Source organism: Rhizobium beringeri (genome assembly GCF_004306515.1).
Taxonomy (GTDB): domain Bacteria; phylum Pseudomonadota; class Alphaproteobacteria; order Rhizobiales; family Rhizobiaceae; genus Rhizobium; species Rhizobium beringeri.
In genome coordinates this window covers 111,614-168,066 of record NZ_SILG01000006.1, presented here as the reverse complement: position 1 = coordinate 168,066, position 56,453 = coordinate 111,614, and the positions used below count along the sequence as shown (strand labels likewise).

Sequence of the window (56,453 nt, the reverse complement as noted above, 5' to 3'; positions counted from 1 at the left end):
CGGAGACCCACACCGTCGTCCTGCCGCACGCGCTCGCCTACAACGCACCCGCTATCCCCGAGGTGATCGAAAAACTCCGGGACGTGCTTGGCCACCAGGACCCCGCTGCGGCGCTTTTCGAACTCGCGGGACGGATCGGCGCGCCGAGGTCTCTGAGAGAGATCGGCATGCCAGAACACGGTGTCGAGGTGGCGACCGAGCGCGCACTGGCCAACCCGTACTGGAACCCCCAACCATTGGAGCACGACGGCATCCGCGCGCTCATCGCCCGCGCCTATGCGGGCGAGGCTCCGGCCATTTGATAGCGAGCAATTCGGGCCGAGGAGGATAGAAAATTGTCTGAGATGAGCAAAACCGAAAGGTCGAAGCCCAAGTATCCCTATTTCGAGGAAGAGACCTCGGTCGACGTCGTCAACGCGCGAATGGGGCCGGACGTCGATCCACGCCTGCGCGAGGTCATGTCCGTTCTGGTGAAGCACCTCCACGCGGCGATCAAGGAGATCGAGCCCACGCACGAGGAATGGCTCCAGGGGGTCAAATTCCTCACCGAGGTCGGGCAGATGTGCTCGGATTGGCGTCAGGAGTTCATCCTACTTTCCGACACCCTCGGCGTCTCGATGCTGGTCGACTCCATCAACCATCGCCGCCCCAACGGTGCGACGGAGAACACGATCCTCGGGCCGTTCTATGTCCCAGCGGCTCCGCGCTACGCCAACGGGACCAATATTTGCCTGGACGGCAAGGGCGAGCCGATGGTCGTGCGCGGACATGTCGTCGACACCGATGGCGAGCCGATCGCCGGCGCTCTCGTCGACGTCTGGCAAACCAATGACGACGGCTTCTATGACGTGCAGCAAAAGGACGTGCAGCCCGACTGGAACCTCCGCGGCGTGTTCACCACGGAAAACGACGGCTCTTACTGGTACCGGGCGGTCAAACCCCGCTACTACCCAATCCCCGACGATGGTCCGGTGGGCAAACTGCTAGGCCACCTGGGCAGACATCCCAACAGAGCCGCGCATATCCACTTCATCGTGAGCGCGCCGGGCTATGACCCTGTCATCACCCACATCTTCACGCCGGACTGCCAGTTCCTCGCGGAAGACTCGGTTTTTGGCGTCAAGGACTCCCTCATAGCGGACTTCCAAAAGGTGACCGATCCGGCACGGGCGTACGAACTCGGATTCGAAAGCCCCTTCTGGTCGGTCGACTGGGATTTCGTCCTCGCCGCGAAAAAAGACACCACGAAAGAGTAATGACGATGCCGCAACTCACCTTCGAACTTCCCGACACGGCTGTAGTGACCGGAGCGTCGTCCGGCCTTGGCCATGGACTTTGCAGCCTTCTCGTTGAGGCGGGAGTGGCCACGGTCGGCGTCGATCTTGCAGCCGCTCAGGACAACCTCGCCGCGCTCGCGGGATACCATCACGTCGCGGGGGATGTCGCCGGAGAGGCTACCTGGGAGAAGGTCGTCGCCCGCCTGAGGTCTTCGGGCGCGAAACGCCATCGGCCTCGTGACGTCTGCAGCCATCCTCGACGTCGGTACAATCCTGGAGGCCACACCTGCGATCATGTCCCGGGCGCTCAACGTCAACATCGTGGGCACTGCGCTGGCGATCAAATTTCTGCTGCCCCTGATGATCGAAGCCCATGACGGGACAATCGTGGCGGTGGCGAGCGTGAACGCCACTTTGGCGGAACAGCAACTCGGTATCTACAACGCCACGAAAGTGGCGGTGCGATAGTTAGCCCGGACGGTCGCGCTCGACCACTCGCGCAGCGGCGTCCGCGTCCTCAGCCCCGGGCCAATGTTGGCCGGCCTCTTCAAACGCCACCTCGAATCCGCCACCGACACCCGCGAAGTCGCGCAGGCGGCGATGTTCTTTTTGTCGAGCGGTTCGACGGCGGTTCTAGGCGCGGACCTCGTCGCGGACGGCGGGCTGACAGCGAGCTTTGATTTCCGAACCGGGGAGGAAGGCGCTTCGATCTGACGCGCCCCCGATATTCAAACAATCCAAGGGACTAGGGAAAAATGAAACTGGACTGAAGGGTAAGATCGTGTTCATCACGGGTGCCGCCAACGGGATCGGCCGCGCGACCGCCGTGGCGTTCGCGCGCGAAGGCGCTACGTTGGGCCTCGTGGACATCGACGAGAAAGCCATGGCCGAGGTCAAGGCCGAAGTCGCCGCCGCGGGCGGAACGGCCCACACCGCAAAGGCGGACCTGTCCACCGGAGTTGGCGTATCGGCGGGCCTGGACGAGTTGCTCAAGGCGACGGGCGGCGCGGTAGACGTGCTCGTGAACAATGTCGGCTCGGGCGCGATCCGCACCTTCGACCAGCTGACCGACGAGGAATGGGAGAAAACCTTCTCCCTTAATTTCATGAGCTATGTCCGGGCTACGCGGAAGCTGCTTCCGATCCTCCGCGAGCGGAAGGGCGTAATCGTCAACAACGGTTCCGATCTCGCCCGTCAGCCGGAACCCGTGCCGATCGACTACTCGGCGTCGAAGGCCGCCGTTCTCGCCCTGACCAAGGGCCTCGCGCGCGCCGAGGGCAAGGCCGTGCGGGTCAACGCGGTCGCTCCGGGACCCATCTGGACCCCGTTCTGGACCAAGCCGGGCGGCTTCGCCGAGACGATGGGCGCGTTCCACAAGATGGAGCCGCATGCGGCTGTCGAGCACGAAATGAAGCTGCGGCAGCTTCCCCTCGAACGCCTTGGGACGCCGGAGGAGGTCGCCAACGTGGTGGTCTTCCTCGCGTCCGACCTCGCCAGCTTCGTCACGTCGGCTGTTTGGGGCGTGGACGGCGGCAGCGTCCGATCGATCTGATCCCATCTCATTGTATATCTTTAGGCTACAATGTTGATCTCGGGTGCGTAATTTATCGCTCCGGGGCTTCAGTATATAAAAAGGCAATTCAAACGCATGCGGCGCGCGGCCGCCGGGAGTATGGCAATGACTGGGAAAAACGGCATCGAGTTGCTGGCGGCGTTCTTCACACTCGGAGGCGACGTCTATCCGTTCGGTCCGACCGAAATCAGCCCGGTCCCCTTCAAGGATCGCGTCGAGGCGGCCGCCAAGGTCGGCTACAAGGGCATGGGCCTGATCCACGCAGACGTTCAGGCGACGGCCGCCCAGATTGGTCTCAAGGAAATGAAGCGGATCGTCGACGACAACGACATCAAATACCTCGAGTACGAGTTCCTCTCCGGCTGGTATCTCGACGGCGAGCGCCGGGCGAAGTCGGACATCATGCGGACGGAGATGCTTGATGTGGCGCAGCGTCTCGGAGTCCGAAATCTCAAGATTGCTCCCGGCCTCGGAGGCGATCTCTACGCGCCGACCGAAGCTGAAATGACGCCCGACGTCGACCGCATGCGCGAGGCATTCGCCGGAGTGTGCCGCGATGCGGCCGAGTACGGTGTCAGGGTGGTCATGGAGATCATGCCATTCTCCAACGTCAGGACACTGGAAGTGGCGCGCGCGATCGTGGAAGAGGCGGATCAGCCCAATGGCGGCTTGCTCATCGACATCTGGCACATGGCGCGCGGCGGCATCCCATACAAGGACATCGAGAAGATCCCGTCCAGGTTCATCGGTTCGATCGAGCTGGACGACGCCGACGCCGACGTGAAGGGCCTCCTTTGGGAAGACACCATCTACCATCGCCGCCTTCCCGGCGAAGGCGTGCTGAAACCCAAAGAGTTCATCCAAGCCGTCAAGAACGCCGGTTACGAAGGCCCGTGGGGCGTCGAGATCATCAGCGAGACCTACCGGAAGCTTCCGCTGGCCGAACAGGCCAGGCGTTCGTTCGAAACCACCGTGGCCCAGTTTAAGTAAAGAAAGAAGACATGATGAAATACCCCACCGAAAAGCGGATGCTATGGTTGTCCCAGGTCCGCAGCGTCCCCTATCGGCCGCGCGTGGAGCTTGCGGCCAAGAATGGCTTCGGTTGGCTTAGCACTTCTCCGATGGATTACAAGAACACGCGCGCGGGCGGGCTGTCGGACAAGGACATCCGTTCGATCGCCGCCGACAACGGCGTCCGGCTGAGCTACCTTGACCCGCTCACGAGCTGGGTCCCCGACGGCCTGACCCCTGGCGAAGACCCCGACATCAAGCCCTACCTCGACACGACGCCGGACGACTTCTTCCGGATCGCCGAGGCCTTGCAGGTCGACCGCATCCACCTGATCGGCAGCTTTCCGGAGGGTCGTTACACCCTCGACGAGCTGACCGGCTACTACGCGGCGATGTGCGACCGCGCCGCCGAGAACGGACTCAAGTGCCTTATCGAGGCAATGCCGCTCTGGGGCCTGAAGACCGTGGACGAAGTCTGGACGATCGTCAGGGACGCCGGCCGGAAAAACAGCGGAATCATCTTCGACACCTGGCATTATGTCCGCGGCGGCCGCAACGATGCGCTTCTCAAGGAAATCCCGGTCGGAACGTTTGACACCGTACAGATCGCCGATGGTCCCCTTGTCTGCCCGCCGGGGCGCTCGATGAAGCGGGACTGCCTCTCCTATCGGGTGCCGATCGGTCAGGGAGAAATCCCCAACCTTGAAATCCTCAAAATCCTCAAGGACGCCGGGCATATCGAAAGCGTCGGTCCCGAAATCTTCTCCGACGCGCTCGACAAGCTCGAAGGCGACGAGATCATCTCGCGCCTGATGCCGGGTTTCGAAGCCCTTCTCGACGAACTCGACAAAGCATGAACCATTGTGGTCGCGGGCAGGATGTCCCTGCCGCCGGCCGCGTCTCCTCGGAAGTCGCCTGCGATTTTTGCAGATTCCGGTAAAGTGTTTTCCGCGCCACCTACTTCCGATCGTTCGCGTGATTGCTACTGTCCGGCCTGGAGGGGTTTCGGCATCGTCTGCTCGATCGGCCGCCGACGTCGGCGGCCGCGGAATGTCGCCTGTGCATCTGGAGGAACACCGTTTGCGAGCGCTAAGATTCCACAAAGCCAAAGAGCTTCGAATTGGAGAGCGGCTGGCTGGCTTGATCGCCAGCGGGAAATTCTCGGTCGAAAGATCGTGACGGGCCGCGTGACGCTCGACGCCGCGGTAACCGAAGGATTCGAAGAACTCACCAAGAAGGGAACGACCACCTGAATATTCTGGTCAGGATGGCCGACGTTTCCCCCGCCGACCAGACATAGCAGTCGGGCGCTCAAACGACACATCACAGAGGAGGAAAAATATGGGTAGGCTTCAAGGCAAGGTGGCGATCGTCACCGGCGCGGCTCAAGGCATCGGGCGCGCCGTCGCCGAGCTGTTCGCGGCGGAAGGCGCGCAGGTCATCGCTGGAGACGTCAAAAAGCAGCCAGCGGCTCTCCCAGGCATCGTGAACCAGGACCTGGATGTCTCCGACGAAGCCAATTGGAAGGCCGTCGTCGACTTCACACTCCAGGCTCACGGCCGGATCGACGTTCTCGTGAACAACGCGGGGATTGTCTTCAACTATAGGCAGATACTCGACACTAGCCTTGCCGATTGGAACAAGGTGATCGGCGTCAACCTGACCGGATCGTTCCTGGGCATGCAGGCAGTGCTGCCCGCGATGCGCAAGGCCCGCTCGGGGTCGATCGTCAATTTCTCCTCGATCTGGGGGAACGTGGGTGTTCCCGGTGCTGCCGCCTACAACGCCGCGAAGGGCGGCGTCCGCAACATGACCAAGAACGCCGCGGTGTCCTATGCGCCAGACAACGTTCGCGTGAATTCCGTCCATCCCGGGCTCATCCGCACTCCGCTGGTCACGGCCCAGTCCGAGGAGATGAACAACGGCATCATCAGCAACACGCCGATGGGTCGCATGGGAACGCCGGAAGAAGTGGCCCAATGCTGCCTGTTCCTGGCGAGCGACGATTCCTCGTTCGTCACAGGAAGCGAACTGGTCGTCGACGGCGGCTATCTCGCGCAGTAGTTCCGCGAACCCGAGGATACCGAAATGGACGTGATGAACAGCCAGACCGAACCCACGATCGAGCACGGTGGCAGTTGCAATACCATTTCATGGTCCCCAAGGAGTCGGTGCGGGCGGTGACCGAGGGGTTGTATCTCGAATATGTCTCCGAGTGCGAGATAGCCGCGGCCCCATCTGGAGCCGCATCGGCACAACACCCATGAGTATTACTACATGCTCAAGCATGCGGATCGGGCACGAAAAGTGCGAAGTCGGACCTGGGGACTTGATCTACATCCCGCCGAACGCCGTGCATTCGATCTCGCCCCTTGGGAACGAGCCGGTGCGGGGTCTTGCATTCGCGGCGAGTTTCCTTTTCTTGCCCGCGCTTCTACCCCGTAGGCGTGGTTCACCAAGAAACAAGCTCGATGAATTTGCCGAAGTGGGCCGCGATTACATCTCGGATCCTTGATCTGTAAGCATGAAATACGAGCTGAGACCTGAGCATTTAAGCGCGATCGGCTTCGAATGCACTTGGTTTGCGGTTGCCGACTTAGCCGTTTCGCGTCGCGCACCAGAACGACGGTACGGCAGACGCCTTTTTCCCACGGAACGCAAAACTGTTTCCCCCAAGCGCGTCTTTATCCCACTTCGCGACACTAGCATAACCGTGGCCGAGGGAAGAGGAGGAAAATATGTTCAATACCCTTAGACTAGCTTTCGCCACCAGCATTTCCATTTCTGCCGTTATGATCGGAAGCGCCAGCTACGCCGAAACGATGAAGCTTGGTCTCTCGATGCCGACGCTCAATACACCGTTTTTCACGGTATTGGTGAACGCGGCGACCGAACAGGCCAAGTCGTCCGGCGGGGATGTGGTTCAGACGACCAACGCCAACCGCGACGCAAGCCAGCAGGTCACTGACTTCCGTAATCTGATTAACGCAGGGGCCAACGTCATCCTGGCCGGCGTGGTCGATCGTGCCGCCATCAAGCCCGCTCTGGACTACGCGAAAAGCAAGAATGTTCCCGTCGTCATCGTCGACGACAAGCCTGCGGCCGGTGACGTCTACGCAGTGGTGCGGGCCGACAATCTTGCCATGGGCGCGCGTGCCGCGGAAGCACTCGCGGCCGCGATGGCCGACAAGAACACGACGGTTCTCAACATCACTGGCGGACTGACAACGACCAACGGCCGAGACCGCAAGAATGGTTTCGACGAGGCCTTCAAGAAAATCTCGACCGCAACGGTGATCGAGCAGACGGCCAACTGGGATGGCCCGCAGGCCGCTAATGTCGCCTCGACGGTGATGAGCGGCAATTCGGAAATCGCTGGCATCTATCTGGCGACGGACACACTCTACTATGATCCGGTTGCCGCCGCGTTGAAGTCTCGTGGTCGCCTCGCAAAGGTCGGCGAGGTTGGTCACATTGCGGTCGTCGCAATCGACGGCGGTGCGAGCGCTCTCAAAGCCATCCGCGACGGCTATCTGGATGCGACGGTTTCGCAGCCGGTCACCGATTATGCCAAGTACGGCGTCATATATCTCCAGGACGCTCTGGACGGCAAGGAAATGAAGGAAGGTCCGACCGATCACAACAGCACCGTGGTCAAGGACGGTAAGTACTTCGTGGACAATCTGCAGTCTCCCGTCGTGACGAAGCAGAATGTCGACGACAAGGGCCTCTGGGGCAACGCCAAATAGTCACAACATTTGTCCTGGAGTGCTGAATATGCTGGAAAGCCCGTCGGAACAACTTGTCGCAATCGACAGCGCCGTAAAGCGTTTCGGAGGGACCGTTGCTCTGAACGGGCTTTCCATATCGATAAAAAAGGGGGAATCTCACGCCCTAATCGGTCGGAACGGTGCTGGCAAATCTACCCTGGTATCAATCCTGACCGGGTTGCGAGCGATCGATTCAGGGTCCTTTCTCCTGAATGGTGCCGCTCCCCCCGCGTTGAACGATCGAAACGCTTGGCGCGAGGCGGTGGCGTGCGTCTACCAGCACCGAACTCTCGTGCCGGATTTGACCGTGGCCGAGAATCTCTATCTCGGACGGTATCAGGGCAAACAGATGATCTCGTGGCGCGGCCTCAACCGCCAAGCGGCGGCCGCGCTCGAAAGCTGGGATATTCCTATCCTGCCTACCACTCCGGTCCGCGAATTGGGGGTGGGAGAGGCCCAGATGGTGGAAATCGCCCGCGCCCTTAGCCAGGGCTCAAGGTTCGTCATCCTGGACGAGCCGACCGCGCAGCTGATTTCCAGCGAGATCGACCATCTGATCGAGCGGGTGAATGAACTGCGCGCCAAGGGGATCACATTCCTTTTCATCTCACACCACCTCGACGAGGTCCCGAAGGTTTGCGACGCGGTCACCGTGCTGCGAAACGGGCGCGACGTATTGCATGGCAACGCGAGCAAACTCACGACAGCCGAAATCGTTTCCGCGATGGTGGGCGACGAGGGGGCGGGCAAAGCACTCACCTCCAGTGAGAAAGTGTGCCGCCCAGCCTTGCCCACGAGCACGCCGGTGGTACTCGAAGCGAACCTGCGGCTTGATGCATGCGAGGACCCTCTCGGTCTCACGCTGCGGGCGGGCGAGGTCGTGGGTTTCGCCGGACACTCGGGCTCAGGCACCCGTCAAATCGCGCTTGCCCTCGCGGGCCATTATTCAAAATGGTCGGGTGCGATCAAATTGAACGGAAGGGAAATTCCGAAGCCCTGGAAACCGCCAACGGCGGTGAAAAATGGGGTCGCACTTCTACCGGAGGACCGGATAAAGACCGGCCTGGTCGGCGAAATGTCGATCGAAGACAATATGACTCTACCGAGCCTGAAGGCATTCACCAACCGCGTACTTTTGAACGGCAGGGCGCGTCGGAAGTTCGCGGAGGACAATCGGTCCGAGCTCGGCGTTGTCTGTCATTCCGTCAGACAAAATGTCGGTGAGCTGAGTGGCGGCAATCAGCAGAAGGTACTCCTGGGGTCCGCATTGAGCACGAACCCCAGCGTACTTATTCTCCTGCACCCGACCGCGGGCGTCGACATCGCGTCAAAGGCAACCATTCTCGACATCGTTGAGCAACGACGACGTCGAGGACTTGCAGTCATTCTCGTCAGTGACGAGCCAGAAGAACTCGCGTTCTGCGACCGAGTAGAGGTCTGGGTTCGCGGCAAGAAAGTCGTCGAGAAAAGCGGCATGAACGAGGAAGAGCTCGTGTCCGCCATGGAAGGCTTTCACATATCTCGGGAGGAAAAATGACCCACATTCAAACAACGGGCGTCACCGGAACGGACCTCCGTTCCCGCCGGCTCCTCAGCGACCTGTTCCAACCTGAATGGGCGATCGTGCCGGTTCTGGTTGTCGTCATGATCGTAGGCACGCTTCTCAACAACGCGTTCCTCTCCTACGACAACTTTTACGGCGTAGTGCAGCAGGCCAGCGAACTCGGCGTGCTGACCATGGGACTTACCCTGGTTCTGATCGCCGGGAAGTTCGACTTGTCACTCGAGTCGACTTTCGGCCTTGCGCCGATGGCGGGCGTGTACTGCCTCCTCGAAGCAGGTGGCTCGGGCCTCAATCTTGCGAATTCGCCGCTTCTGGCGCTCCTGGTGATCTTCGCCGTGGGTGCCATTATTGGCGCGTTCAATGGTTTGCTGGTGATCTACCTTCGGTTCAACGCCTTCATCGCAACCTTGGCGACGCTGATCCTCCTGCGCGGCATCAGCCTCGGATTGACTCGCGGCGAGACACTCTCCGACCTGCCTGTGCTCCTCACATTCCCAGGAGACTCCACGTTCCTGGGTGTGCCTGTCTCTTTCCTGCTTGCCTTGACCTTGCTCGCCGTTCTTACGGTCTTCCTGTCGCGGCACCGGGTTGGAAGAATGCTTTACGCCGTCGGTGGAAACCAGCAAGCAGCTCGGGTCGCCGGCATCCCGGTGGAGCGTGTCTTGATGGGAGTCTTCATCGTTGCGGGGATCCTTGCTGCGCTGGCAGGGTTGCTGCAGGCGGGCCGGATCGCGTCCATTCCTTCTTCGCTCGGGCAAAATCTGATCTTCAACGCATTTGCGGCCGCGGTCCTCGGTGGAGTCAGTCTCAACGGAGGGCGAGGCACGATCGCTGGTGCGTGTGGCGGTGTGCTGCTGCTCGTCCTCATTCAGGATGTTTTGGTTCTCTCCCAAGTACCCGCCTATTGGATCAACGCGACAACAGGCGGCATCATCCTGATCGCTCTATACATCAGTAAAATTAGTGGGGCGGATAAAGGCAACTGAAGAACTCCGCTGGTTCATTCAAGCTGGAAATGGCGGCCGATTGGCCGCCTTTCTATTTCACACCCTCCGCTGGTCGGAAGATGTGACCGTCCCTTCAATTATCGCGAGACTACGTCGACGGTCCCAATACACACTACAGCAGCTATCGGATGATCAGCGTCGTCACGCCTTCAACTCTTCTTCGATGGCGGAGCGACTGCTCAGCTCTCGTCGCTGTGCTGTGGTAGGTAACGGTGCTGCAGCGGTGCTGGACTCGCCCTTGAGGGCAGCGTCGGTTCTGGCTTTGAGATCGCGCAGGGTCTTCAACTCCAGTTCGCTTGGAGCCGGCGGGACATCCAGGTCCTCCGCGAACTTGACCTTCCAGCCGCAAGTCTCCTGCACCTTCTCTCTGGTCACACCGGGATGAAGCGACATGACGGTGAACTCCTTTTTGGTCACCAGGTCGGGCCTCCAGATCGCTAGGTCTTGAGTCAGCAGCGTAGATCCTTTGGTCGCGATGCCGAGGCGTTCGCGGTGATCGCCACCTTCGCGGTGTCCGAAGGAGGTGACGAAGTCGATTTTATCGACCATGCCGCCGGTCGACTGAACCATGGTGATGTAGATTTCGCCGCACGAGCTTGCGATCTCGGGACGCTCCGCCGCCGGGCAGCCGGGTCTTCGGTTTTTCGTAGCCGCCGATGACGGTCGTGTTGATGTTGCCGAACTTATCGCACTGCGCCGCACCGAGGAAGCCAATCGTGATGCGGCCGCCCTGGAGCCAATAGCGAAACATCTCAGGGACCGAGACCGTCGTCACCGACGTCTCGCAAAGGTCGCCGTCGCCGATGGAGAGAGGCAGAACGGTGGGAGCCGTCCCGGATCGTACCGGATTCATAAATGAGCGTGATGTCGGGAGCGTGGGTCAGCCGGGCGACGTTGCATGCCGCGGAAGGTGCTTCCGATCCCGACGAAGCAGACGTCGGGATCGGACCGCGCCCTGGCGGCCGTGATGGTCATGATCTCGTTTGAGTGAATGGCCGGTTCATTTGGCGGACCTCAGATGTGCGACGCGTCGTTCAAAGTCTTCGCGCGTCGCCGACGGGACTTCGCCATTGATTGCGCGATACCGCCGTGGCGCTTGCGATCGGCTCAGTTTCATTCCATCGACACCAGTATCTTCATCTTTCCGCCGCTTGGGTCGAGGAGTTCGCGGAAGCCCTTTTGCACGACGTCTTCCATCGCGATTTCGGCGTCGACGATCTTCTCGGCCGGATAAAGCCCCGTCCTCATCATCTCGAAGATTCTAGGCCAGATAGTCAGCGGGTAGTTCAGCGAGCCCCGCAGCGTGATGTCCCGCATCGTCAGGTCGAACGGGCTGATCTCAGCGGGGCCGCCCATCAAGCCCACCTGGACGACGGTGCCCTGTGCGCGCACCGCCTGGAGGCAGGCGTGCAGCGCGCGGGGATGGCCTGCGCATTCGATGGCGGCGTCAACCCCGACACCCTCTTCGGTGCCGTCCTTGATCGTGGACAGGAAGTCCGAGGAACCAGGATCGAGGATTGTGACATCGTTCGAGAGCGCCGCGATGCGCGCCCGACGGTTGGTGTTCGGCTCGCTCACAAAAATCCGGGTGACACCTGCGGCAATAGCGGCGAGAACCACCAGCGCCCCGATCGGGCCTGCGCCCGTGATAAGGAGCGTGCCACCAGGCTTCAAACCTGACCGATCAACGGCATGCACCGCGACCGCTGCGGGTTCGACAAGCGCACCTTGCTGGTCGGTCACGTCGTCGGGCATGCGGATCGCATTGTATTCGTGGACGATGGCGCGCTTCGCCATGCCGCCCCATGGCCAATTAAGGCCGACGACTGAGGCCCTTGGCCCCAGGAAGGAGAGATTGCGGCTGCCGAAATAGTCTACTCTTGGGCCGATCTGCGGCTGGATCGACACGCGGTCTCCAGGCTTCAGCGTCTCGACGCCGGGGCCGACCGAGGTCACACGTCCCGCGAACTCATGCCCCAGGATTTGGGGCAGGATTGCCCCGCTATAGGCATTCGGCGTTCTTGGCGTGAAGATCGGGCCGGACTCATATTCATGCAGGTCGGTGCCGCAGATGCCGCAGAATGTCGGCTCGACGATGACCTGACCGTGCTGCGGTGTCTGGGGCTCCGGCGCGTCCTCGACGCGGACGTCATGCCTTCCGTAATAGCGCACTGCCTTCAAAGCGATCTCCTGTCGATTGCGCCAGCCGCATGGCTTCGCGATCGTGACCTTCCTCGGCCGTCCTTTGCAGAAGGACAGCGACGTCGGGCTTTAATCCTGGGGGAGATCGTTCTTTCGCGAAAAAAGCAGATAACCCACCTGATCGAACCTCCCTGCGGCTCCCACTCCGGCGTTGGGCGAGATAATAGCTTTGCCGCAGGTGGTAAAAAGGGATCAAAGCGGAAAACACTTTCCCGCTCGCCGCGAAAATCGACGCGCTAAGTTGGCTTGCGGTGGACTATCCGTCTTGTCCATTTCCAGCCAACTGGCTGGATCGCAGAAACCTTGTCGATATAGGGGGCAATGTCTAGTCGAGTTCTCCCTGCCGCCCCTTTTCCGCGAGGAAGTCCACGACCGTCCTGACGCGTGGCAGCAGGTGTCGCGTTACGGGCCAGACGGCATAGACAGACACTGGGACATCTGCGATCTCATCGAGGACCGAGATCAACGCGCCTGTCTCTAGGTGAGCTCTCACGAGCGAACGAGGCATTTGGCACAGCCCCAAACCCGCCAACGTCGCCGCTACGATAGCCTCTCCGTCTCCGAACTGGTGCGACACGGGTGGCAAGTAGCGGATCGGGGCACCGTTGGAGTCTTTGATGCGCCAGCTCGCGGAGTTGTCTCGCCCAAATCCGCAAATGCAGTCGTGGCGCTGGAGGTCCGCCACGCTCTGAGGTGTTCCTCGTGTTTCCAGGTACGATGGCGCGGCGACCACAACGGATGGCTGCTCGGTGAGCTTCTTCGAAATCAGTCCGGTGCAGTCGCGTGTTTCACCGAACCGAACCGTGAGATCGACACCCTCTTCGACGGGATCGACGATCTTGTCGGTGAACGAGAGCGACAGTGTCAAGCCCGAGTAGCGTCGCGAAAAGTCCAGCAGTAAGGGCATGAGAATCTGGCGACCGAACGCTGCGGGGGAGTCGATCCTCAACCTTCCGGATATGGCTTGGCTTTTCGACAGCAAGGTGGCCTCCGCCGCCTCGATCTCCCCAAGCGCATGTCGAAGGCTCGCGAAATAGGCCTCTCCGTCCGGAGTGAGGCTCAAGCTCCTGGTGCTTCGATGGAGAAGCTTGATCCCGAGTCGCTCTTCAAGTTTCGTGACGCTTTTGCCAACTGCGGACTTCGTGATTCCCAATTTGGCGGCGGCTGCCGTGAAGCTGAGAGCTTCAGCGGAATGCACGAATGCGATGACTCCGTTCAACTGGTCGACCTGGGTCATTGGAAACCTTTGCTCCACACACTGGAGAGATATGAAGCCTTCTGTTCCCTGAGGGTTACATTATTCTACAGCGCACGCGCAAGCAAACCCCGACCATCGACAACCGCTTTCGCGCCAAACGCAAGAATGTGCGGGTCATGGATCGCCTAACCGAGATCGAAGTGTTCATTCAGATAGCGGAGCGCGGCAGCATCACCAAGGCTGCCGATGCGCTCGACATGTCGGTGTCGGCCACAAGCAGAAACCTGCAATCCCTCGAGGAACGCCTCAATGCCAGGCTGGTGCAGCGCACGACCCGGCAACTCAGCCTGACAAGCGAAGGGGAGCACTTCTACCAGCGGGGCAAGGAGCTCATCACCGGAATGCTCGACGCCGAAGCGAGCGTCAGCGCGGGAGCGATGAGCCCGAGCGGGCTGCTCCGCATCAGCGCCTCGCTATCATTTTGCCTTCTGCATCTCAGTCCTCTGATCCCTTCGTTTACTCAGCGATATCCGAAGGTGAGGGTCGAGGTCGTCGTCTCGAACCGCTACTACGATCTCATTGAAAACGGCGTCGACCTCGCGATCCGCACCCGCCGCGTGGAGGCGGACTCATCGATCACTATCCGTCGGCTCGCGGAGACACGGCGGTTGCTCGCGGCGTCGCCCGACTATCTGGCACGGCGCGGAGTGCCGACCAATCCAGGCGACCTCGCAAACCATGACCTCCTGCTCTATACGCTTGCCGACAACTGGAACCACCTGACCTTCCGGAAGAACGGTGAGGCTGTCACGATTCCGGTGGCTGGCCTCCTGAACTCCAATGACGGACAGATAATAAGAAAGGCCGCCTTGGACGGCCTCGGAATTTTGGCGCAGCCGACATATATCATCAACGAGGACCTTCAGTCCGGTCGACTCGTCCGCATCATGGATGATTGGGATTTGCCGCGCCTGACGATGAATATCGCGTATCCGACGCGGCATCATCTCCCAGCAAAGACCCGCCTCTTCATCGATTACCTCGTCAAAGAATTCAAGGACAAGGACTACGAGGCGCTGTGGACCTCGTAGTTGCTTGGAAGTCCACCTTTTTAATATCGAAACCGCGCTCCATTTGGAATCCGCTGCTCTCGTCGACCGTGCCGTTGCTTCGGGGTGGCGGGCCGATGAGGTGCTCACGACGATTATCGCGCTGGGTGACAATCACGCGCTCATGCTTGCCGCCAAGGACGACCTCGAAGCTGCGCTGTCGATCCTGAGAAAGCGCCCTTGACTCCCTCACTGAAAAGAACAAAATGTGAACATTCTTGCGGCAACCTGATATTCCCATTCCGGCGTGGAGGATTTGGCATGCCTACGATTTTGTACAGAAACGATCAGAAAATCTCGCCCGCCGATGTGATGAAGATCGCGGTTTACGCGGAGCACGTCGGCCGACAGTGCTATGACGTTTTCGCGGAAGATGGTTCGAGGTCTCGGTCGGAAGCTCTGTCCCGTCGAGCGCGAGATGTGTCCAATGCACTCGATTTCGGAGACGAACCATATCTCTCGCTGGAGACAACGAAGAACGTTCTTGACCTTCGCGATATGGTCTCTGGCATGTGCTTCGATAGGTTCGGCGAGCGCGGCCATATGGGCAAGACGATGGACCTGCTGGGAATGGCCCGGGACGTGGACGATGTGCTCGACAAGCTCGTTGTCTACCACCTTTCCCCGGAGGAAATGCAAGAGGCCGAGGCTGCTTGGGCACATGAGGGCCAGTTCTTTCCGAAGGATCGGCGATGACAGGACGATACGAACAAGAAGCAAGCGGAAGTCGATGTGGTGGCCATCAATGGCAATTCCTCGATCCATCTCATCGAGTGCAAGGGCTATAGTCCCTATGGCGAGATCCCGGACGGGGAGTTCAAAAGATGGTTACAGCACAATGTGCCGACAGCCTTCATCGTGGTCTCTATGACAAGCCGGGTATCAGCCAGCTGACCGGCAAGATGGTGTTTCCGCCGCGCGCCTCTTTCATCGATGCGATTGCACGGCGCGACAAGCTTCGTGTGTGCGTCGACGGCATGACGGCTGCCAACGATCTTGGCCTGACGACGGCCGTTCCGGCCCGGTCAACGATCTATGCAGATACCTATCCCCGAACCATCGAAATCGAGGCCAATGCCGGCGATGCGCAGGCCACGAAACCGGTCATCTATATCTTGGACTTCAAGCGCATTTCGGCAAAGACCGCTTTCTGGGCAGGCCGACCGGCAATGCGGGTGATCCAGGCCCTCCACTGGTTTCGCGATGAGCGATCCAATCTTGAGACGGTTGTCGATGGTATCGTCCGCTACCTGGCACGAAGCCCGCACAGGCAGCCGATTGTCGAGGATCTGCGCGAAAACATCCACGCCATCCCTGCCTGGATGTACCAGGCGATAGAAACGATAACACGCGACCCGCGGCCCCAGGTGGATGAAGACACTCCAACGGACCAGGATGGGAAGGCTGAACATGCGCCAGAGCTTCATTGAAGTCCTTCGCTCAAGCGCTGACGAGCGGAGATTGGGGAATTGAGGATGTCATTCGTGACTATCTGAACATTGCCCATTTGCCATGAAGCGAAGAGGGCTGCCCATCGGCCGCACTCTTGCCTGAAATCGGGCGTCAACCGGATTCGACTCGAAAGGCTTACGAGGATGGATTGGCGCGTCGTATCTTCCAGCCTCGCCGTCGTCCTCACCATCCGAGCGCGCAATCGCGATGTTCAGCTTAATGGTGGGCACACTTCAGATAGCACGAGCTGTTTTCGATCCCTCGAGGGCGGCGGAGATCATTGAAGGTGGAGTCCAAGCCGCACTGACCCTGGCAAGGACATAGCCAGAGCGCGACGCGAGAGACCAGCTGTATGAGGAAGCGTTGCTCTTGAACCAGTTCGAACCGCCGACCTACCGCTCACTTTCGCCAGCTGCCGAAAAGGAAAGCCTCTGCTGCGTAACGCCAATTTATGGAACTTATAGGCAATTGGCGTCGGCGCAGGCAGGCCGATAGCTATCATCGTCGACCGCTCAAAGCGATCTGTGCATTCTCAGTCAAAACTGACTGCAGACGTGGACACGACGGCTCCGCCGCTTTGGGCCATGATATTCCTCAAAGTGAGAGGAGACATCATGCGCTTCAAGAACAAGACGGCATTGATTACGGGCGGGGGAACGGGAATCGGTGCGGCGGTCGCCCGCCGCATTCGATTGGAAGGTGGGAATGTCACGCTCGTGGGGCGACGTCCCGATCCACTCCACGCAGTTGCCGAAGAGATCGGAGCCACGATCGTTGTCGCCGATGCAGCCGACGGCGCCAGCATGAAGGCTGCCGCCGTTGCCGTCGTCGAGCAGTTCGGCAGGCTGGATATTCTCGTGGCCAATGCCGGCGGCCATGGTGTCGGCCCTACTGTCAGCATGTCGGACGAGACGTGGGATCTGGCGACCAGGCTCAACCTCAACACGGCCTTCGTCAGTGCGCGCGAAACGCTGCCGCATTTGATCGAGAGCAAAGGCAATATCGTCGTGCTTGCCTCGATCGCGGGGCTTTTTGCCGGTCCGGATGCCGCAGGCTACGTCACCATGAAACATGCTTGTATCGGCCTGGCGAAGTCGCTGGCTCGGGACTACGGCCGCCTCGGTGTGAGGACCAACACCGTTTGCCCCGGCTGGGTGACGACGGCGATGGCCGATGAGCAGATGGAATTCATCATGGAAAAATTCAAGCTGAAGGGCATTGAGGAAGCTTATGCCCTGGTGACGAAGGACGTGCCGCTTGGCTGTCCCGCAACGCCTGAAGATGTCGCCAATGCAGTCTGCTTCCTGGCCTCGGCCGAAGCCGCGATGGTCAACGGTGCCATACTGACGGTCGACGGCGGAGCCGGGACCGTCGATCTGCCCACGCTCGCATTCACCTGAGGAGGAGACGATAATGAACCAGAATCCGAAAGACTGGAAAACCTACGATCAGTTCGCATACGGTATCGACGCGAACCGTTTGCCAGCGACGAATGCCCTTTCCGGCTCATCCCACACGATTGCATTTGACGACGGTCGCAAGCTTGAGCTCACCTTTCACGAAAACGAGGTGCAATGGTCGGACGCCGATGGCAGCGCAACCGACAAGGTCGAAGTCATCGAGGTTGCGCCCGACACCTTCTTCGTCGAAGTCCTTTTCGCGCGTCGACCCAAAGAAGCCGAGACCTTGATCCTGAACGTTTCCAGCCGCCGCGTTCTCTCGATCTATTCGATTGTGCGCGAAAAAGAGGAATCTGTCGGCGAGCCGCAGGTGGCGCAGATTTTCCGACCCGGTATTCTCGAAGGCGGCGCGGTCAGCGGACCGGTGCCCGCCGAAAGCCGCGACCTGATCGGGCTGAGGGCGCATTTCACCTATAGCCCGAACCACGTCTACGAACATACCTATCTCTCGTCGCAACGCTATGCATGGCAATGCCTTGTCGGCGTGCAACGCGGGCACGGTGACGTCGACCTGACGACCACCTACAAGTTCGACGATGATCAGTACATCTTCACCTTCCGCGAATTCAAGATCGCTGTCGCCTCGACATTCTTCTACAATTTCAAGGATATGCGTTCGACAGGCAAATTCCTTGGCATCACTGGTGATGGCCATATCCAGAACAGCCCGGCCGGTGCCTTTATCCGCAAGGCGTCGATGACCTACTATCTCCCCGGGCAGGAACCAGTTTGAGGCAGAACGATGCGCACAGCCTATGAAATCGTGAAGGCACACTACGACGCCAACGCGCGTAGGGATATGAACGGCATGCTCGCCGACATCGCCGCCGATTGCCGATGGACGGAAATGGATGGCTTTCCCTGTGCCGGCACCTATGTCGGTCCTCAAGAGGTTTTCAAAAACGTTTTCTTCGCACTCGGAGAAGCCTTCGACGGCTACACGTTCGCCCTGGAACGGCTGCTGGACGCAGGCAGCGATGTGATCGGAATCGGTGATTATGCCGGGACTTACAGACAGACCGGCAAGTCCTTCAAGGCGCGTGTCGTTCACGTCTGGAGCGTCGCAGACGGCAAGATCCGGCGCTTCGAGCAATTCACCGACACGCTGCGTGTGGCGGACGCAATGCGATAAACGCGTGGCGGCCTCGCGGATTCACGCCGGGCCGCCCTTTCGCCAATCGGAGGGCGAAAGCGCATAGCGGCCACGAAACGCCCGGGAGAAATGCGCGCTCGAAGAAAACCCAAGCGCAAAGGCAATCTCCGATATTTCGCCCGGGCGGCATGTAGCGTCCCGTAGTCGGGACGCGGCTCTTTCCAGCCGCAGGCTCCAGATATAGTCGGCAGGCGTCGTGCCCTCGGCCTCAAATGCACGATAGACGTAGCGAATGGAACAACCCATGCGGCGCGCGATCATGCCGACATCGAGATCGGGCCGCGAGATGTGGTCCGAGACAAAGTCCTTCACACGCCGACGCAGCAGGTCAAGGGAATGGGGGCTTGATCGTTCCCGCTGCGGATCGACGCCGATCATGGTGCGAACGAGCTCGATCATCGTCTGGCCGAGGCTGGCACGCACCGTGTCGTCCAACCTGCCGATCTCCCGGATTGTCGAATCCATCAGCGAAAGCAGGATGCGCTGCATCCCCGCATGTTCAGGCATGGCGACAAACGGCTCCATCAGCCGGTTGACCGCTTGAACTGGAAGCGCGCGACGCGGCAATTGCAAGAGAAGCAGGCGGACAGCCGTTCTGTTGGTCAGCACATAGGGACGGCTTGGATCATACATGATGCTCGCGCCGGCGCCGACGAGAACGCTACGGCCATTTTGGTTGAGGGACGAAAAGCCATGTGTCTGGAAAACCAATTTGATGGCATCGGGAGAGTCCGAGCCGAGGGTCACGCGCTCGCCAAAAACAGTGTGCGTATCGGCTTCCAGCAGCGTCAGGCGGCAGGTGCCGAGCATTGCCGACAACAGCCGGCTTTGATTTTCGTCACCCGATTGAAAATCGAGCCGCACATTGCCGAACAAGCTGCGGGCAACGCTTGGAAAATCCCTTCCCCCTGCAACTTTAACGGATGAGAAAACCGGTTCCATGCTGTCTTCCTCATGAGGTCAGGTAGCCGCCGTCGACCGGCAGGCAGACGCCGGTTATGTAGCGTGCTGCCTCGGACGACAGGAAGACGATCGCGTCGGCGACTTCCGCCGCCTCGCCCCATCGTCCCGCCGGTATGCGGTTTCTGATCGGCGCCGAAACGACTTCATCGGCAAACAACGCCCGGCTCAGCGGCGTTACGATCCAGCCTGGCGCGACAGCGTTGACGCGGATATTCTCCGCCGCAAGTCCCTGCGCCAACGACTTTGTCAGTTGTACGATCGCTCCCTTGCTGGCCGAATAACCTGGCCGATCGGCCGCGCCGAACGTCGAATACATGGACGCAATGTTGATGATGGACGAACCGGATTTCATCCGGCCGCGGCCCAAGCGACAACAATCCATGACCGACGTCAGGTTGATTGCAATGACCTCATCGAACTTCTCTTTCTTCCATTCGTCGCGATCGCGGCTGACACCGGTGCAATTCACGAGCACATCAATCTGATTGAGGCTCGCGAAGAAATCGTCGAGAGCGCCGGGCTGAAGGACGTTGATGTCCCGGCTCTCGATCCGCTCGCTGCGTGGTCCGCCGGCGGCGCCAAGGCCGCAGCAGACGACCCGGGCACCGAGCGCAGCAAAACGCTCAGCCGTCGCAGCCCCAATGCCCGATGTTCCGCCGGGGATAACGACCGTGCGGCCGGTAAAAAGATCGTTGGCAAAGGTCATCGTCTCTCCTTGAGATCAGCTGGCGAGATAGGCGCCATGCAGGATTTCGGGATTGGCCCTCAACGTCGCGGAAGCACCGTCATAGACCAGCCGGCCGCGCTCCATGACCATCGCGTGATCGGCCAGATCTAGAGCAAGGTTGGCGAACTGTTCGATCAGGAGCACGCCGATGCCGTTTTGGGCCGCTATCTTTAGTGCTTCCGCCAGCCGCTTGACCACAGCCGGCGCCAGCCCAAGCGAAAGCTCATCGACCACCATGAAGCCTGGCTTGGCGATAAACGCCTGCGCCATCGCGACCATCTGCTTCTGGCCCCCCGAGAGATCGGAAGCCAGTTGGCGTTTGCGCTGGGCAAGTTCGGGAAATATTTCATAGGCTCTTTCGAGTCCCTCGCGGCGGGCGGAAGGCGATCCATCGAAGGCAGCAACGAGAATGTTGTCTTCCACCGACAGCTGGCCCAGCACCCGATGGCCCTCCGGCACCAGCGCCAGGCCGGCCCGGCGGATGCGATCGGGAGAAAGCCCGGTGAGCGACGTCGCGTCGAGCCGCATTCTGCCGCCAGCGATAGGCAGGACGCCAGCAAGCGCCATAACGGTGCTCGACTTACCGGCGCCGTTGGCACCCAGCAACGCGGTGATTTCTCCGCTTTTGATGGCAAAGGAGACATCGTGGATGACCCGTTTGCCCCCGCGCTCGACGGCGAGATTTTCAACGACCACGGATGAGATCGCTGCCATCAGAATTCCCCCAGATAGGCGCGACGCACGTTCGGGTCGGCAAGCACCGCTTCCGTCGGCCCCAGCGCCAGCAGCTTTCCATAGTCGAGCACCATCGTCTCGCTGCACATCGCCCGAATGAGCTCGACGTCGTGATCGATCACCAACACTTGCGCTCCGACTTCGGCGGGGATGCGCAAAACGATCTCGCGAAACATGCTGCCCTCCTCTTCCGTCAGGCCGGCGGCCGGTTCATCGAGCAGGATGAGCCTGGGATTGCCGATCACGCATTTGCCGAGCTCGACCAGACGGCGCTGGAACAGATTGAGCGACTGGCCGAGCTTATCGGTCACCGTTCGGAGGCCGACAAAAGCAAGAGCAGCATCAATGGCCGCGGCGCGATTTAGCGGCGCCACTACATGATCCGCAATCGCGGCGAGATTGCCCGACACCGTCAGATCCTCGACGACCTGCTCAGTCTGGAAAGACCGGCGAAGGCCGGCGCGCACGCGCTGCAGCGGTGCAAGGTCCAGCAGTTGTTCGCCATTCAGTGCGACGCTGCCACGAGCCGGCCTGACGAAACCTGAGAGAACATTGAGCAAGGTTGTTTTACCCGCACCGTTCGGGCCAATCAGACCGGCGATTGGCGCAGCGAGGGTCGCAGTCAATTCATTGATCGGCTTGACGCCGCCGAACTGGACGACAAGGTTGTCGATGGCGATCATCGCGCCCTCTCCTTTGCCGAACCGAACCGCAGCCGCGCGATCAGCGAGGCGATCTGTCCGGCGATGCCGGATGGTGCCGTCGCCAATGCCTGGAACAGAGCGACGCCGAAAATACCGATGGTCACATATCCATCGATCCCGAGATCGGTCAGCAGCGCCGGCACCGCCCGCAGCAGCAGCCCGGCAATCAGCGCTCCGTACCAGTTGTAGACGCCTCCGACGATCGCCAGGGCGAAGAGGTTCAGGCTTTCGAAGGCGCCAAACGCACGACCATCGAGCTGACCGACATTTCCGGCAAGCAGTGCACCAGAAACGCCCGCGAGGAAGCCGCTGAGCGCGAATGCCCATGCCTTGTAGGTCAGCACATTGACGCCGCTTGCAATGGCGACCGTCTCGCCCTTGCGGATCAGAGCCCAGGCGCGGCCGGGTCGTCCCAGTTTGTGCCATTGGGCGATCAGCAGAGCGATCGTCGCGGCAAGGCAAACATAGAGGAAATAACCGACGGCTCCCTCGGCGATTTCAGGCCGGGGGAGCATGGCACGGCCGGAACCGTCGGCGCGGCCGAGAAAACCGTTGCCGCCGTCGGGAAAGCCCCAGGCGCTGATGATGATCTGAAACGCGCCCGCCAGCATCAGCGTGACAAGGGCAAGATAAAGCCCCCTCAAGCGCAGCGCCGGCAAGCCGAAGGCAAGGCCGACCACGGAAGCGACGATGCCTCCGGCCAGAAGGCTGATTTCGAACGGCGGGTGAAAGGCGTGGCCGACACGAAGCGTTACCCAGCCGCCAACCCCAACGAGCGCGAATTGGCAGAGCGAGACGAGGCCGAGCTGCCCATAGAGGATCGCCAGCCCCGCCACCGAGAGCGACAGCGCCACCGCCGACGTTGCCGCCGACAGCCAGTAGGAATTGGCAAGACACGTGACCACGGCAGCAAACAGAGCCATCGTCGCGGGAACTTGAAGAAGCTGTTTGGGAAACCGGGCCACCGGAACGCGCTCCGGTAGTGCCTGTATGGTCTGCTGCGAAGTCATCATCGGTCCTTCAACACGGCCTTGGCCGTACTCCCCAAGATCGTGACCGCGACGAGCGCGATAATGAAAGGTGCGGCCGCGCGATAGGGTGAGATCCAGCCGACCGGGGTGAGCGCAGCTTCGGCAATGCCGATCAGAAGCCCAGCGACAGCCGTTTCCCAAAGCGAGCGCAACTGGCCAAGAATTGCCGCCGCGATCGCTGGGATCACCAGCAAAGTCAGGAACGTGCCCTGGAGGCGGACGAGGTCGGCAAGCAGCAGGCCGGCGAAACCGGAAAAAATGCCGGTAATGACCCATGCCGCCGTTTCTGTGTAGAGAATGCGAACACCGAGAATTGCGCTCAGGTCGCGGTCGTTGGCCAAGGCTCGCATGTCAAGGCCCAGGCGCGTCCGATTGAGCAGCAGTGTGATCGAGCCAACCATCACCACAGCAAGCAGGATGGCGATGATGCGCGTATAGGTCAGGCGAACACCGAAGAGGGAAACGAACATCTGGTCGGTCGGAAACTGCAGGCGACGCGGCAGCTCACCCCAGATAATTCCCATCAGGGCGATCAGCACCAAGGCCGGCGCCAAGGTCCCGACGGCACGCACGACCGTATCGCGATGCGATAGCATAGGCGCAAAGATCCGCCCGTAGAGAAAGCTGATGGCCGTGGACACGACGACGGCCGCGAGGATGGCCACGGAAAGCGGCATTTTCCATTCGAGAAGCTGCCAGGCGCAATGCGCGCCGATAGCACCAAACGCGCCGAAGGCGAAGTTAAGGACCCCGGTTGCCCGAAAGAGGATGACAAGGCCGACGCCTGAGAGGGCATAGACGGCCCCAATTCCGAGACCCGATATCAGAAATGGTAAAAAGGTCATGAGCGGATTCCGATGTGCGGCCGAAGAGACGGCGGGCAGCGTATCCCGTGGCCCGGACCACGGGATGATGCGTGATGCCTCAATTTACGGAGCTATTCCGGCGCTCTTTTCAAAGGCGCGGATGTCGGCCAACTCCGGATCGGGCGATGGCGCGCAATCGGAAATCACCTTCCACTTGCCGCCTTCGCTGACTGCCATGCGCGTCGTTGAATTTGCATTGTGGCGCGGCTGACCATCGCCGAAATACCAAGGCGCACAGAAAATATCGCTGGCAAAGCCCTTGACCTGCCGGATCGCGGCACTGGTGCTTTCGCGCGTGATGTCCTTGGGATCAAGTGACATCAGCGCCTTCTCGGCAATCCGGGCGGCAAGATATCCGGCCTGGGCGAACGTGTCGCGCGGATCGGACGGCTGGCCATATTTGTCCATGACGGCAAGCCAGTTCTGATTGTCGGGCGTCGCGGCCTCGAGATCGTTGAACTCCATGTTGACATAGAAGTTTCCATCCCAGCCTGCGCCAATTGTACCGGGCACCGAAAGGTCATAAGCCGATGCCGCGCTCAGGAACTTGATGGTCTGGTTGAGCCCCTGTTCTTCGGCCGCGGTCAGAAGCGGGATTGTGACGCCCTTGGGAAGGCCGAGGATAATGACATCAGGCTTGGAAGCCGCCGCCTGCAGGATGATCGAGGTCGAGTCGGCCGTACCGGGATCCATCAGGATCGTTTCGGCCGTAAAGCCTTTTTCCTTGGCCAGGGACTTAATGCCGTCGCAGGACCATGTACCGACGTTCGGGATGTTCGGACCGATGCAAACGACCGACTTTGCCTTGAGCTGATCTAAAGCGTAGCCCATGGCGCCCAGCGTGGAGACGCGCGGCCCGGCATTCGTCGCGGCGTAGTTTTCCGCAAAGAAGCACTCGCGAGGAACGCCGACGCCAGCGACGACGACAATGCCGGACTTCTTGTAGAAATCCGCGTTTGCGCCACATTCGACAAAGCTCGAATTGCCGACCATCAGCACTGCCTTCTCATCGTTGACGAGCTTGGCGGCCAGCTGAGCGGCCGTCTCAGGATTCCACTGATCGTCTTCGACCAGATATTTGACCGGTCGCCCCTTGACGCCGCCATTGGCGTTCAAGCAGTCGAAATAGGCCTTGGCGGCCCTGGTCGAATTCGAAAAATCGTCCGGACCGGTTTTGCCGGTGATCGCACCGATGACAATCGGTTCGCCGGTCGCGGCTTTGCCGGTATTGTCGCCGCAGGACGCAGCGGCATGAGCACTGAATGCCGAAAGCAGCATCAGGCCGAGGCCGACCACCAGCCCCCTCATATCTATTCTCATCGTTTCCTCCTCCAGTTTCCGTTATTGTCCGCACTCCCCGCGAACGTCTTCCATCGTGGAATCTCTGCCTCAGCCGGCGATCGCCTTGCCTGTCATGAAGGCGGCCGCGCGCGCCGCAATCATCATCACCGGAGCATTGGTGTTGCCCGATACCAGCGTCGGCATCACCGACGCGTCGCATACCCTCAGACCCTCGACGCCGCGCACTTTCAGATCGGCCCCGACAACCGCCATCGGATCGTCAGCTCGCCCCATGCGCGCCGTGCCCGCCGGATGGAAAACGGTCTTGGCGGTCTGGCGGATGTAGTCTCGCAATGCCGCGGGATCACTTTCGACCCCCGGTTTCGGCAGGACGCGTCGCTTGATAAGCTTCGCAAGTGCTGGCGCATCCAGAATGCGGATCGCTGTCTCGACACCGCGCACCAACGTATCGAGGTCGGCCGGGTCCGAGAGGAGATTGGCGTTGAACTCCGCCTTGTCATTCGGGTCGGCGCTTCTGAGGCGAATGGTGCCGCGCGAGCGCGGCCTGAGGTAACAGGGGCCGATGCTGAGACCATGACCGGGTTCGGGATCGCGGTCGACGAAACCCACAAGAACCGGCAGGACATGGAACTGAACATCCGGCTGGCCGGTGCCGGCCGTATCCACGAAACCACCGCATTCGACCACGTTCGACGAAAGCAGGCCACGATGCGACAGCAGGTAGCGCGCCATGTGTCCGGCGGCGCGAATCCCGCTGTCATGCCCAAGGATGGAGATCGGCTCGTGGGTCTCGCCTTGAACCGGCGCTTCGAGATGATCCTGATAGTTTGCGCCGACGCCCGGCAGATCAGCCACCACATTGATACCGTGAGAGCGGAGATGCTCGGCCGCGCCAATGCCCGAAAGCTGCAGGATCTTGGGTGTCGCGATCGCCCCCGCCGTCAGGGCGATTTCCTTGGAAGCGGTGAATATGGTGCCGTCCTGCAGCGCCACACCCGTCGCGCGCCGACCCTCGAACAGGATGCGGGCGACCTTTCGTTCGGTCAGGACCGTGACGTTCGGCCGTGTCTCCGCGTCGCGCAGAAACGCCTGCGCGGAACTCCAACGACGTCCCCGATACGTCGTGCTCTGGTAGAACCCGACCCCTTCCTGATTGGCGCCGTTGAAGTCCGGATTATACGGAATGCCGACTTGCGTGGCTGCCTGAACGAAGGCTTCGCTAAGCGGGTGCCGGTGACGGGGGTTCGAGACGTGCAGGCCGCCGCTGCGGCCATGAAACTCGCCATTGAGGCTTTCGTTGTTCTCGAGCGATCGGAAAGCCGGCAGTACATCTTCGTAGGACCAGCCATGACACCCCATCTGCGACCAGGTATCGTAGTCGTTCTTGTGGCCACGGATGTAGATCATCGCATTGACGGAACTGCCGCCGCCAAGCACGTTTCCTTGCGGGGTAATACAAGGGCGACCATTGAGGCCCTTCTCCGGCTCGGATGCATAAGGGTGAATGTCGACCCCCTTGCCGAGGACCTTGAAAAAGGTCGCCGGAACATGGATCCAGGGGTCGGCGTCACGCCGACCGGATTCGATCAGCAGAACCTTATTTTGCGGGTTCTCGGAGAGCCGGTTTGCCAGTACGCAGCCGGACGATCCGCCGCCGACGATAATATAGTCGAAGTTGGTCATGGCTCAGCTCAACACCGTCTGGATCGTGGTAAATTCCTTCAGCCCTTCGGCGCCGAACTCGACACCCATGCCCGATTGCTTGACGCCGCCAAAGGGCGCGTTCGGCTGGATCGTTCCGTGCTTGTTGATCCATACCGAGCCGCATTCGAGCTGCATGGCATAGCGCTTGGCTTTTTCGGCATCCGCCGACCAGACCGAGCCGCCAAGCCCGGCGGGATTGGTGTTGGCGCGGGCGATGACCTCGTCGATATCGGTATAGCGAATGATCGGCAGCGCCGGCCCGAACTGCTCTTCGTCGACGAGACGCACGCCATGGTCGACGTCGGCAACAAGCGTGATCGGATAGAAATAGCCCGGCCGATCGATCGGCGCGCCGCCGGCGAGAATGCGGCCGCCATTGGCGCGCGCGTCATCGACAAGTTCGCGAACTTTGTTGAACTGCATTTCGTTTTGGACCGGGCCAAGAATGCTGGTTTCGTCAAGGCCGTCGCCGATCACGATCCTGCCGGCGTAGTCGGCAAGCCGTGCACAGACGTCTTCATAAATGCTGTCGTGCACATAAAGACGCTTCAGCGCTGCGCAGGTCTGGCCGTTGTTGATGAAGGCTCCCCAGAACAGGCCCTCGGCGATCTGCGCAGGGTCGGCATCGGGAAGCACGATACCGGCATCATTGCCGCCAAGCTCGAGCGTCAGGCGTTTCAACGTCGCGACAGCCGAGGCCATGACCTTCTTGCCGGTCTCGGTCGAGCCCGTGAAGGTCATCTTGGCGACACCGTCATGGGCGGAAAGTGCTGCACCAATGCTGTTTTCGCCGGTGATGACATTGACAACGCCGGGCGGCAGCACTTCGTTCATGATCTCGACAAGACGGATCGTCGACAGTGGCGTCAGCGGCGAAGGCTTGATGATGACCGTATTGCCGGCCCGCACCGCCGGCACGATATGCCAGCATGCGATCATCACCGGCCAGTTCCAGGGTGTGATCGAACCGACGACGCCAATTGGCTTGCGATGCAATTCGACACGGCCCTCATTGTCGTCCTGCAGGATCTCAACCGGCAGATTCAGTTCGGCCGTGTGGCGTGTCCAGGCAAGCGCGCCGCCGATTTCGAACCGGGAGCCGAGACCATTGAGAGGCTTGCCCTGCTCCAGCGTCAAAAGGCGTGCAAGTTCCTCGCCATTGGCCGCGATCTTTTCGGCAATGGCGCGACAGGCGGCCTGGCGCTCTTCTTCCGACACCTGGCTCCAAGTGCGAAAGGCGACTGAAGCTGCGGCAACGGCATGGTCGAGATCCGCCGGCGTCGCCAGCGGCATCTGACCGACGATTTCGCCGGTCGATGGATTGCGAACCTCGGCATAGGTTGCGGTCTCGATGCGTGCTCCGCCGATGAACAGACTGTACTGCTTCACGATTGGCTCCTCCCTGAGCTTTGGAAGGAGTATGACGGGGCAGAAGAATGCCGTCTTGGGCAGGAGCGCGCCGCGACTTGGTCTGAAACGCAACAGGCCGGCGGCTCATCAAGTATTCAAACCGCACTATCGTGCGATTGATGTCACCGGCCTGAGCAGATCGGTCGGCGCGCAGTCGAACAGATCCTTGAAGCTGCGATTGAAATAGGAAATATCATTGAAGCCGGCCGAATAGGCGACTTCCGCGATCGTCCTTGGGCTTCTTTGATCTTTGATCTGCGCGATCTTTTCACGCACGAGGCGCAACCGCTTGTCACGGATGACCGTGGTGCAGGTCATGCCGATACCTTGAAAATCCTGCTGCAACGTGCGGATGGATACGCCGATCCGTGTCGCCAGCCACTTGGCGCTAAGATCGCTCTCGGTCAGGTGTCGGTCGATCAGTATGTCGACCATTTCCAGCCGACGCGAAGCGCTGTCGTTGAGAGCCGACATGGCGTCGCCGTTTGAGACGAAGGCCTGTCGCGTCGCATTGAACATCAGGTGCCGCAGATTGGCAGACGCGGCATCCGATGCCGAATTGGACATGATCTTCGCCACCAGCGCACGCAGCATCATTGCCATCGGGTCAAAGGCCTCGAGTTTGCGGGCGATGTCAAAATCGATCGGGCTTTCGGCATACATGATCTGGCGTGGTAAATGCAGCGACAGATGATTGCTGAACTGTCCACCGAAATGGAATGTCGTCGGCCGGGTCGAGTCGACGAGAATGCAATCACCGACATCCAGGACTGCCTGGAGGCCGACGTGCTCGAGACCACAGGACCCTTCCAGCTGCATGATGAGAAAGAGATGTTCGTTGGCGTCCCGGCGAATGTCATCCCAATCTCGATGGACGCGATCGAGATCATTGGAAACATGGGCGAACTCCATACCGCAGACATCGATACGCCGGGCTGCCCCGGTTACGGCCTTGCCGCTCTCCATTGCTTTCGGATTGAAGTTGCCGCAGATCGATTGGAGATCACTGGTCCATTGATCATAGGGAACGGTTGCCCATGCGCGTTGCATCAGGGCCTGATTGTTCAAGAGCTCCAACTCTGCCTCCCAACAGTGTCAGTCAACGACATGTCCGTCTCGCGCGACTCTCCCACAAGCGCAAAAAGGCGGCAACACCTGAGACCGGTAAACTGAAAGAGTGTCGAAGATCGATCGCCCTGTCAATATATTTCACATGTTAACTAGAAGCCGCCATCCCGACTCTTCTCACCAGCTATGTTTTGCCGCCGCCATTCACTGGGCGGCATACCGGTCCGCGCGCGGAAAAAGCGCGAAAAATAAGCGGCATCCTTCAAGCCCACCTCATAGGCTATGTCCTCGAGCGATCGGATGGTGAAAAGCAACAGCCGTTTGGCCTCGAGCAGGCGGCGCTCGGCGATCATGTCCTTGACGCCCTGGCCGAAAGCCATGTGCCCGGCCTTGGCAAGAAGATGCGGCGTGGTGCCGAGGCTCGAAACGTAGCGCGCAACCGGCCAGTTCTCACGAAAATGCCGGTCGATCAGCCGTCGAAGGTCACCAGCAAGCAGGCGTTGTGGCGATTGTGCCAGCATCGGCGCGTCGGACGCCAGGCGTCCGATCTGGGTCAGCATGGCGGCAACCAATGGTGAAAGGATCGTATCGGCCTGGCCTCTCCCCTCGGCGTACTCCTCCAGAATTAGTTGCATGGTCCGCCGAAGTCTCTCCCAGAACGCCTCCGCGCCCTGCCCCGTCACCATCACCGGGCGATCCAGCGGCAGCGTCGTCTGACCGGCGATCGACGGCAGCAGACTGTCTGCGATCGACACGACGACCGCGTCCGAAACAAGCGGATCGACGTTGAAGCCGTGGATGACGCCGCTCGGCACGAAGCTGACGGCAGGCGCCAAAAAGTCCAAACGTTGATCTTCTATGAAATAGGATCCGCTGCCGCTGGTCCAGAAAGTGACCTGCGTCATCCGATCATGTTTATGGGCTCGAACCTGGCCGGAATGGAGATTTGCGCGCGCCATCACCGTTTCGACATGAAGAAATCCGATCTCCAAAGGGCGATCCGGTTCGCCGTAGACAAAGAAACTTGGGACGATGTCGTTCATGCTGGCCGCCGTAAAAAGTACAAGTGATTTCCCTATTCTGTCCATGGTGGAAGGCGAACGCAAGGACTAGCATTTGTCTCAGATCAAGGGAGGACGACATGCGATCAGAAGATTTCCGGGCCAATACCAAGCGGCCCTTCACCGGTGAGGAATATCTGGCATCCCTGCGTGACGGGCGGGAGGTGTACATCAATGGTGAGCGTGTCAAGGACGTGACCGTGCATGCCTCGATGCGCAATTCCGCCCGCTCGCTCGCCAGGCTTTACGATGCGCTGCATGCGGAAAAGACCAAGGAACGGTTGACATCGCCCACCGACACCGGCTCTGGGGGCTACACCCACAAATATTTCCGTGTTGCAAAGTCCTCCGCCGATCTCGTCGCTCAACAGGGTGCGATCGCCGACTGGGCCCGCATGTCCTATGGATGGATGGGCCGAACCGCCGACTACAAAGCAGCATTGATGAATACGCTGGGCGCCAATGCCGACTGGTACGGTCCCTTCAAGGACAACGCACTCGCCTGGCACAAGCGTGCCCAGGAAGCGGCCCTCTTCATGAACCACGCGATCGTGAACCCGCCGATCGACCGCCACAAGCCGGCGGATGCCGTAAAAGACGTATTCGTTCATATCACCAAGGAAACCGACGCCGGCATCTACGTCTCGGGCGCCAAAGTGGTGGCGACGTCCTCTGCTTTGACGCACTACAATTTCCTGGCACAGAGCTCGGCGACGGTCACCGAAGACCCGTCGCTGTCGGTGATGTTCATCGTCCCGATGAATGCGCCCGGCATCAAGATGTTCTGCCGCGTCTCCTATGAGGAAACGGCAAATCGTGTCGGCACGCCATTCGACTACCCGCTCTCTTCCCGCTTCGATGAGAACGATGCCATCCTGGTTCTGGACAACGTCTTCATCCCCTGGGAGGATGTGCTGGTCCTGCGCGATGCGCCGAAGATCCTGTCCTTCCATCCCGCTTCCGGCTTCATGCACGGCTACTGCTTCCAGGGCTGCACGCGTTTCGCCGTCAAACTCGACTTCCTGGCGGGCCTGCTCGCCAAGGCTTTGCGGGCGACCGGCGGCGATGCCTTCCGCGGCAATCAGGCCGCACTTGGTGAAGTCATCGCGTTGCGCCACATGTTCTGGAGCTTCTCCAACGCCATGGCCTACAATCCGATCCCTTGGGCGAACGGCGCGGTGCTCCCCAATCTGGAGGCGGCCCTTGCTTACCGTACCTTCATGTCGGAAGCCTATCCCCGCGTCATCGAGACGGTCCGCAAGGTCGTCGCCTCGGGACTGATCTACCTGCCGTCCTCGGCCAAGGATTTCGGCAATCCGGAGATCGACCGCTATCTCGGCCAGTATGTGCGCGGCTCCAACGATATGGGCCATATCGAACGCATCAAGATCATGAAGCTGTTGTGGGACGCAACCGGAACCGAGTTTGGCGGACGGCATGCGCTCTACGAATTGAACTATGCCGGAGCGCCGGAAGAAGTCCGGCTTCAGGTGCTGAAGGGGGCCGAGCGTGGCGGACGGTTGCGCGAAATGGAGGCCTTGGTCGATACCTGCATGAGCGACTACGACGAAAACGGCTGGACCGGTGACACCTGGTTGCCGCCGATCGGCAATGCAGATCAGTTCAAGTCCGCTGCTGAATAGGAGGCGACCATGGAGGAGGCCTTTTCCAAAACCGAGTTCCGCAACGCCATGGCGCGCGTTTGCGCGCCGGTCAACGTCATCACCACCAATGGTCCCGCCGGTCGCGGCGGGTTCACCGCCACGGCCATGTGCAGCGTCACGGATGAGCCGCCGACGCTGCTCGTCTGCATGAATAGCCGATCCGCCCAAACTGCCCTGTTTCTGGAAAACCACCGGTTCTGCGTGAACGTATTAAGTCACGACCACAGAGAGCTAGCCGGGAAATTCGCCGGAGCAACCGCCGATATGGAGGCGCGCTACGCCTCTGCGGATTGGGTCGCAATGCCTTCGGGCACGGATGCTCTCGCCGACGCGATCGTGTCGTTTGATTGCGAGCTGTCCGAGGCAAGACTTGTCGGCAGCCATCACATCTTCATCGGACGGATCGCCGGCATCAGATCCCGCCCCGATGGAAACGCGTTACTGTATTTTGACCGGAATTACGTTCATGTCCCGACGCAAATTGGCAGCTTCGGAGGTTGAAGGTATTCGCTGTCAGCCGCGTTGCTGCTGACAGCGAATGGGCTGCGCGCGGGAGCCTTTAGCTTTAGATGCATCCGACATTTCAACTGCGCCCCTGCTCTCAGCAAAGTGTTCGACTAAGCTAGAGCTGGATCCACGCCGTCTTCAGATTATGGTACTTGTCCATCGCATGCAGCGACTTGTCATGGCCGTTGCCCGACTGGCGGATGCCGCCGAGCGGCACGGTGTTGTCGGCGCCGCCATAGGTGTTGACGTGGACGACTCCAGCCTTGACTCCCCGCACCATGCAATGGGCGCGCGACAGATTGCCGGTCCACACGGCTGAAGCGAGACCATAAGGCGTGGCATTGGCTATGCTGATTGCCTCTGCATCGTCATCGAAGGGAATGATGGAGAGGATCGGCCCGAAAACCTCCTCTTTGGCCAGCGTCATCTCCGGCGTCACGTCGAAAACGGTCGGCTGCATATAGAAACCGCCGGTGTCTTGAAGAATGCGCCCGCCGCCGGTTCTCAGTCTTGCGCCTTCGGACAGCGCCTGGGCGGCGAAACCGAGGTCCTTCTCGAGTTGGATCTCGCTGGAGATGGCGCCGGATTCCGTCGAGAGCAACAGCGGATCGCCAACCTTTATCTTTTCAGCAATGGCTGAGATCCGTTCTGCGAAGGCTTCGTGGATCGACCGCTCGACCAGGAGCCTCGATCCGGCAACGCAAACCTGCCCCGAATTTCTGAAGATGCCGAATGCCGAGACCTTGGCGGCCTGTTCGAGGTCCGGCGCATCCGCGAAGACGATGTTGGGCGATTTGCCGCCCAGTTCGAGATAGACCCGCTTCAGGTTGGAGCGCGCCGAATATTCGAGCAGCCGGCGGCCGACGCCGCCGGAGCCGGTGAAGACGAGAACATCGATATCGCCATGCAGGCCGATCGCCTCTCCGGCGACCGTGCCGCGGCCGGTGACGACATTGAGTACACCTTCCGGCAAGCCGGCTTCAGCACACAGCGCCGCCAGTTTCAGGAGACTGAGCGATGCGCCTTCGGCGGGCTTCAGCACCACGGAGTTGCCGGCTGCCAGCGCTGGCGCAATCTTCCAGGCACCGATCATCATCGGGAAATTCCATGGCACGATAGCGGCGACGACGCCGACGGGTTCGCGGTGGATGAGGCCGAGAACGCTTTCGGAGGTGGGGGCAATCTCGCCGTAGACCTTGTCGACGGCTTCGGCGTAATAGCGGAAGGTGGCGGCCGCGCTGCCGGGTTCGGCCTTCAGGGCCATACTGATTTCCGTCCCGTTGTCGCGCACGCCGAGCACCGCCAGTTCAAGCGCATCGCGCTCGATCAGCTCGGCGATCCGGAAAAGGATTTTCTTGCGCTCTGCGGGCGCTGCCTTCGACCACGTGCCTTTCTCGAAAGCGGCGCGCGCAGCCTTGACGGCCAAATCGACATCGATTGCACCGGCATCGCCAATGGTCGTCAATTTCACGCCGTCGATCGGCGAGATGACATCCATGGTCGCACCGCTCTGAGGTACGCGCCACTCGCCGCCAATGAACAGCGACTGCGGCGAGACGACGTCTGAGCGGAGTTTGTCGATCTTGTCCTGCATCTCAATCTCCTCACGAAAGAAATGGCGGACCAGCGTCCGCCATCATGATCCAGATATGTCAGGCTTCCTGTCCGGCGCCGAGCCGGGCAAAACCGGCAGCATCTTCCGACTTCAGACGGGCAGCTGCCATCAAGCCGACAATGGCGGCAATCACCACCAAGCCCGGCAGAAGCACGGCGAGCACACCGCTTGCGCCGGCGATCGCGCCGAAATTCACGGTGATATAGTAGACTAGTCCCAGAAGGATGATGCCGGTGATCACCGGGAGGACCTTGGTCACCAGAACGTTGCCTTCGAGGCCGGGATTGCGGCTGAAGAAGGCGACGATGGCGAATGCGGTAAAGGCCATCAGCAGGATGATGGCAAGCGTGCCGACGTTGGTGAGCCAGGAGAAGAGGGCAAGCACCGGATCCTGGCCGGTAAAGGCGAAGAGCGCGATGACGAGAACGGCGATAATCGTCTGGATCACCGAACCGACATGCGGGCTCTGGAATACGGGGTGGGTGACGCCGACGGATTTCGGCAGCAGACCTTCGCGGCCGGCGACATACATGTAGCGGGCGACACCGTTGTGGAAGGCGAGCACGCCGGCAAACAGGCTGGTGATGAAAAGCACGTTCATGACTGGGACGATCCAGTGGCCGACATAGCGTTCGGCAAGGCCGAAGAGGAACGTCGTCGGATCGGCAAGGCCCTGCAGTTCGGGAACGAGTTTGTCGGCGCCGGCGCCATTGACCATCAGCCAAGAGGTCAGCATGTAGAAGAGGCCGATGATAAGGACAGAAATATAGGTCGCGCGCGGCACGGTCTTGTGCGGCTCGCGGGCTTCTTCGCTGTATATCGTGGTGGCTTCGAAGCCGATGAACGCTGCAAAGCAGAAGAGAATCCCGATTGCCGGCGTTCCGCTCATGAAGGCAGCGGGCGTGAAGGGTGCGGCCGAGATGCCGCTGTCACCGCCCTTTAGGAAGATAGCCGCGTCGATGACCAGCACGACGACATATTCAAGAATGACAAGGACGGTCAATACCTTGGCCGAGAGATCAACGCGCCGATAGCCGAAGACCGCGACGACGGCGATGCCGATATAGGTCCAGACCCACCAGGGCAATTCAAGGCCGATGCCCGCGAAGAACCCCGCGGTTGCCGCACCGAAGAGACCGAAAACGCCAATCTGCATGGCATTGTAGGCAAGGATGGCGATGAGGGCGGCGGCACCGCCCATCATGCCGCCGAGACCCTGGGCGGTATAGGCATAAAAGGCGCCGGCATTGCGGATGTGGCGGGCCATGGCGACGTAGCCGACCGCGAACAGCACCAGGATCGCCGTGACCAGCAGGAAGGTCAGCGGGATGCCCGCGCCGTTGCCGAGCATCATCGACAGAGGCACACCGCCGGCGACCGCCGTGAGCGGCGCTGCGGCCGAAACCACCAGAAATGTCACGGCGCCGACGCCGAGACTGTTTTTGCGCAGCTGGTTTTCACCTGCGCCTGTTGAGATTTGATTGTCCATTTTGCTCAAGTTCCCCTTGTTGCAACTATCCGATTGCGCTCCGGGAAAACGCGTCCTCCCAAAATCGCCGTCATTTCGAACCGGACTAATCTGCCGCGTTTTTTCTTTTGCTCTTGGCCGCGCGCAGGTCAGCGCATATGGTTCACATATTGAACCAGTGCTTCAAATATAGACTTGCAAATAATGGCTACACCTGTCAAGTTATTTCGCATGTTAAGTAGTTTGTGCCAGCATTGAGGACCCGGCATCGACGGTGATGACCCAGACAGGTGTCCGTAACACCGACCGGTATCGAACGACGACCGGGCAAAAAAGGAAACTGCATGAGCACCGTCGGAAAAGCGCTGTCCTTGCTGGACAGCCTGTCGCAACTCAACCACGAAGCGGGACTGACGGACATCGCCCGTCTCTGCGACCTCGACAAGGCGACGGCCCGCCGCCTGCTTGTCGAGTTGGAAAAGCATGGCTTCGTCGAGCAGGATCCGGAGACGCGCAGATACCGGATCGGTTCAGCTCCGGTTCGCCTGGCGCGGATTCGCGAGGCGCGCTATCCGTTCCTGCGGGTCGCTATCCCCTTCGTAAGGGAGCTCGCTGAAAAGTCGGAGGAAACAGTTCATCTCGCCGAATTCAGCGGCAGCACACTTTCAACGATCCATGTCGAGGACTCACCGCGCGCGCACCGGGTCATCGTCGAGATCGGCACGCGCCTGCCTTTCCACGCTACGGCATCAGGCCTCGCCTATCTGGCCTTCTCCAATAAGAAATACATGGAGTCGGCCCTGTCGCAGCCACTGGAAGCCTTTACCGAACACACCGTGACCGATCCGGCGGCCGTCCGCAAAATGATAGACGAAACGGTCGCGCGCGGATTTTCGATCAGCAGCCAGGGTCTCGAGGTCGGCGTCGTCAGCACCGGAGCTCCCATTCTTTCGCCGGCAGGTCAACCGATCGGTTCCATCACCATCGCCGCGCCGCTCGCACGTGCGCGCGCCGCCACTCTGGCGAGCTTCGGCGCAGCCGTCGTCGACACAGCCAAACGCATTTCAGAAAAATACTACGGGCCGGAGCGGCCTTCGGGAACAAAAACGCAAACAAAGAGGACCGGTTGAATGAGCCCAGCAGAGCCTTCGCCAGAGCAAACACGCCCGCCCAGCATCCTTGTGATTGGAACCGGTGACACCAAATCCGACGAGCTTCAGTTCATGGCGGGCATCATCCGCGGTGCAGGCGCAAAACCGCTCATGGTCGACGTCAGTATCTTGTCAGATCCGCCTTACACACCGGATTTTTCCCGGCACGACATCGCCAAATCGGCGGGAACCTCGATCGAAGCGATCATTGACAGCGGCGACGAAAATTCAGCGATGGCGCTGATGTCGACCGGCGCTGCGGCTCTCGTCGGAACGTTGCATGCGAGCGGAAAGGCGGATGGCATCATTGTTCTCGGCGGCTCGATGGGCACGGACCTTGCGCTTGACGTGGCGGCGGCCCTGCCGCTCGGCGTTCCCAAATTCGTGGTCTCGACGATTGCCTATTCGCATCTCGTGCCGCCGGAGCGCATCTCCCCGGACCTGATGATGATACTCTGGGCCGGCGGACTTTACGGATTGAACGATATTTGCCGCGCCGTGCTTTCCCAGGCCTGCGGCGCCGTCGTCGGGGCTGCCCGCTCCAGCATGAAGCCCAAGGCGGACCGGCCGTTTATCGGAATGACCTCCCTCGGTTCCACCTGCCTCAAATATATGAAACATTTGAAGCCGGAGCTTGAAAAGCGCGGCTATGAGGTCGCAGTATTCCACTCGACCGGCATGGGCGGACGGGCCTTCGAGGCGATCGCCGCGCAGAAAGGCTTTGCCGCGGTGTTCGACTTCTGCATGCAGGAAGTCGTCAACCACCAGAATGGCACCGTTGTCACCTCTGGTCCGGACCGCATGGAAAATGCGGGCCGCGCAGGCATACCGCAGATCGTTGCGCCCGGCGCCGTCGATATGGTGGACCTGCCCGCATGGCAGCCGCTGCCGGCGGCACTTGCCGACCGACCTTATCACGCACACAACCGGCTGATCGGCTCCGTCACCACCTCGCCGGAAGGACGCCGGGCGACGGCTGCGCTGATCGGAGAAAAACTTGGCGGAGCGCAGGCGCCGGTCGCCCTGATCCTGCCGCTTGCAGGCATACAGGAATGGGACCAGCCAGGCGAACCATTGCATGATCCGGAAGGCCTTTCAGCCTTTATCGACGCGATGCGCCTGGCCCTCCCCCCATCCGTCGTCTTGCATGAGGTCGATGGTCACATCAACTCCCCCCAATTCTCCACAAAAGCCCTCGCCGTATTCGATGCGTGGGTTGCACAGGGCATCATCCCGGAAGGCAGACCATGACAGGTGATCGCGCACTCATTCTCGATTTCGGCGGCGTCGTGACCCGCACGCTGTTCGAAACGCACGACGTCACCGAGCGGGCGCTTGGCCTTGCCGCCGGCACGCTCACCTGGCGCGGTCCGTTCGACACGACGACCGATCCGCTCTGGGTGTCGATGCAGAGCCGCGAGATCACCGAACGCGACTACTGGATGACACGGACCGCGGAAGTCGGCCGGCTGGTCGGCGAAGAGTGGACCGACATGAAGACCTTCGTCCAGCGGGCGCGCGGCGCCGATGCCGATCTCGTGCTGCGTCCGGAGGCGCGAGATGCCATCACGCGCGCCAAGGCCGCTGGCCTGCGGCTCGCCATCCTGTCGAATGAACTCGATCTTTTCTACGGTGTCGAATTCCGCAAGCGCTTCACGCTGATCGATCTCTTCGACGTTATCGTCGATGCCACCTACACGAAGATCCTGAAACCGGATCCGCGCGCCTATGAACAGGTGATCGCCGAAGTCGGGCTTCCGCGCGAGGCCTGCGTCTTCGTCGACGATCAGCCGAAGAACATTGAGGGCGCCACCGCCGTCAAACTTCCCAACGTCCATTTCGACGTTACTCGCCCCGCGGACGGCTATGCCCGCGCCCTTTCCATGCTTGGACTTTGAACGAAGAGGACTGCGATATGCGCGAAACCAATTTTTTGACCGAAAACAACGCCCGTCATGTCTGGCACCCGATGGCGCACCCGGCCGACATGTTGGCCAACCCGCCGCGCATCATCAGGGCGGCTTCCGGTGTCGAAATCACTGATATCGACGGCAAGACGGTGCTCGATGGCGTCGGGGGGCTCTGGAACGTCAACCTCGGCTATTCCTGCGATCCGATCAAACAGGCCATCCGTGACCAACTCGAGGAACTCCCTTATTATTCCGCCTTTCGCGGCACTACCAATCCGCCGCTGATCGAACTGTCTTACGAACTGGCTGAGTGGTTCAAGGAAGACGGCCTCAGCCGATCCTTCTTCACCTCGGGCGGCTCGGATTCCGTGGAGACATGCCTGCGGCTTGCCCGCCAATATCACAAGGTGAACGGCCAGCCGGAGCGCACCAAATTCGTGGCGCTGAAGAAAGGCTATCATGGGACCCATTTCGGCGGCGCCTCCGTCAACGGCAATTCCAACAACCGTCGCAACTACGAGCCGCTGCTCCCGGGCGTTTCGCACCTGGCGGCTCCCTATGGCTACCGCAATCCCTTCGGCACCGACGATCCGGCTGAAATCGCCGCGGCCATCGGTCGTCAGTTCGAAGACGAGATCGCCTTCCAGGGCGCCGATACGATCGCCGCCTTCATCATGGAGCCAGTTCTGGGTGCCGGCGGCATCATGGTGCCGCACGAAACCTTCATGCCGCTGATGCGTACCATCTGCGACAGGAACGGCATTCTTCTGATCGCCGACGAGGTCATCACGGCCTTTGGCCGCACCGGCGCCTGGACGGGATCACGCCTGTGGGGCACCAGGCCCGACCTGATGTCGACCGCCAAGGCGATTACCAACGGCTATTATCCCTTCGGTGCGGTAATGATTTCCGACAAGATCGCGGAAGCTTTCGAGGCAAACAAGAACACCGTCGGCACCATCGGCCATGGCTACACCTATTCCGGCCACCCTGTGGGTGCAGCGGCGGCGCTGGCGACGCTCAAGGAAACCAAGCGCCTCAACGTGGCCGCCAATGCAGGCGCGCGCGGCAACGAACTGCTGGCCGGTCTGAACAGACTGAAGGAAAAACACGAACTGATCGGCGACGTGCGCGGCAAAGGGCTGATGTGCGCGCTGGAACTGGTGACGGATCGCGCGACAAAGACCGGCGCGCCGAAGGATGTGGTCCAGCGCCTGCAAGACGCGGCCTACGACGCCGGCGTGATGGTGCGTACCTCCGGCTCCAACGTGATCATCTCGCCGCCGCTTATCATCACCACGGCCGGTGTAGATCGGATCCTCGCCGCACTCGAGGCAGGCCTGACAGCTGCCGCGGGAGGCAAATGACATGGCCGAAAACGCAGCACTTCTCGCCCGTCGCGAGCGCCTTCTTGGCCGAAACATGTCCACCTTTTATGACGAACCCGTGCAACTGGTGCGTGGAGAAGGTGTCTGGCTGTGGGACGCGGACGGCCGGAAATATCTCGATTGCTACAACAATGTGCCGCACGTCGGCCATTGCCACCCGCGCGTGGTGGACGCGATCACCCGGCAAGCGTCGACGCTGAATACCCACACGCGATACCTGCATGAGGGCATCCTCGACTATGTCGAGCGGCTGACATCGACGTTCGACAAGAGCCTCAATACTGCGATCATGACCTGCACCGGCAGCGAAGCCAATGACATCGCGTTGCGCATGGCACAGGCGGTCACGGGAAAGACCGGTGTTATCGCGACCAACCACACCTACCACGGCAATACCGCGGCCGTGTCGCAGCTCTCTACCCGTATGCCCCCCGTCGGCGGCTTCGGCGGTCATGTCCGCCACGTGCCGGCGCCCGACAGCTATCGGCCACTGGGTGGCATGCCCGGCGAAGCCTTTGCCGAGGCTTTCGCCGCTGAAGTGGAAAAAGCGATCGCTTCGCTACAGAGCAGCCCGCACGGCTTTTCGGCGCTCATCATCTGCCCGTTCTTTGCCAATGAGGGATTTCCCGACCTGCCCACGGGCTTTCTCGACAAGGCAATCACTGCCGTGCGCAAGGCGGGAGGGCTTGTCATATCCGACGAGGTGCAGCCGGGTTTCGGGCGCACTGGCGGCCATATGTGGGGCCACCAGCGCGCAGGCTTCGTGCCCGACGTGGTGACGCTCGGCAAGCCGATGGCCAACGGCCATCCGGTCGGCGGCGTCGTCGCCAATGCCGACACGCTGAACGCCTTCCGCAAGGCCTTTCGCTATTTCAATACCTTTGGCGGCAATCCGGTTTCCTGTGCTGCGGCCTTGGCGGTTCTCGATGTGATCGAAGATGAAGGGCTAATGGAAAACGCCCGGACCGTCGGTGCCTATGCGCAAGACGGACTCAAGCGCCTGTCCGAGAAACATGACGTCATCGGCAACGTGCGTGGCAGCGGCCTGTTCTTCGGGGCGGAGCTTGTTCTCGACCGCGAAAGAAAGACCCCGGCGCCGGACATCGCCACAAAGGTCATCAATGACATGCGCGCGCGCGGCGTTCTGATGGGCAAAATCGGGGTGCATCAATGCGCGACCAAGATCCGGCCACCCATGCCATTTTCGAAGGAGAATGCCGATTTGATGCTTTCCACGCTCGACGACGTTCTGTCCGGATTGTGACGGTGGCCATGTCGGAACATGAAACCACCTCTTTCATGGAGGCGCTGAGTGCGCGGGCATGGGAAGCGCTTGCCAGCTGGGAGCTCGGCGCCCAGATACCCCAGCTACTGAAATACCGGGAGAATGCGGTATTCCGGGTGACGCTCAGGAGCGGCGAGCCTGCAGCCCTGCGGCTGCACCGGCCTGGCTATCACAATAAAAGTGCATTGGTCTCGGAACTCTCCTGGATGGCAGCCTTACGCGAGGCGGGCCTGCGCGTTCCGGCACCTGTTTCCACGCCGGACGGACGCCAAACCGTTGCACTTGCGGCAAATCCTGAGTTCGGTGAGCAATACGCCGACATTGTCAGCTGGATGACCGGCAGCCCGCTCGGCCAATCAGGTGTTCTTCTCGCGCATTCCAGGGAGCGCCTCGTCGTTATTTTCCGCCTGCTGGGTGAAGCGATAGCCCGGATGCACGCAGCCACCGATGCCTGGAAACCACCGGCCGACTTCCACCGCCCGACATGGGACGGCGATGGTTTGCTTGGCAGGCAGCCGCTTTGGGGCCGATTCTGGGATTGTGCGGGACTGTCGCCGAATCAGGCGATGCAATTATCGGATCTCAGGCTTTTCCTGCGGGAGAAAACCGATGCACTCCGCCATCTCGACTATGGTCTCATCCATGCCGATCTCACATGTCGAATTGATCGACTTTGATGATGGAGGCTACGGCTGGCGGATGTTCGACATCGCCACAGCCTTGTTCAAGAATCGCGGCGAGCCGCACTACGAACTCATCAAGGCAGCTTTGATCGAGGGATATCGCGGCGTGCGGTCGCTACCGGACAGCGCCCTTGAAACCCTGCCACTCTTCATGGTTCTGCGCAGCATCACTTATATCGGCTGGATCGGTGAGCGAATTGGGACGCCTGATGCGGCAGAGCGGCTTCACCGCTATGTAGCCGATGCTCTGGCGCTGGCAGACAGCCTCCAAACCGGCGCCAGCAGATAGGAGCGCAGGCCGTGCTATTTGTTCAGCGTCGCCAGTTCGTCGAGCATGTCGAGCAAGGTATCGATGCGCTCGCGGCCGAACCGCTGCTCAAGCGCGGTATAAATCATCCGACTGTCGGGACTGACCTCGTTGATGATCTTCAGTCCCGCGGCCGTGATCTGCAACAGTATCCGGCGTCCGTCTTCAGCATCCTTGCTCTTGGTGATGAAGCCGCGCTCCTCGAGAGACCGAATGATCCGCGTCAGGCTCGGAGCAAGGATAAAGGCCCGCTCCGACATTTCCGAAGCATCCAGTGTTCCGGCCTCTGCCAGAATGCGAATGACGCGCCATTGCTGTTCCGTCACATCATGCAGCGCCAGCATGGGCCGGAAGTGCCCCATCACCGCTTCACGCGCCCGAAGCAACGCAATAGGCAGCGAGCGGCGCGTATCGCGGGGCAGCAGGGCATCCTGCATTATGCCGTTATTGTCAGGGGATTGTTTGGTCATAAGGGTTCTATGGATCAATTTCTTGAACCGCGCAACGTGGCCGGCAGACACGATGCCCTTGACAGAGCCGACAAAATATTTAACATGTTAAATATACTGAGGTCGTGGCGCGGGGAGGAACGATGCCGCATTTCACCATGGATTATTCGGCTAATCTCGACGGAAAAGTGGACTTCGCCGCGCTGTGCCGTGTTGTCCACACCGAGATTCTCGGCACGGGTCTGTTCGAGACCGGTGCCGTGCGGGTGCGCTCCATCCGGTGCGAAGCCTATGCGATTGCCGATCTGCTCGATGAAAACGCCTTCATCGATATGTCCTTTCGTATCGGCGAAGGTCGTAGCCAGGAAGACAAGCGGCGGACTGGCGAAGCGATCTTTGCCGCCGTCACGGAACACCTCGGAAAGTTGTTCGAGACGCCGCACTTCGCCCTCACCCTCGAAATCCGCGAAATCGACCCGGCGCTGAGCTGGAAGAAAAACGCCATCCACCCGCGCCTGCGCAAGACAAACGGTTAGCGCCGCAGCGAGTGACCGCAAGCAGGACACATCGGAGAAAAGCATGTCGACACTTGAAGAAAACATCGCAAAGGCCGAAGCCTATTTGGCTCGCTTTCGCAAAGACGGCGTACTGAACCATATCGCTGGCGAGGCCATGCCTGCAGCCGATGGCACCACGTTCGACATCATCTCTCCGGTCGATCTGAAGGTTTTGGCAAAGGTGGCACACGGCAAGGCGGCGGATGTGGACCGGGCGGCACAAGCCGCAAAAGCCGCCTTTCCTGCCTGGGCCGCGATGTCGGGCGACGCGCGCAAGAAACTTCTCCATAAGATTGCCGATGCGATCGTGGCACGTTCCGAAGAGATCGCGTTCGTCGAATGCATGGACACCGGCCAATCGCTGAAATTCATGGCGAAGGCAGCCCTTCGCGGAGCAGAGAACTTCCGCTTCTTCGCCGATCGCGCCGTGGAAGCCCGTGACGGCAAAACGCTGCGTGGGGATGGTCAAGTCAACATCACCACCCGCGCACCCATCGGCCCGGTCGGCGTCATTACGCCATGGAATACGCCCTTCATGCTGTCGACATGGAAGATTGCACCGGCGCTCGCCAGCGGCTGCACGATCGTCCACAAGCCGGCGGAATTCTCGCCGCTGACTGCGCGGCTGCTGGTCGAAATCGCCGAAGAGGCTGGTCTGCCGAAGGGGGTCTGGAACCTCGTCAACGGGCTCGGCGAGGACGCCGGCAAGGCACTGACCGAGCATCCTGATATCAAGGCGATCGGCTTCGTCGGCGAGAGCCGCACCGGTTCGATGATCATGAAACAGGGCGCCGACACTCTGAAGCGGGTACATTTCGAACTCGGCGGGAAGAACCCCGTCATCGTTTTTGCCGATGCCGATCTGGATCGCGCAGCTGATGCTGCCGTCTTCATGATCTATTCGCTGAACGGCGAGCGCTGCACCTCATCCTCTCGCTTGCTGGTGGAGGAAAGCATCTACGACCGCTTCACGGCGATGGTCGCCGAGAAGGCCAAGCGCATCAAGGTCGGCCACCCCCTCGATCCAGAAACTGTGGTCGGCCCGCTGATCCACCCCGTGCACGAAAAGAAGGTGCTGGACTATATCGAGATCGGCAAAGCCGGCGGCGCGACGGTAGCCGCTGGCGGCGCGAAATTCGAAGGGCCGGGTGGCGGATGCTACGTATCCCCCACCCTCTTCACCGGCGCCAACAACCAAATGCGCATTGCGCAGGAAGAAATCTTCGGGCCTGTTCTGACCGCGATCCCCTTTAAGGACGAGGCCGATGCCCTGGCTCTTGCCAACGACGTGCAATACGGCCTGACGGGCTATCTCTGGACCTCGGACGTCACCCGTGCTTTCCGCTTCACCGATGCCCTGGAGGCCGGGATGATCTGGGTGAATTCGGAAAACGTCCGCCATCTGCCGACCCCTTTCGGCGGCGTCAAGAATTCCGGCATCGGCCGTGACGGCGGCGATTGGTCCTTCGATTTCTACATGGAGACCAAGAACGTTGCTTTCGCCACCAAGGCGCATGCGATCCAGAAACTCGGCGGCTGAGTGCACCGGACACCCTATTGAATTTGGAGGAGAACCCCATGCCCCTGCCCACACCCAATCTTTATCCGCCCTTCAACATCGTGCGCCTCAGCCATGTCGAGCTTGCCGTGACCGACCTTGCGAAATCGCGCGCTTTCTACGTCGACACGCTCGGCTTGCAGGTGACCGACGAAACGGCAGACACGATCTATCTGCGTGCGCTCGAAGAACGGGGCCATCACTGCATCGTCCTGAAGAAAGAAGCCGCCGCCGAAGCACGCGATCTCGGCTTCAAAGTGTTCTCCGACGAGGACCTCGACAAGGCCGAACATTTCTTCAAGGGCAAGGGCCTGCCGATCGAATGGGTCGAGCGGCCCTACCAGTCGCGCACGTTCCGCACGCGCGATCCGCACGGCATTCCGCTGGAATTCTATTCAAAGATGGATCGCCTGCCGCCGATCCACCAGAAATATGCCCTCTACAGAGGCGTAAAGCCGCTTCGCATCGATCACTTCAACTGCTTCTCACCGAATGTCGACGAAAGTGTTGCCTTCTACAATGAGATCGGCTTCCGCGTGACGGAATACACCGCCGATGAAGAGACCGGAAAACTCTGGGCGGCATGGACGCACCGCAAGGGTGGCGTCCATGACATCGCGTTTACCAACGGTCGCGGTCCGCGTTTGCATCACACCGCGTTCTGGGTTCCGACGCCGCTCAACATCATCGACCTGCTCGATCTGATGGCGACCACCGGTTGGCTGCCCAATATCGAGCGCGGCCCCGGCCGTCACGGTATTTCGAATGCCTTCTTCCTCTATATCCGCGATCCGGATGGCCACCGCATCGAGATCTATTGCTCGGATTATCAGACGGTCGATCCCGATCTCGAGCCGATCAAATGGGATCTCAAGGATCCGCAGCGCCAGACGCTCTGGGGGGCTCCGGCGCCGAAATCCTGGTTCGAGGAAGGCAGCACCTTTGCCGGTACCGAGATGCGTGATTCCGTGCTGAAGGCCCAGCCGATCGTCGCGCCTTGAATTTCCCCAGCTGGGCGGACGTGAAAGCGTCCGCCGTTTATTTTAATGCTTGGTGAGGAGCCAGCCATGAAATTGCAAGATCCTTCCTTGTTCCGCCAAGCCGCTCTTGTCGGCGATAATTGGATCGAGGCCGATCCGAACAACGCGATCGAGGTGAACAACCCGGCGACTGGCGAGATCATCGGCCGGGTTCCTAAGCTGGGCGCCGCCGAAACCAGGACGGCCATTGAGGCTGCCCGCGTGGCCCAGAAGGGCTGGGCTGGGCGCACTGCCAAGGAACGCTGCGCGATCCTGCGCAAATGGTACGAGCTGATGATCGAAAACAAGGACGATCTTGGCCGTATTCTGACCCTGGAACAGGGCAAACCGCTGGCGGAGGCGACCGGTGAAATCGTCTATGGTGCGAGCTTCATCGAATGGTTTGCCGAGGAAGGCCGCCGCATCTACGGCGACCTGATCCCCGGCCACCAGCCCGACAAGCGCATCATGGTGATGAAGCAGCCGATCGGCGTCGTCGCGGCAATCACGCCGTGGAACTTCCCCAATGCGATGATCACCCGCAAGGCCGGTCCCGCCTTTGCCGCCGGCTGCGCCATGGTGCTGAAGCCCGCATCGCAGACGCCGTTCTCGGCGATCGCGATTGCGATCCTGGCAGAACGCGCCGGCCTGCCGAAGGGCCTCTTCAGCGTCATCACCGGCTCGGCCGCGGCCATCGGCGCCGAGATGACCTCGAACCCGGTGGTGCGCAAGCTGACCTTTACCGGTTCGACCGAAATCGGCACCGAGCTCTACAAGCAGAGCGCCCCAACCATTAAGAAACTCGGCCTCGAGCTTGGCGGCAATGCGCCGTTTATTGTCTTTGACGATGCCGACCTCGATGCTGCGGTCGAAGGCGCGCTGATTGCCAAATACCGCAACAACGGCCAAACCTGTGTTTGCGCCAACCGCATCTATGTCCAGGACAGCGTCTATGGCGCCTTCGCCGCGAAGCTGGCGGCGGCCGTCGGCAAGCTGAAAACCGGCAACGGCTTTGACGAAGGCGTCATCCTCGGACCGCTGATCGACAAGGCGGCGCTTGCCAAGGTCGAGGAGCATATCGCAGACGCGGTGGGCAAGGGTGCGCGCGTCGTGCAAGGCGGCAAACGGCATGCGCTGGGCGGCACCTTCTTCGAGGCGACCATCTTGGGCGAGGTCACCAAGGACATGGCGGTGGCGCGCGAGGAAACCTTCGGGCCGCTGGCGCCGCTGTTCCGTTTCAAGGACGAAGCCGACGTCATCGAGCAGGCTAATGACACCGAGTTCGGCCTCGCCTCCTACTTCTACGCCAAGGATCTCGCCCGGGTATTTCGTGTGGCCGAGGCGTTGGAATACGGCATGGTCGGCGTCAATACCGGCCTGATCTCGACAGCGGAAGCGCCGTTTGGCGGCGTCAAACTGTCGGGTCTCGGCCGTGAGGGCTCGAAATACGGCATCGAGGAATTCACCGAGATCAAATATGTCTGCCTCGGCGGCATCGGCTGAACTGAATAGGAAGAAAAACGATGTCCCACCAGAAGTTTGTCAGCTTTACCCGCAACGACCACAGTGGATACGGCGTTCTTGCCGGAGATGGAATCATTGACCTTTCCGCCCGCCATGGCACGAAGTGGCCAACGCTGCGCGAGGTGATTGCCGGCGGCGCGCTGCTGAAGCTCGCCGAGGAAGCGGCGGCCTTGGAGCCCGATTTCCCGGTGTCGGACATCCGCTACGAAATCCCTGTTCCCGCCCCGGAGAAGATCATCTGCGTCGGCGTAAACTTCCCCGACCGCAACGAGGAATACAAGGATGGGCAGGCAGCGCCTTCCAATCCCTCCCTGTTCATTCGCTTTCCGCGCTCCTTCACCGGCCACGATCAGCCGCTGATCCGACCGCCGGAAAGCCCGCAGCTCGACTACGAAGGTGAAATCGTCATCATCATCGGCAAGGGCGGCCGGCGCATTCGCGAGGCTGAGGCACTATCCCACATCGCGGCGCTGTCTCTGTGCAATGAGGGCACGATCCGCGACTGGGTCCGCCACGCCAAGTTCAACGTCACCCAGGGCAAGAATTTCGACCGCACCGGCTCGATCGGCCCCTGGCTGATCCCGTTCACGGACGAGGCGCAGATCGCCGACATCAGGCTCGAAACCCGCGTCAACGGAGAAGTTCGCCAGAGCGAGCGCACCAGCCGGATGATCTTTTCCTTCCGCAAGATCATCAACTACATCTCGACCTTCACCACGCTGGTTCCCGGTGATGTGATCGTCACCGGCACGCCGACCGGCGCCGGTGCCCGCTTCGATCCGCCGATCTGGCTGAAGCCTGGCGATGTCGTAGAGGTCGAGGCCGATGGTATCGGCATCTTACGCAACACGATCGCAGACGAGGTTTGACCATGTTGACACCCGATGAGATCCGCCAGGCGGCCGAACGGCTTGACATCGCAGAGCGGACACGCGTCCAGACCGGTCTCTTGTCGCTGCAGTACGCCGGCATGACGATGGACGACGCCTATGCGGTGCAGTCGGCCTGGGTCAAGAAGAAGGTCGCTTCCGGTCGCAAGGTGATCGGCTGGAAGATTGGCCTGACCTCCAAGGCGATGCAGTATGCGCTGAACATCGACATTCCCGACTCCGGCGTCCTGTTCGACGACATGATGTTCGAGGACGGCGAGACGATTGCGAAGGATCGTTTTATCCAGCCACGCATCGAGGCGGAAATCGCCTTCATCATGAAGGCGCCGTTGAAGGGGCCCAACGCCACGGTCTTCGACGTGCTCAATGCCACCGACTATGTGACGCCGGCGCTGGAAATTCTCGATACGCGGATCCTGCGTGTCGATCCGGACACGAAGAAGGCCCGTACCATCGTCGACACGATTTCCGACAATGCGGCCAATGCCGGCATCGTGCTCGGCGGACGCATGGTGCGACCCGACACTGTCGACATGCGCTGGATGGGCGCAATTGTCAGTCGCAACTCCGAGGTCGAGGAAACCGGTCTGGGGGCCGGAGTTCTCAACCAGCCGGCGCGCGGCGTTGCCTGGCTTGCCAATCGGCTGGCTGAATATGGCGACGGCATCGAGGCGGGCCAGATCGTCCTTGCCGGTTCCTTCATTCGCCCGGTCGAAGCACGCCACGGCGATACGATCGTTGCCGATTTCGGACCCTACGGTACCGTTAGCAGCTATTTCGCATAGGAGAGATGCCCATGCCGGCGCCAAAAAACATATTCAAGGCGGCCTTGACGGAGAAGCGTCCGCAGATCGGCCTCTGGCTGGCGCTCGCCAACCCCTATACGGCCGAAATCTGCGCTGGCGCGGGCTATGACTGGTTGCTGATCGATGGTGAGCATGCCCCGAACGATATCCCTCTGATGATGGCGCAGTTGCAAGCGCTCAAGGGTTCGCCGAGCCATCCGATCATCCGGGCGCCGATCGGCGAGCCCTGGCTTTTGAAGCAGATCCTCGATATCGGCGCGCAAACCGTGTTGGTGCCAATGGTCGAGAGCGGCGACCAGGCGAAGGCAATGGTGCGCGCCGTGCGTTACCCGCCGCACGGTATGCGTGGGGTGGGCGCGGCCCTCGCCCGCGCTTCGGCATTCAACCGCATTCCCGACTATCTGCAGACGGCCAATGAGGAGATTTGCCTGCTGCTGCAGATCGAAAGCCGTGCCGGATTGGCCGCACTCGATGACATCGCCACCACCGCCGGCGTCGACGGTGTTTTTATTGGACCAGCCGATCTTGCCGCCGACATGGGCCATCTCGGCAGGCCTGGCGATGCCGAGGTGCAGCAGGCAGTTGAAGCGGCGCTGATCCGCATCCAGTCGCACGGCAAGGCCGCGGGCATCCTCACGGCTGATAAGGCATTGGCCAAGCGCTATGTGGAACTTGGCGCCACCTTCGTCGCCATCGGCAACGATGTTGGCCTTTTGGCAAACGGTGCTTCACGCCAGCTCACCGATTTTCGGAACGCTGGCGCGACCACCGCCAGAAGTTCGGGCACGGCAAAGGTTTACTAATGCGCGTCGCAATCTTTCAGCTTCGCTGCTCTGACGCTTTAGATCTTTGGTTTCCCCCATGTCGTGGTCGCAAAACTGCTACACAGTTTTGCGGGGTATGCTCAAGATGCTGCTACCCTCTGGATAAGCCCCCGAAGCGCGGCGAGCTGTTCTGCGATCAGCCGCCGTGTCGTCTCGTCAGTAAGCTCGCCCTGCGCCGAGATCTTGCTGGCTGCATCTGCGATCATGATCTCCGGCTTGTTCAGCACGAATGCATCGAGATAGAGCAGCACCTGTCTCAGGTGGTATTGCGCCCGCGCACGCTTACGGGCAGCATGAGCCTTTTGGCAGAGGTGGCCGCTGGCCTGCCACCCAGAGCAAGTCCGAGATGATGGACGATGTGGTCGAGCCTGGCAGTTCGCCGCGACGAAGGCGCGAGAACGTCCCCGTCAAAGCGCTCGGTGAAGATTCGCCGGCCGCACAACACTGCGTCGCAGTGGAATCGTCGCGCATCAATGACAAGCCGAACAGGCTTTCCCACCAACGGCAGGTCAGCCAAGCGTCGTTGATATCGACTGTGGATTCGTTCCGACCTTGTTCCGCAGATCGGGCAAAGGCTTGCTGTGCTCGCCGGACGAATTGCGATCAACATGACCCCGTCATCAATGGCTGTATTGTAGACCACAAAGCCGCGAGGAACGAGCGTCGACGACCGGAGCGAATGACCCATGGTGCTGATTCCTTATGTGAATCCAACATCAGCCAGCACACGCCGAAACACACACTGGCCGATTTGTACCAAGGATACATCGACTGCCTCAACGCTCAGGACTGGGACAATCTTGGAAAATATGTCGCCGACGAGGTTGGCTATAACGGCGAGATGGTAGGCCTTGATGCCTATCGACAGGCGCGGGAGAAGGAATTCCGTGAGATCCCAGACCTGCGTTTCGAGGTCCGGCTTCTGGTATCCGACCAGAAAACGGTGGCGAGCCGCCTTGAATTTGACATCAGTCCAAGCGGCGAGTTCCTGGGCGTTCCCGTCAACGGGAAACGCGTGAGGTTTTCCGAAAACGTCTTCTATGAATATGAAGGCGACAAGATTATCGAAGTATGGTCGGTGCTCGACAAAGCGGCGATCGAGGCCCAGCTCTCCCGGCCCTGATGCAAGGCACCAGTGAAAGACCGCCGTGCCAGTTAGGACGATTGTTGCTTTGGCGCGGGAACGAGACCTGCAAACCTGTCTTGAGTGAGGGCAAGATCGCGCGTCAAGCGCGATCTTAATCGGTCGACCGACGGGGGACCGGATCCCAACCGGCCCCTGGTCAACCATTGATCCTCTGCCGCCGATTGAATGGCTGCAAATATGAGGATTGTCGTTCAATTAGATCCGCGCACCACCTGTCGCATCGATCATCTGGCCCGTCGTCCAGCGCGCTTCGTTCGATGCAAGGAAGGCGATGACGTCGGCGACGGGTGTTGTCACATAAACGCGGCGTCAGTGAACTGGACATAGAGACGGTGGAATCAAGAGTCCTGCCGTCAGCTACAAGCGCCACCGTTTCCCGCAACAGATCATCTCGAACGCGGTCTGGCTGTATTTCAGGTTTCCGCTGAGCTTACGCCTTGTCGAGGAGATGCTGCTGGAGCGCGGAGTTGTCGTTTCGTATGAAACGATCCGGCGATGGGGTCGGAAATTCGGACCGGCATACGCAAAGCTACTCCGTCGCAGGCGGCCGTCGCGCCGGGATGTCTGGCATCTGGACGAGGTGGTGATTTCCATCGCAGGCAAGAAGCACTGGCTTTGGCGTGCCGTTGATCAAGATGGCTATGTTCTCGACGAGATTGTTCAGAGCCGACGCAATACGAAGTCCGCCAAGCGATTGCTCGTCAGGCTATTGAAGAAAGCAGGCATGCCGCCCACGCGGATCATCACCGACAAGCTCCGCTCGTATGGCGCGGCCAAGCGAGAAGTTATGCCGGCTGTCGAGCACCGATCCCACAAGGGTCTCAATAATCGAGCGGAAAATTCCCATCTGCCACTGCGGAAGCGGGAGAGGACGATGCAAGGCTTCCGATCACCGGGAAGTCTGCAGCGCTTCATCTCGATCTTCTCCGCGCTTCGAAATCTCTTCGTCCCCCCAAGTCATAAACGATCCGCGCTGTCCACCCACATTCATCGCATCCGCGCAATAGCGCACTGGAAGGCCGTCACCGGCGCTACCGCTTGATTGCAGACGGCTTGCGACAAACACCGCTCACGCTCGATAACGTGACAACTCCGTGTAAAATTATATGCTCGAATGGTCGGAGGTCTGGCGACCTTCTATATCGTAAGGTAATAAGATGGATCGGCTTTCCGAGCTCGAGGTGTTCCTTGCAGTCGTCGAGACGGGCGGTTTCACGGCAGCCGCCCGGAGAACCGGCACGTCACAGCCGGCAGTGAGCAAAGCGATCGGTACGCTCGAAAATCGTCTGGGCGTTGCACTCTTTAATCGCAGCACCCGAAACGTCACCTTGACTGATCAGGGACGAAGATACTTCGACAGAATGAAACCTTTGCTCGAGGAGATCGAAGACACCAATCGAGAAGCCATGGGCAGCGGCGCCGACATGTCGGGATCGATCCGCATTGCGGTACCCACCACGTTCGGTCGACTTCATATTCTGCCCGTCGTTCCGAATTTGCTGGCCGAATATCCTAATCTCCAAGTGGATCTAGTTTTATCGGATCTTCGGCGGGACATGGTCGAGGATCGGGTCGATCTGGTGATAAGAGTGGGAGCTGTCGAGGAGCCCGATGCCGTCGTCAGGCGCGTGGCAAAGACCCCTCTCGTGTGCGTAGGCTCGCGCCGATACTTCGAAAAGCACGGTGTCCCTTTAGAGCCTGCCGAGCTTGCACGTCATAATTGTCTCGTTTACGGCGGCTTCGAGGAGTCGGCGAATTGGCCATTCGTCGGCCCGAAAGGTCATTTTAGCGTGGCTGTGCGCGGAAACCTCACCTCCAACAGCATGGAGACGATCCGTGCGGGTGTGCTTGCCGGCGTCGGCATCGGCATGTTCACCAAGGCGTCCCTCGTCGAAGAGCTTTCGCATCCCGACGTGGTGACAATCCTCACCGACTATGTCCGGGACACCAGAGACGTCAGCTTTATCTGGCCCAAACGTCGGTTGGTTTCCGCGCGGGTCCGACGCGTAACTGACTTTTTAGCCGCATCGCTGGAAGGGCTGTTCTGACTTATCATAACGCCCTGTGAGAAGTCCGGTAATCGCTACGCTCGTAGACGAAGCATGGTCGTCATTTATTCCATTTGAATATCAATATCATGCTGATTTGGCTTATTATCGCTGTTTCTAGCATGCGCTATGAAGAATGATCGTCGCAATCAGAAAGAACGATCATGAACATTTCACTTGCAGGGCGCAAAGCAGTCGTCACCGGATCCACTGCCGGCATTGGTCGGGCGATTGCAGAGGGCTTGGCGCGCGCTGGCGCGTCAGTCGTTGTCAATGGCCGTAGCGAGGGCCGGGTCGCCACCGCGGTGGCTGAGGTCAAGGCGCTCTTCCCGGACGTCGAGATCACCGGCGTTGTTGCGGATCTGGCCACCAAGGAGGGCAGCGCGGTTCTCGCTGCCAAAGCCCCCAATACTGATATCCTCATCAACAACGCGGGCACAGCCAACCCCAAACCCTTCTCGGATCTCACTGACGAAGACTGGCTGGGTCTATTTCAGCTCAATGTTATGAGCGGCGTTCGCGCGGCACGTCATTATTTGCCGAAGATGACCGAGCGTGGCTGGGGCCGCGTCGTGTTCATCAGCAGCGAATCCGCACTCGCCATTCCGAAGGATATGATCGACTACGGTATGACCAAGACTGCCCAGCTGGCGATTTCGCGAGGGCTTGCGGAAACCGTTGCCGGGACGGGCGTAACTGTCAACTCGGTACTTCCGGGTCCGACGAATTCAGAAATCATGTCGAACTGGATGGCAGGGACCGCCCGTGAACAGGGGATCACCCAGGAAGAGGCAGAACAGCAATTCCTGAAGGCAATGCGCCCGACAACCCTCATCAATCGGTTCACCAGCACGGAAGAGGTAGCCAACATGGTCGTCTATCTTTGCTCGGAGCAAGCATCCGGTACGACCGGGTCCGCCATGCGCGTTGACGGTGGCGTGCTTAGGCAGATCGCCTGATCCATCCAGAACCGTAGCTGTTAGGAAACTTACTATGACCACATCACAGAACGAATTGAAGCGTCCACATTCACCTTCCTATGATCTCACCGGAAAACGCGTGGTCGTCGTCGGCGGAAAAACAGGAATAGGGCTCGGCATGGCTCAGGCCGCTCACGCGGCGGGAGCGAGTGTAACAGTCGCCAGCCGGCGCTCGGCCTCTGTAACCAACCACCCGGAGCTCGCGCCTTTCGAGCAGCTGGTATTAGACATCGGCGACGAGGATGCGGTTCGGGCTACCTTTGGCGCTATCGGCCGTCTGGATCATTTGCTCGTCGCTGCGGGTCCGACCGACGGCAGCTGGGGTGCATTCATGGACGAAGACATGCGAGGTGTGCGCAGCTATGCCGATAGTAAGTTTCTCGGCTCCTGGGCATGTGCACGCTATGCAGCCCCAAAACTTTCCTCCGAAGGATCCATCACCTTTCTTACAGGAGGGATCGCAGCACGCCCGAAGATTGGCATGACGGCCGTCACATCGACTTTTGCCGCTGTGGAGGCGCTGGCCCGCTCGCTGGCACTCGAACTCGGACCCATCAGGGTGAATGCCATTCGTCCCGGGTTCATCGACACCGACCTATGGAACTTCTTATCTCCAACAGATGCGGCGGACGTCCGTGAGAGGGTGCGCGATAATTTCCCGGCCCGCAGGATTGGGTATCCCGCCGATGTCGGCCATGCGGCTGTGTTCCTGATGACCAATGCCTACGTCACGGGCACGGTGCTTGAGGTCTCCGGCGGCGAGACGCTCGTCGATTGGCAGTTCTGAGCAGCGCCCCGTGCATTCAGCTTGCCGTACCTGTCCCGCGATCTCCTGCCGCCTGGCGTGCGGGTGCTCCCGATCCCAGATGGATCGCCGTAAGCGGGCATGGAGTTCCGGGCTGGGCCAGCGAGGGTGAGGCTCGTACATCGGGGTTTCGTTCAGGACCACGGACTTCGATTCTCAGATTTCGGCGTACGACAAGGGATCGGCATCACGGCGTTGCCGTGCTTTGTCGGAGACGCCGATCCGCTACTGGTGAGGGTGCCAGGCAGCGACCTGCACCTATAGGGAACGCTCTGGCTTCTCACGCAAGGCGAGACCCGCAAGACAACGCGCGTGTGGATCTTCACCGAGTTTATATCCCGTAGGATCGCCGCGTACACGCAGCTACTTGCGAGAATGCCGTTATAGCGTGGCTGACCAAACACTCGCTAGCTGGCGATCGAGGCCCTTGGCAGGACCTGCATCACGAGCGCCCAGGATGTGACAGGTATCTCCATCGCTCGATGTCGACGAACTCTGGGATAAGATCATCGGGACCAACCTCAAGGGCGCGTTCTTCTGGTCGCAAGGCGCAGCACGTTGGATGTCAAATCAGCCTGGAGGCTGAAGCATTATAAAGCTCTGCTCGCTTACCTCCTACGTCGGCATCCCGACCGCCGTGCCCTATGGCTCTTCGAAGTCTGGACTGCTCGGCATGACGCAGCGCGGACAGATGGCGTCAATCCCCTAGGAATATGTTATGTCGCCGCCGGTTGTCCGGAAAAGAGCGTTTGAGAGGCGACGGCGTCAGGGAAGACGACCTCCGCACGGAAGCCATCTTCCACGCGGTTTTCCAACGTGAGCGTCAGATCGTACACCGCTGCAATCTCCGACACGATGGCAAGACCCAGACCAGAGCCGGGTTTCAGACGGTCGAGACGGACACCCCGCCGCGGAAGATCGGGCAATCTCTTTGGCGCCACGCCTGGGCCGTCGTCCTCGATCATTAGACGGGAATGCCCATTATGTCGAACCGCGCTGACATGGATCCTGTTCTTGGCCCACTTGCAGGCGTTCTCGAGCAGGTTCCCCGCAAGCTCGCGGAAGTCGTGCGGATCGACGGGAACGCTGAAGTCCTCGGCAACGTCTATTTCCCATGCGATGCGTTCCCCTGCCTCAGTATGTCGGAGCATTCGAACGGTCTCGTTGATGATCTTCTCGACGTCGGCATCGCCACTCCGCTGATCAGGGCTCGGGGTGATGCGGGCTCGGGCGAGCTCGTGCTCGACGTGCGAAAGCATGGTCTCGGCAAGATGGTCGAGTTCATCGGCGATCTCGACCTCGCCCTTCTCCCGGAGTGAGTACGCGTTGTTTGTGAGAACGGTCAAAGGCGTCTTCAGCCCGTGGGCGAGATCACTGGCCCTACTCCTGGCCTTCTCCATCGCCGCGGCCTGGCTTTGCAGCAGCTTGTTCAGTTGGTTGACGAGCGGTTGAACCTCGCGCGGGTAGGCCCCCGCCAGTCGGCTGGCCCTCCGGTCGCGGACGGCTTCAAGATCACGACCG

56 protein-coding genes and 5 pseudogenes (2 of these 61 running past the window's edge) are annotated in these 56,453 nt (G+C 60.3%); 40 read left to right on the top strand and 21 right to left on the bottom strand.

What is annotated here, in order from left to right; all coding sequences use genetic code 11:
• The 11 genes from ELH03_RS35095 to ELH03_RS35045 all read left to right on the top strand — a co-directional run.
• Positions 1-302: the final stretch of a maleylacetate reductase gene (locus tag ELH03_RS35095; RefSeq protein ID WP_130767524.1), read on the top strand. The gene continues 760 nt to the left of window position 1, outside the view; the window shows 302 of its 1,062 coding nt (coding positions 761-1,062); its start codon lies off the left edge, out of view; it ends in the stop codon at positions 300-302.
• Positions 303-344: 42 nt separating this feature from the next.
• Positions 345-1,256 (top strand): intradiol ring-cleavage dioxygenase, encoded by a 912-nt coding sequence (locus ELH03_RS35090; protein WP_130767523.1) that lies wholly within the window; start codon positions 345-347, stop codon positions 1,254-1,256.
• A 258-nt stretch (positions 1,257-1,514) separates the two neighbouring features.
• On the top strand, positions 1,515-1,745 hold the full coding sequence (locus ELH03_RS35085; RefSeq protein WP_165420558.1) for an SDR family NAD(P)-dependent oxidoreductase: 231 nt from the start codon (positions 1,515-1,517) through the stop codon (positions 1,743-1,745).
• Positions 1,746-1,808: 63 nt separating this feature from the next.
• On the top strand, positions 1,809-1,991 hold the full coding sequence (locus ELH03_RS37690) for a hypothetical protein (RefSeq protein WP_165447347.1): 183 nt from the start codon (positions 1,809-1,811) through the stop codon (positions 1,989-1,991).
• 67 nt (positions 1,992-2,058) lie between these two features.
• Complete coding sequence (locus tag ELH03_RS35080; protein ID WP_245504932.1) at positions 2,059-2,829, top strand: SDR family NAD(P)-dependent oxidoreductase; 771 nt, start codon at positions 2,059-2,061, stop codon at positions 2,827-2,829.
• A 96-nt stretch (positions 2,830-2,925) separates the two neighbouring features.
• Positions 2,926-3,840, top strand: coding sequence for a sugar phosphate isomerase/epimerase family protein (locus tag ELH03_RS35075; RefSeq protein ID WP_197730033.1), 915 nt, complete (start codon positions 2,926-2,928; stop codon positions 3,838-3,840).
• Positions 3,841-3,851: 11 nt separating this feature from the next.
• Entirely contained in the window at positions 3,852-4,718 is an 867-nt protein-coding gene (locus ELH03_RS35070; RefSeq protein WP_130767521.1) for a sugar phosphate isomerase/epimerase family protein, read from the top strand.
• Between the two features lie 484 nt (positions 4,719-5,202).
• Positions 5,203-5,925, top strand: a complete 723-nt coding sequence (locus ELH03_RS35065; protein ID WP_130767520.1) for an SDR family NAD(P)-dependent oxidoreductase — start codon at positions 5,203-5,205, stop codon at positions 5,923-5,925.
• Between the two features lie 674 nt (positions 5,926-6,599).
• The gene (locus ELH03_RS35055; RefSeq protein WP_130660188.1) at positions 6,600-7,610 is read left to right on the top strand and encodes a sugar ABC transporter substrate-binding protein; all 1,011 of its coding nucleotides are present in this window, start codon (positions 6,600-6,602) and stop codon (positions 7,608-7,610) included.
• 28 nt (positions 7,611-7,638) lie between these two features.
• The gene (locus ELH03_RS35050) at positions 7,639-9,168 is read left to right on the top strand and encodes a sugar ABC transporter ATP-binding protein (RefSeq protein WP_165420557.1); all 1,530 of its coding nucleotides are present in this window, start codon (positions 7,639-7,641) and stop codon (positions 9,166-9,168) included.
• Positions 9,165-10,181 (top strand): ABC transporter permease, encoded by a 1,017-nt coding sequence (locus ELH03_RS35045; RefSeq protein ID WP_130660190.1) that lies wholly within the window; start codon positions 9,165-9,167, stop codon positions 10,179-10,181. Before ELH03_RS35050 ends, ELH03_RS35045 begins: the two co-directional genes overlap by 4 nt.
• Positions 10,182-10,343: 162 nt before the next feature.
• Here the strand turns inward: ELH03_RS35045 and ELH03_RS35040 are convergent.
• The 3 genes and pseudogenes from ELH03_RS35040 to ELH03_RS35030 all read right to left on the bottom strand — a co-directional run bounded on the left by ELH03_RS35040 (position 10,344) and on the right by ELH03_RS35030 (position 13,641).
• A pseudogene (locus ELH03_RS35040) lies at positions 10,344-11,177 on the bottom strand (CoA-transferase subunit beta).
• Positions 11,178-11,315: 138 nt separating this feature from the next.
• A complete protein-coding gene (locus ELH03_RS35035) occupies positions 11,316-12,374 on the bottom strand; it encodes a zinc-binding dehydrogenase (protein ID WP_245485473.1) in 1,059 nt (352 codons plus the stop codon).
• Between the two features lie 355 nt (positions 12,375-12,729).
• Positions 12,730-13,641: a LysR family transcriptional regulator gene (locus tag ELH03_RS35030; protein ID WP_130660192.1), complete on the bottom strand. Its 912-nt coding sequence runs from the start codon at positions 13,639-13,641 to the stop codon at positions 12,730-12,732.
• 137 nt (positions 13,642-13,778) lie between these two features.
• Here ELH03_RS35030 and ELH03_RS35025 point away from each other — a divergent pair, with 137 nt between their 5' ends.
• The 7 genes from ELH03_RS35025 to ELH03_RS34995 all read left to right on the top strand — a co-directional run bounded on the left by ELH03_RS35025 (position 13,779) and on the right by ELH03_RS34995 (position 18,755).
• Positions 13,779-14,693 (top strand): LysR family transcriptional regulator, encoded by a 915-nt coding sequence (locus tag ELH03_RS35025; RefSeq protein ID WP_130660193.1) that lies wholly within the window; start codon positions 13,779-13,781, stop codon positions 14,691-14,693.
• A gap of 43 nt (positions 14,694-14,736) precedes the next feature.
• A complete protein-coding gene (locus ELH03_RS35020; RefSeq protein ID WP_245504931.1) occupies positions 14,737-14,895 on the top strand; it encodes a hypothetical protein in 159 nt (52 codons plus the stop codon).
• Between the two features lie 77 nt (positions 14,896-14,972).
• Positions 14,973-15,407, top strand: coding sequence for a hypothetical protein (locus tag ELH03_RS38725; protein ID WP_130767517.1), 435 nt, complete (start codon positions 14,973-14,975; stop codon positions 15,405-15,407).
• 128 nt (positions 15,408-15,535) lie between these two features.
• Positions 15,536-16,141: a DUF6088 family protein gene (locus ELH03_RS35010; RefSeq protein WP_245504929.1), complete on the top strand. Its 606-nt coding sequence runs from the start codon at positions 15,536-15,538 to the stop codon at positions 16,139-16,141.
• A gap of 636 nt (positions 16,142-16,777) precedes the next feature.
• Complete coding sequence (locus tag ELH03_RS35005) at positions 16,778-17,563, top strand: SDR family NAD(P)-dependent oxidoreductase (protein ID WP_130660196.1); 786 nt, start codon at positions 16,778-16,780, stop codon at positions 17,561-17,563.
• Between the two features lie 13 nt (positions 17,564-17,576).
• Positions 17,577-18,356, top strand: coding sequence for a MoaF C-terminal domain-containing protein (locus tag ELH03_RS35000; protein ID WP_130767516.1), 780 nt, complete (start codon positions 17,577-17,579; stop codon positions 18,354-18,356).
• Positions 18,357-18,365: 9 nt separating this feature from the next.
• Positions 18,366-18,755 carry a nuclear transport factor 2 family protein gene (locus ELH03_RS34995; protein WP_130660198.1) on the top strand — a complete coding sequence of 130 codons (390 nt, stop codon included), beginning with the start codon at positions 18,366-18,368 and terminating at the stop codon, positions 18,753-18,755.
• Between the two features lie 21 nt (positions 18,756-18,776).
• Here the strand turns inward: ELH03_RS34995 and ELH03_RS34990 are convergent, their stop codons facing one another.
• The 11 genes from ELH03_RS34990 to ELH03_RS34940 all read right to left on the bottom strand — a co-directional run bounded on the left by ELH03_RS34990 (position 18,777) and on the right by ELH03_RS34940 (position 30,374).
• Positions 18,777-19,718 carry a helix-turn-helix domain-containing protein gene (locus tag ELH03_RS34990; protein WP_130767515.1) on the bottom strand — a complete coding sequence of 314 codons (942 nt, stop codon included), beginning with the start codon at positions 19,716-19,718 and terminating at the stop codon, positions 18,777-18,779.
• 10 nt (positions 19,719-19,728) lie between these two features.
• The gene (locus ELH03_RS34985) at positions 19,729-20,445 is read right to left on the bottom strand and encodes an SDR family NAD(P)-dependent oxidoreductase (RefSeq protein ID WP_130660200.1); all 717 of its coding nucleotides are present in this window, start codon (positions 20,443-20,445) and stop codon (positions 19,729-19,731) included.
• A gap of 15 nt (positions 20,446-20,460) precedes the next feature.
• Positions 20,461-21,180 (bottom strand): ABC transporter ATP-binding protein, encoded by a 720-nt coding sequence (locus tag ELH03_RS34980; protein WP_003550309.1) that lies wholly within the window; start codon positions 21,178-21,180, stop codon positions 20,461-20,463.
• Positions 21,180-21,884, bottom strand: a complete 705-nt coding sequence (locus ELH03_RS34975) for an ABC transporter ATP-binding protein (RefSeq protein ID WP_130660202.1) — start codon at positions 21,882-21,884, stop codon at positions 21,180-21,182. The genes ELH03_RS34980 and ELH03_RS34975 overlap by 1 nt, the downstream gene beginning before the upstream one ends.
• On the bottom strand, positions 21,881-22,918 hold the full coding sequence (locus ELH03_RS34970) for a branched-chain amino acid ABC transporter permease (protein WP_197727276.1): 1,038 nt from the start codon (positions 22,916-22,918) through the stop codon (positions 21,881-21,883). The genes ELH03_RS34975 and ELH03_RS34970 overlap by 4 nt, the downstream gene beginning before the upstream one ends.
• Positions 22,915-23,781: a branched-chain amino acid ABC transporter permease gene (locus ELH03_RS34965; protein ID WP_130656126.1), complete on the bottom strand. Its 867-nt coding sequence runs from the start codon at positions 23,779-23,781 to the stop codon at positions 22,915-22,917. The genes ELH03_RS34970 and ELH03_RS34965 overlap by 4 nt, the downstream gene beginning before the upstream one ends.
• A gap of 84 nt (positions 23,782-23,865) precedes the next feature.
• Positions 23,866-25,122, bottom strand: a complete 1,257-nt coding sequence (locus ELH03_RS34960) for an ABC transporter substrate-binding protein (RefSeq protein WP_130767514.1) — start codon at positions 25,120-25,122, stop codon at positions 23,866-23,868.
• A gap of 69 nt (positions 25,123-25,191) precedes the next feature.
• Positions 25,192-26,787, bottom strand: coding sequence for a GMC family oxidoreductase (locus ELH03_RS34955; RefSeq protein ID WP_130767513.1), 1,596 nt, complete (start codon positions 26,785-26,787; stop codon positions 25,192-25,194).
• 3 nt (positions 26,788-26,790) lie between these two features.
• Positions 26,791-28,197, bottom strand: a complete 1,407-nt coding sequence (locus tag ELH03_RS34950; protein ID WP_130767512.1) for an aldehyde dehydrogenase family protein — start codon at positions 28,195-28,197, stop codon at positions 26,791-26,793.
• 126 nt (positions 28,198-28,323) lie between these two features.
• Positions 28,324-29,268, bottom strand: a complete 945-nt coding sequence (locus tag ELH03_RS34945) for a helix-turn-helix domain-containing protein (RefSeq protein ID WP_432444814.1) — start codon at positions 29,266-29,268, stop codon at positions 28,324-28,326.
• Between the two features lie 170 nt (positions 29,269-29,438).
• A complete protein-coding gene (locus ELH03_RS34940) occupies positions 29,439-30,374 on the bottom strand; it encodes a helix-turn-helix domain-containing protein (protein ID WP_130767511.1) in 936 nt (311 codons plus the stop codon).
• Positions 30,375-30,427: 53 nt separating this feature from the next.
• Between ELH03_RS34940 and ELH03_RS34935 the strand changes: the two genes are divergently transcribed.
• The gene (locus ELH03_RS34935) at positions 30,428-31,990 is read left to right on the top strand and encodes a 4-hydroxyphenylacetate 3-hydroxylase N-terminal domain-containing protein (RefSeq protein ID WP_130767510.1); all 1,563 of its coding nucleotides are present in this window, start codon (positions 30,428-30,430) and stop codon (positions 31,988-31,990) included.
• Positions 31,991-31,999: 9 nt separating this feature from the next.
• On the top strand, positions 32,000-32,512 hold the full coding sequence (locus tag ELH03_RS34930) for a flavin reductase (RefSeq protein WP_003550320.1): 513 nt from the start codon (positions 32,000-32,002) through the stop codon (positions 32,510-32,512).
• Between the two features lie 121 nt (positions 32,513-32,633).
• Here the strand turns inward: ELH03_RS34930 and ELH03_RS34925 are convergent, their stop codons facing one another.
• Together ELH03_RS34925 and ELH03_RS34920 are read right to left on the bottom strand one after the other, a co-directional pair.
• The gene (locus ELH03_RS34925) at positions 32,634-34,112 is read right to left on the bottom strand and encodes an aldehyde dehydrogenase (protein WP_130767509.1); all 1,479 of its coding nucleotides are present in this window, start codon (positions 34,110-34,112) and stop codon (positions 32,634-32,636) included.
• A gap of 58 nt (positions 34,113-34,170) precedes the next feature.
• Positions 34,171-35,622: an APC family permease gene (locus ELH03_RS34920; protein WP_130660210.1), complete on the bottom strand. Its 1,452-nt coding sequence runs from the start codon at positions 35,620-35,622 to the stop codon at positions 34,171-34,173.
• A gap of 323 nt (positions 35,623-35,945) precedes the next feature.
• On the opposite strand from ELH03_RS34920, the gene ELH03_RS34915 reads away from it, so the two are divergent.
• The 6 genes and pseudogenes from ELH03_RS34915 (at position 35,946) to ELH03_RS34890 (ending at position 42,307) form a co-directional block, all read left to right on the top strand.
• Entirely contained in the window at positions 35,946-36,731 is a 786-nt protein-coding gene (locus ELH03_RS34915) for an IclR family transcriptional regulator (protein WP_105008684.1), read from the top strand.
• Positions 36,732-38,003 carry a Tm-1-like ATP-binding domain-containing protein gene (locus tag ELH03_RS34910; RefSeq protein WP_130767508.1) on the top strand — a complete coding sequence of 424 codons (1,272 nt, stop codon included), beginning with the start codon at positions 36,732-36,734 and terminating at the stop codon, positions 38,001-38,003.
• The gene (locus tag ELH03_RS34905) at positions 38,000-38,650 is read left to right on the top strand and encodes an HAD family hydrolase (protein ID WP_105008682.1); all 651 of its coding nucleotides are present in this window, start codon (positions 38,000-38,002) and stop codon (positions 38,648-38,650) included. The genes ELH03_RS34910 and ELH03_RS34905 overlap by 4 nt, the downstream gene beginning before the upstream one ends.
• Before the next feature lie 17 nt (positions 38,651-38,667).
• Positions 38,668-40,029 carry an aspartate aminotransferase family protein gene (locus ELH03_RS34900; RefSeq protein WP_130767507.1) on the top strand — a complete coding sequence of 454 codons (1,362 nt, stop codon included), beginning with the start codon at positions 38,668-38,670 and terminating at the stop codon, positions 40,027-40,029.
• A gap of 1 nt (position 40,030) precedes the next feature.
• Positions 40,031-41,314, top strand: a complete 1,284-nt coding sequence (locus ELH03_RS34895) for an aspartate aminotransferase family protein (protein WP_130660213.1) — start codon at positions 40,031-40,033, stop codon at positions 41,312-41,314.
• An 8-nt stretch (positions 41,315-41,322) separates the two neighbouring features.
• A pseudogene (locus ELH03_RS34890) lies at positions 41,323-42,307 on the top strand (phosphotransferase enzyme family protein).
• Between the two features lie 14 nt (positions 42,308-42,321).
• Here the strand turns inward: ELH03_RS34890 and hpaR are convergent.
• Positions 42,322-42,795: a homoprotocatechuate degradation operon regulator HpaR gene (gene hpaR / locus ELH03_RS34885; protein ID WP_020397623.1), complete on the bottom strand. Its 474-nt coding sequence runs from the start codon at positions 42,793-42,795 to the stop codon at positions 42,322-42,324.
• Positions 42,796-42,917: 122 nt separating this feature from the next.
• On the opposite strand from hpaR, the gene ELH03_RS34880 reads away from it, so the two are divergent.
• The 7 genes from ELH03_RS34880 to hpaI all read left to right on the top strand — a co-directional run bounded on the left by ELH03_RS34880 (position 42,918) and on the right by hpaI (position 49,931).
• Positions 42,918-43,310, top strand: coding sequence for a 5-carboxymethyl-2-hydroxymuconate Delta-isomerase (locus ELH03_RS34880; protein WP_003577044.1), 393 nt, complete (start codon positions 42,918-42,920; stop codon positions 43,308-43,310).
• A gap of 43 nt (positions 43,311-43,353) precedes the next feature.
• The gene (gene hpaE / locus ELH03_RS34875) at positions 43,354-44,871 is read left to right on the top strand and encodes a 5-carboxymethyl-2-hydroxymuconate semialdehyde dehydrogenase (RefSeq protein ID WP_130767505.1); all 1,518 of its coding nucleotides are present in this window, start codon (positions 43,354-43,356) and stop codon (positions 44,869-44,871) included.
• 38 nt (positions 44,872-44,909) lie between these two features.
• Positions 44,910-45,890: a 3,4-dihydroxyphenylacetate 2,3-dioxygenase gene (gene hpaD / locus ELH03_RS34870; RefSeq protein WP_130767504.1), complete on the top strand. Its 981-nt coding sequence runs from the start codon at positions 44,910-44,912 to the stop codon at positions 45,888-45,890.
• A gap of 66 nt (positions 45,891-45,956) precedes the next feature.
• Complete coding sequence (gabD, locus tag ELH03_RS34865; RefSeq protein WP_130767503.1) at positions 45,957-47,411, top strand: NADP-dependent succinate-semialdehyde dehydrogenase; 1,455 nt, start codon at positions 45,957-45,959, stop codon at positions 47,409-47,411.
• 20 nt (positions 47,412-47,431) lie between these two features.
• Positions 47,432-48,301, top strand: coding sequence for a fumarylacetoacetate hydrolase family protein (locus ELH03_RS34860; RefSeq protein ID WP_130767502.1), 870 nt, complete (start codon positions 47,432-47,434; stop codon positions 48,299-48,301).
• Positions 48,302-48,303: 2 nt separating this feature from the next.
• Positions 48,304-49,107 carry a 2-oxo-hept-4-ene-1,7-dioate hydratase gene (gene hpaH / locus ELH03_RS34855; protein ID WP_003577036.1) on the top strand — a complete coding sequence of 268 codons (804 nt, stop codon included), beginning with the start codon at positions 48,304-48,306 and terminating at the stop codon, positions 49,105-49,107.
• Positions 49,108-49,118: 11 nt separating this feature from the next.
• Positions 49,119-49,931: a 4-hydroxy-2-oxoheptanedioate aldolase gene (hpaI, locus tag ELH03_RS34850; RefSeq protein WP_130767501.1), complete on the top strand. Its 813-nt coding sequence runs from the start codon at positions 49,119-49,121 to the stop codon at positions 49,929-49,931.
• Positions 49,932-50,032: 101 nt separating this feature from the next.
• On the opposite strand, the gene ELH03_RS34845 is transcribed toward hpaI, so the two are convergent.
• Entirely contained in the window at positions 50,033-50,203 is a 171-nt protein-coding gene (locus ELH03_RS34845) for a hypothetical protein (RefSeq protein WP_245504928.1), read from the bottom strand.
• Positions 50,204-50,208: 5 nt separating this feature from the next.
• Positions 50,209-50,562 carry a transposase family protein gene (locus ELH03_RS34840; protein ID WP_245485474.1) on the bottom strand — a complete coding sequence of 118 codons (354 nt, stop codon included), beginning with the start codon at positions 50,560-50,562 and terminating at the stop codon, positions 50,209-50,211.
• Positions 50,563-50,631: 69 nt separating this feature from the next.
• Between ELH03_RS34840 and ELH03_RS34835 the strand changes: the two genes are divergently transcribed.
• Positions 50,632-51,075, top strand: a complete 444-nt coding sequence (locus ELH03_RS34835) for an ester cyclase (protein ID WP_130660217.1) — start codon at positions 50,632-50,634, stop codon at positions 51,073-51,075.
• A 219-nt stretch (positions 51,076-51,294) separates the two neighbouring features.
• Here the strand turns inward: ELH03_RS34835 and ELH03_RS34830 are convergent.
• Positions 51,295-51,387, bottom strand: a pseudogene (locus ELH03_RS34830) (short-chain dehydrogenase); the annotation flags it as partial.
• A 49-nt stretch (positions 51,388-51,436) separates the two neighbouring features.
• On the opposite strand from ELH03_RS34830, the gene ELH03_RS34825 reads away from it, so the two are divergent.
• From ELH03_RS34825 to ELH03_RS38370, 6 genes and pseudogenes are all read left to right on the top strand, one after another.
• The gene (locus tag ELH03_RS34825; RefSeq protein ID WP_130767500.1) at positions 51,437-52,141 is read left to right on the top strand and encodes an IS6 family transposase; all 705 of its coding nucleotides are present in this window, start codon (positions 51,437-51,439) and stop codon (positions 52,139-52,141) included.
• Positions 52,142-52,256: 115 nt separating this feature from the next.
• On the top strand, positions 52,257-53,147 hold the full coding sequence (locus ELH03_RS34820; protein WP_130660218.1) for a LysR family transcriptional regulator: 891 nt from the start codon (positions 52,257-52,259) through the stop codon (positions 53,145-53,147).
• Between the two features lie 164 nt (positions 53,148-53,311).
• Positions 53,312-54,106: an SDR family NAD(P)-dependent oxidoreductase gene (locus ELH03_RS34815; protein WP_105008650.1), complete on the top strand. Its 795-nt coding sequence runs from the start codon at positions 53,312-53,314 to the stop codon at positions 54,104-54,106.
• A 34-nt stretch (positions 54,107-54,140) separates the two neighbouring features.
• Positions 54,141-54,914 carry an SDR family oxidoreductase gene (locus ELH03_RS34810; RefSeq protein WP_130660219.1) on the top strand — a complete coding sequence of 258 codons (774 nt, stop codon included), beginning with the start codon at positions 54,141-54,143 and terminating at the stop codon, positions 54,912-54,914.
• A gap of 24 nt (positions 54,915-54,938) precedes the next feature.
• Positions 54,939-55,319 (top strand): annotated as a pseudogene (locus ELH03_RS34805) (LysR family transcriptional regulator); the annotation flags it as partial.
• Positions 55,320-55,395: 76 nt separating this feature from the next.
• Positions 55,396-55,614: pseudogene (locus ELH03_RS38370) on the top strand (SDR family NAD(P)-dependent oxidoreductase); the annotation flags it as partial.
• 34 nt (positions 55,615-55,648) lie between these two features.
• On the opposite strand, the gene ELH03_RS34795 reads toward ELH03_RS38370, so the two are convergent.
• Positions 55,649-56,453: the 3' portion of a sensor histidine kinase gene (locus tag ELH03_RS34795; RefSeq protein WP_130767499.1), read on the bottom strand. Its footprint extends 590 nt past the window's final position; 805 of the gene's 1,395 nt are visible here — the last part of the coding sequence; its start codon lies beyond the right edge, outside the window; the stop codon is at positions 55,649-55,651.

Bases quoted from the DNA above. Each gene is read 5' to 3' on its own strand.
- ELH03_RS35090 (WP_130767523.1), top strand. From the start codon at position 345: ATGAGCAAAACCGAAAGGTCGAAGCCCAAGTATCCCTATTTCGAGGAA.
- ELH03_RS37690 (WP_165447347.1), top strand. From the start codon at position 1,809: ATGTTGGCCGGCCTCTTCAAACGCCACCTCGAATCCGCCACCGACACC.
- ELH03_RS35075 (WP_197730033.1), top strand. From the start codon at position 2,926: ATGCGGCGCGCGGCCGCCGGGAGTATGGCAATGACTGGGAAAAACGGC.
- ELH03_RS35070 (WP_130767521.1), top strand. From the start codon at position 3,852: ATGATGAAATACCCCACCGAAAAGCGGATGCTATGGTTGTCCCAGGTC.
- ELH03_RS35065 (WP_130767520.1), top strand. From the start codon at position 5,203: ATGGGTAGGCTTCAAGGCAAGGTGGCGATCGTCACCGGCGCGGCTCAA.
- ELH03_RS35055 (WP_130660188.1), top strand. From the start codon at position 6,600: ATGTTCAATACCCTTAGACTAGCTTTCGCCACCAGCATTTCCATTTCT.
- ELH03_RS35050 (WP_165420557.1), top strand. From the start codon at position 7,639: ATGCTGGAAAGCCCGTCGGAACAACTTGTCGCAATCGACAGCGCCGTA.
- ELH03_RS35045 (WP_130660190.1), top strand. From the start codon at position 9,165: ATGACCCACATTCAAACAACGGGCGTCACCGGAACGGACCTCCGTTCC.
- ELH03_RS35030 (WP_130660192.1), bottom strand. From the start codon at position 13,641: ATGACCCAGGTCGACCAGTTGAACGGAGTCATCGCATTCGTGCATTCC.
- ELH03_RS35025 (WP_130660193.1), top strand. From the start codon at position 13,779: ATGGATCGCCTAACCGAGATCGAAGTGTTCATTCAGATAGCGGAGCGC.
- ELH03_RS38725 (WP_130767517.1), top strand. From the start codon at position 14,973: ATGCCTACGATTTTGTACAGAAACGATCAGAAAATCTCGCCCGCCGAT.
- ELH03_RS35010 (WP_245504929.1), top strand. From the start codon at position 15,536: ATGGTTACAGCACAATGTGCCGACAGCCTTCATCGTGGTCTCTATGAC.
- ELH03_RS35005 (WP_130660196.1), top strand. From the start codon at position 16,778: ATGCGCTTCAAGAACAAGACGGCATTGATTACGGGCGGGGGAACGGGA.
- ELH03_RS35000 (WP_130767516.1), top strand. From the start codon at position 17,577: ATGAACCAGAATCCGAAAGACTGGAAAACCTACGATCAGTTCGCATAC.
- ELH03_RS34995 (WP_130660198.1), top strand. From the start codon at position 18,366: ATGCGCACAGCCTATGAAATCGTGAAGGCACACTACGACGCCAACGCG.
- ELH03_RS34990 (WP_130767515.1), bottom strand. From the start codon at position 19,718: ATGGAACCGGTTTTCTCATCCGTTAAAGTTGCAGGGGGAAGGGATTTT.
- ELH03_RS34985 (WP_130660200.1), bottom strand. From the start codon at position 20,445: ATGACCTTTGCCAACGATCTTTTTACCGGCCGCACGGTCGTTATCCCC.
- ELH03_RS34980 (WP_003550309.1), bottom strand. From the start codon at position 21,180: ATGGCAGCGATCTCATCCGTGGTCGTTGAAAATCTCGCCGTCGAGCGC.
- ELH03_RS34975 (WP_130660202.1), bottom strand. From the start codon at position 21,884: ATGATCGCCATCGACAACCTTGTCGTCCAGTTCGGCGGCGTCAAGCCG.
- ELH03_RS34970 (WP_197727276.1), bottom strand. From the start codon at position 22,918: ATGATGACTTCGCAGCAGACCATACAGGCACTACCGGAGCGCGTTCCG.
- ELH03_RS34965 (WP_130656126.1), bottom strand. From the start codon at position 23,781: ATGACCTTTTTACCATTTCTGATATCGGGTCTCGGAATTGGGGCCGTC.
- ELH03_RS34960 (WP_130767514.1), bottom strand. From the start codon at position 25,122: ATGAGAATAGATATGAGGGGGCTGGTGGTCGGCCTCGGCCTGATGCTG.
- ELH03_RS34955 (WP_130767513.1), bottom strand. From the start codon at position 26,787: ATGACCAACTTCGACTATATTATCGTCGGCGGCGGATCGTCCGGCTGC.
- ELH03_RS34945 (WP_432444814.1), bottom strand. From the start codon at position 29,268: ATGCAACGCGCATGGGCAACCGTTCCCTATGATCAATGGACCAGTGAT.
- ELH03_RS34940 (WP_130767511.1), bottom strand. From the start codon at position 30,374: ATGGACAGAATAGGGAAATCACTTGTACTTTTTACGGCGGCCAGCATG.
- ELH03_RS34935 (WP_130767510.1), top strand. From the start codon at position 30,428: ATGCGATCAGAAGATTTCCGGGCCAATACCAAGCGGCCCTTCACCGGT.
- ELH03_RS34930 (WP_003550320.1), top strand. From the start codon at position 32,000: ATGGAGGAGGCCTTTTCCAAAACCGAGTTCCGCAACGCCATGGCGCGC.
- ELH03_RS34925 (WP_130767509.1), bottom strand. From the start codon at position 34,112: ATGCAGGACAAGATCGACAAACTCCGCTCAGACGTCGTCTCGCCGCAG.
- ELH03_RS34920 (WP_130660210.1), bottom strand. From the start codon at position 35,622: ATGGACAATCAAATCTCAACAGGCGCAGGTGAAAACCAGCTGCGCAAA.
- ELH03_RS34915 (WP_105008684.1), top strand. From the start codon at position 35,946: ATGAGCACCGTCGGAAAAGCGCTGTCCTTGCTGGACAGCCTGTCGCAA.
- ELH03_RS34910 (WP_130767508.1), top strand. From the start codon at position 36,732: ATGAGCCCAGCAGAGCCTTCGCCAGAGCAAACACGCCCGCCCAGCATC.
- ELH03_RS34905 (WP_105008682.1), top strand. From the start codon at position 38,000: ATGACAGGTGATCGCGCACTCATTCTCGATTTCGGCGGCGTCGTGACC.
- ELH03_RS34900 (WP_130767507.1), top strand. From the start codon at position 38,668: ATGCGCGAAACCAATTTTTTGACCGAAAACAACGCCCGTCATGTCTGG.
- ELH03_RS34895 (WP_130660213.1), top strand. From the start codon at position 40,031: ATGGCCGAAAACGCAGCACTTCTCGCCCGTCGCGAGCGCCTTCTTGGC.
- hpaR (WP_020397623.1), bottom strand. From the start codon at position 42,795: ATGACCAAACAATCCCCTGACAATAACGGCATAATGCAGGATGCCCTG.
- ELH03_RS34880 (WP_003577044.1), top strand. From the start codon at position 42,918: ATGCCGCATTTCACCATGGATTATTCGGCTAATCTCGACGGAAAAGTG.
- hpaE (WP_130767505.1), top strand. From the start codon at position 43,354: ATGTCGACACTTGAAGAAAACATCGCAAAGGCCGAAGCCTATTTGGCT.
- hpaD (WP_130767504.1), top strand. From the start codon at position 44,910: ATGCCCCTGCCCACACCCAATCTTTATCCGCCCTTCAACATCGTGCGC.
- gabD (WP_130767503.1), top strand. From the start codon at position 45,957: ATGAAATTGCAAGATCCTTCCTTGTTCCGCCAAGCCGCTCTTGTCGGC.
- ELH03_RS34860 (WP_130767502.1), top strand. From the start codon at position 47,432: ATGTCCCACCAGAAGTTTGTCAGCTTTACCCGCAACGACCACAGTGGA.
- hpaH (WP_003577036.1), top strand. From the start codon at position 48,304: ATGTTGACACCCGATGAGATCCGCCAGGCGGCCGAACGGCTTGACATC.
- hpaI (WP_130767501.1), top strand. From the start codon at position 49,119: ATGCCGGCGCCAAAAAACATATTCAAGGCGGCCTTGACGGAGAAGCGT.
- ELH03_RS34840 (WP_245485474.1), bottom strand. From the start codon at position 50,562: ATGTTGATCGCAATTCGTCCGGCGAGCACAGCAAGCCTTTGCCCGATC.
- ELH03_RS34835 (WP_130660217.1), top strand. From the start codon at position 50,632: ATGACCCATGGTGCTGATTCCTTATGTGAATCCAACATCAGCCAGCAC.
- ELH03_RS34820 (WP_130660218.1), top strand. From the start codon at position 52,257: ATGGATCGGCTTTCCGAGCTCGAGGTGTTCCTTGCAGTCGTCGAGACG.
- ELH03_RS34815 (WP_105008650.1), top strand. From the start codon at position 53,312: ATGAACATTTCACTTGCAGGGCGCAAAGCAGTCGTCACCGGATCCACT.
- ELH03_RS34810 (WP_130660219.1), top strand. From the start codon at position 54,141: ATGACCACATCACAGAACGAATTGAAGCGTCCACATTCACCTTCCTAT.